Annotated in this window: 35 protein-coding genes (1 of these 35 running past the window's edge); 20 read left to right on the forward strand and 15 right to left on the reverse strand. The window is 36.9% G+C overall.

Going from position 1 to position 57,671, the window contains the following annotated elements:
* The first annotated feature begins 132 nt into the window (after positions 1–132).
* The 4 genes from LUA91_RS17905 (at position 133) to LUA91_RS17920 (ending at position 2,527) form a co-directional block, all read left to right on the forward strand.
* Entirely contained in the window at positions 133–405 is a 273-nt protein-coding gene (locus tag LUA91_RS17905; RefSeq protein ID WP_231427477.1) for a hypothetical protein, read from the forward strand.
* 3 nt (positions 406–408) lie between these two features.
* Complete coding sequence (locus LUA91_RS17910; protein WP_231427478.1) at positions 409–804, forward strand: DUF983 domain-containing protein; 396 nt, start codon at positions 409–411, stop codon at positions 802–804.
* An 85-nt stretch (positions 805–889) separates the two neighbouring features.
* On the forward strand, positions 890–1,552 hold the full coding sequence (locus LUA91_RS17915; protein WP_231427479.1) for a DUF2461 domain-containing protein: 663 nt from the start codon (positions 890–892) through the stop codon (positions 1,550–1,552).
* A gap of 135 nt (positions 1,553–1,687) precedes the next feature.
* Complete coding sequence (locus LUA91_RS17920; RefSeq protein WP_231427480.1) at positions 1,688–2,527, forward strand: OmpA family protein; 840 nt, start codon at positions 1,688–1,690, stop codon at positions 2,525–2,527.
* Between the two features lie 55 nt (positions 2,528–2,582).
* On the opposite strand, the gene LUA91_RS17925 is transcribed toward LUA91_RS17920, so the two are convergent.
* Positions 2,583–5,159 carry a hypothetical protein gene (locus LUA91_RS17925; RefSeq protein ID WP_231427481.1) on the reverse strand — a complete coding sequence of 859 codons (2,577 nt, stop codon included), beginning with the start codon at positions 5,157–5,159 and terminating at the stop codon, positions 2,583–2,585.
* A 222-nt stretch (positions 5,160–5,381) separates the two neighbouring features.
* Between LUA91_RS17925 and LUA91_RS17930 the strand changes: the two genes are divergently transcribed.
* From LUA91_RS17930 to LUA91_RS17945, 4 genes are all read left to right on the forward strand, one after another.
* Positions 5,382–18,875 carry a putative Ig domain-containing protein gene (locus tag LUA91_RS17930; protein ID WP_231427482.1) on the forward strand — a complete coding sequence of 4,498 codons (13,494 nt, stop codon included), beginning with the start codon at positions 5,382–5,384 and terminating at the stop codon, positions 18,873–18,875.
* A 41-nt stretch (positions 18,876–18,916) separates the two neighbouring features.
* A complete protein-coding gene (locus tag LUA91_RS17935) occupies positions 18,917–19,918 on the forward strand; it encodes a PorP/SprF family type IX secretion system membrane protein (protein WP_231427483.1) in 1,002 nt (333 codons plus the stop codon).
* A 9-nt stretch (positions 19,919–19,927) separates the two neighbouring features.
* Entirely contained in the window at positions 19,928–21,928 is a 2,001-nt protein-coding gene (locus LUA91_RS17940; RefSeq protein WP_231427484.1) for an OmpA family protein, read from the forward strand.
* Between the two features lie 113 nt (positions 21,929–22,041).
* Entirely contained in the window at positions 22,042–24,822 is a 2,781-nt protein-coding gene (locus tag LUA91_RS17945) for a lantibiotic dehydratase (RefSeq protein WP_231427485.1), read from the forward strand.
* Here the strand turns inward: LUA91_RS17945 and LUA91_RS17950 are convergent.
* Together LUA91_RS17950 and LUA91_RS17955 are read right to left on the reverse strand one after the other, a co-directional pair.
* Positions 24,812–25,834, reverse strand: coding sequence for a sensor histidine kinase (locus LUA91_RS17950; RefSeq protein WP_231427486.1), 1,023 nt, complete (start codon positions 25,832–25,834; stop codon positions 24,812–24,814). The genes LUA91_RS17945 and LUA91_RS17950 overlap by 11 nt on opposite strands.
* Before the next feature lie 377 nt (positions 25,835–26,211).
* Positions 26,212–26,955 (reverse strand): LytTR family DNA-binding domain-containing protein, encoded by a 744-nt coding sequence (locus tag LUA91_RS17955; RefSeq protein WP_231427487.1) that lies wholly within the window; start codon positions 26,953–26,955, stop codon positions 26,212–26,214.
* 395 nt (positions 26,956–27,350) lie between these two features.
* On the opposite strand from LUA91_RS17955, the gene LUA91_RS17960 reads away from it, so the two are divergent.
* A complete protein-coding gene (locus LUA91_RS17960; RefSeq protein WP_231427488.1) occupies positions 27,351–27,839 on the forward strand; it encodes a type I restriction enzyme HsdR N-terminal domain-containing protein in 489 nt (162 codons plus the stop codon).
* A gap of 135 nt (positions 27,840–27,974) precedes the next feature.
* Here the strand turns inward: LUA91_RS17960 and htpG are convergent, their stop codons facing one another.
* The 7 genes from htpG to LUA91_RS17995 all read right to left on the reverse strand — a co-directional run bounded on the left by htpG (position 27,975) and on the right by LUA91_RS17995 (position 37,873).
* On the reverse strand, positions 27,975–29,861 hold the full coding sequence (gene htpG, locus LUA91_RS17965) for a molecular chaperone HtpG (protein ID WP_231427489.1): 1,887 nt from the start codon (positions 29,859–29,861) through the stop codon (positions 27,975–27,977).
* Between the two features lie 265 nt (positions 29,862–30,126).
* A complete protein-coding gene (locus LUA91_RS17970) occupies positions 30,127–30,867 on the reverse strand; it encodes a DUF4241 domain-containing protein (RefSeq protein ID WP_231427490.1) in 741 nt (246 codons plus the stop codon).
* Between the two features lie 99 nt (positions 30,868–30,966).
* On the reverse strand, positions 30,967–31,359 hold the full coding sequence (locus LUA91_RS17975) for a PleD family two-component system response regulator (RefSeq protein WP_231427491.1): 393 nt from the start codon (positions 31,357–31,359) through the stop codon (positions 30,967–30,969).
* A 113-nt stretch (positions 31,360–31,472) separates the two neighbouring features.
* The gene (locus tag LUA91_RS17980) at positions 31,473–32,336 is read right to left on the reverse strand and encodes an N-acetylglucosamine kinase (protein WP_231427492.1); all 864 of its coding nucleotides are present in this window, start codon (positions 32,334–32,336) and stop codon (positions 31,473–31,475) included.
* A 17-nt stretch (positions 32,337–32,353) separates the two neighbouring features.
* On the reverse strand, positions 32,354–33,664 hold the full coding sequence (locus tag LUA91_RS17985) for a TolC family protein (protein ID WP_231427493.1): 1,311 nt from the start codon (positions 33,662–33,664) through the stop codon (positions 32,354–32,356).
* A 1-nt stretch (position 33,665) separates the two neighbouring features.
* Positions 33,666–36,776: an efflux RND transporter permease subunit gene (locus LUA91_RS17990; protein WP_231427494.1), complete on the reverse strand. Its 3,111-nt coding sequence runs from the start codon at positions 36,774–36,776 to the stop codon at positions 33,666–33,668.
* 2 nt (positions 36,777–36,778) lie between these two features.
* Positions 36,779–37,873: an efflux RND transporter periplasmic adaptor subunit gene (locus LUA91_RS17995; protein ID WP_231427495.1), complete on the reverse strand. Its 1,095-nt coding sequence runs from the start codon at positions 37,871–37,873 to the stop codon at positions 36,779–36,781.
* A gap of 359 nt (positions 37,874–38,232) precedes the next feature.
* On the opposite strand from LUA91_RS17995, the gene LUA91_RS18000 reads away from it, so the two are divergent.
* A complete protein-coding gene (locus LUA91_RS18000; RefSeq protein ID WP_231427496.1) occupies positions 38,233–40,065 on the forward strand; it encodes a M61 family metallopeptidase in 1,833 nt (610 codons plus the stop codon).
* 82 nt (positions 40,066–40,147) lie between these two features.
* Here the strand turns inward: LUA91_RS18000 and LUA91_RS18005 are convergent, their stop codons facing one another.
* Positions 40,148–40,612: a hypothetical protein gene (locus LUA91_RS18005; protein WP_231427497.1), complete on the reverse strand. Its 465-nt coding sequence runs from the start codon at positions 40,610–40,612 to the stop codon at positions 40,148–40,150.
* A 267-nt stretch (positions 40,613–40,879) separates the two neighbouring features.
* Between LUA91_RS18005 and LUA91_RS18010 the strand changes: the two genes are divergently transcribed.
* From LUA91_RS18010 to LUA91_RS18020, 3 genes are all read left to right on the forward strand, one after another.
* Positions 40,880–42,655, forward strand: coding sequence for a long-chain fatty acid--CoA ligase (locus LUA91_RS18010; protein WP_231427498.1), 1,776 nt, complete (start codon positions 40,880–40,882; stop codon positions 42,653–42,655).
* Positions 42,627–44,348, forward strand: coding sequence for a gamma-glutamyltransferase (gene ggt / locus LUA91_RS18015; protein ID WP_231427499.1), 1,722 nt, complete (start codon positions 42,627–42,629; stop codon positions 44,346–44,348). The genes LUA91_RS18010 and ggt overlap by 29 nt, the downstream gene beginning before the upstream one ends.
* A 93-nt stretch (positions 44,349–44,441) precedes the next feature.
* Entirely contained in the window at positions 44,442–45,758 is a 1,317-nt protein-coding gene (locus LUA91_RS18020; protein ID WP_231427500.1) for an OmpA family protein, read from the forward strand.
* Between the two features lie 48 nt (positions 45,759–45,806).
* Here LUA91_RS18020 and LUA91_RS18025 read toward each other — a convergent pair whose 3' ends face one another.
* Positions 45,807–46,769: a hypothetical protein gene (locus LUA91_RS18025; protein ID WP_231427501.1), complete on the reverse strand. Its 963-nt coding sequence runs from the start codon at positions 46,767–46,769 to the stop codon at positions 45,807–45,809.
* Between the two features lie 117 nt (positions 46,770–46,886).
* Between LUA91_RS18025 and LUA91_RS18030 the strand changes: the two genes are divergently transcribed.
* From LUA91_RS18030 to LUA91_RS18060, 7 genes are all read left to right on the forward strand, one after another.
* Positions 46,887–47,321: a MarR family winged helix-turn-helix transcriptional regulator gene (locus LUA91_RS18030; RefSeq protein WP_231427502.1), complete on the forward strand. Its 435-nt coding sequence runs from the start codon at positions 46,887–46,889 to the stop codon at positions 47,319–47,321.
* A gap of 12 nt (positions 47,322–47,333) precedes the next feature.
* Positions 47,334–49,739: a 3-hydroxyacyl-CoA dehydrogenase/enoyl-CoA hydratase family protein gene (locus LUA91_RS18035; RefSeq protein WP_231427503.1), complete on the forward strand. Its 2,406-nt coding sequence runs from the start codon at positions 47,334–47,336 to the stop codon at positions 49,737–49,739.
* 312 nt (positions 49,740–50,051) lie between these two features.
* A complete protein-coding gene (locus LUA91_RS18040) occupies positions 50,052–51,227 on the forward strand; it encodes an acetyl-CoA C-acyltransferase (protein WP_231427504.1) in 1,176 nt (391 codons plus the stop codon).
* Positions 51,228–51,274: 47 nt separating this feature from the next.
* Complete coding sequence (locus LUA91_RS18045) at positions 51,275–51,622, forward strand: four helix bundle protein (RefSeq protein WP_255717829.1); 348 nt, start codon at positions 51,275–51,277, stop codon at positions 51,620–51,622.
* Positions 51,623–51,688: 66 nt separating this feature from the next.
* Entirely contained in the window at positions 51,689–53,482 is a 1,794-nt protein-coding gene (locus tag LUA91_RS18050; RefSeq protein ID WP_231427505.1) for an acyl-CoA dehydrogenase family protein, read from the forward strand.
* A 195-nt stretch (positions 53,483–53,677) separates the two neighbouring features.
* Entirely contained in the window at positions 53,678–54,169 is a 492-nt protein-coding gene (locus tag LUA91_RS18055; protein ID WP_231427506.1) for an FKBP-type peptidyl-prolyl cis-trans isomerase, read from the forward strand.
* On the forward strand, positions 54,170–55,093 hold the full coding sequence (locus LUA91_RS18060; protein WP_231427507.1) for an FKBP-type peptidyl-prolyl cis-trans isomerase: 924 nt from the start codon (positions 54,170–54,172) through the stop codon (positions 55,091–55,093).
* On the opposite strand, the gene LUA91_RS18065 is transcribed toward LUA91_RS18060, so the two are convergent.
* The 3 genes from LUA91_RS18065 to LUA91_RS18075 all read right to left on the reverse strand — a co-directional run.
* Complete coding sequence (locus LUA91_RS18065; protein WP_231427508.1) at positions 55,090–56,388, reverse strand: deoxyribodipyrimidine photo-lyase; 1,299 nt, start codon at positions 56,386–56,388, stop codon at positions 55,090–55,092. The genes LUA91_RS18060 and LUA91_RS18065 overlap by 4 nt on opposite strands.
* Before the next feature lie 33 nt (positions 56,389–56,421).
* Positions 56,422–57,327 (reverse strand): TIGR01777 family oxidoreductase, encoded by a 906-nt coding sequence (locus tag LUA91_RS18070; protein WP_231427509.1) that lies wholly within the window; start codon positions 57,325–57,327, stop codon positions 56,422–56,424.
* 198 nt (positions 57,328–57,525) lie between these two features.
* Positions 57,526–57,671, reverse strand: the final stretch of a protein-coding gene (locus tag LUA91_RS18075; protein ID WP_231427510.1) for a DUF4139 domain-containing protein. 1,498 nt of this gene lie beyond the right edge of the window; the window shows 146 of its 1,644 coding nt (coding positions 1,499–1,644); the start codon falls outside the window, past its right edge; its stop codon occupies positions 57,526–57,528.

Here is a 57,671-nt window from a genome sequence, read left to right on the forward strand (position 1 = left end):
TCAAGACCACAACATCTTTCCATAACAACTTTGTTTTTTAGTTCATTATAAAGTTAATAAAGATCGATGAAGTGGTCTTAATTTTTATTGAACGCGATTATAATTCCTCACTTTTTATGTAAGTTTGCAATGATGAAAAAGACATTCACTTTTATCTTATTTTCAATTACTTGTATATTGCTATTTAGTGCAAATGTGCAAGCACAGTGTGCCATGTGTAGCATTAATGCCGAGCAAGGTGTTAAAAATGGAAATACAGTTTCAGCAGGGCTAAATACAGGCGTTTTGTATCTTCTGGCTATTCCATATATTATGGCTATTGTTGTTGGCGTGGTTTGGTATAAAAAATACCGCAAAAAAAATGTAGAGTTGAATATGAAAAGGGAACCTTTCCATTTAAACTAGCTAATGTCTGGTAAAACCTCAAAACTTTCTGCAATTGTTCATTGCAAATGCCCACACTGCCGTAGGGGAGATATATTTACGGGCAGCATGTATGGCTGGAACATTCAGCACACCAAAGAAATTTGCAGTTATTGCGCACAACGCATAGAAATTGAACCAGGTTATTTTTATGCGGCCATGTATGTAAGTTATGCCATGAACGTAATTGAAATGCTTATCGTTAGTTTTATCACTTACCTTATTTTCGGGCCATTAACTGATGCTACTTTTTGGCATTACCTCATTGCCATATTTGCAGGCTGCTTCATTTTGTATCCTTTCAATTACCGCTACTCACGGATTATATTGCTTCATGTATTATCGCCTAATATTAAATACAAGCCATATTACGATCAGTAAATTTAGGTTGGGTTTAGTTGTTGAAAATGTTTATGCAATAAAAGCAGTTAACCGATTCAATAATTAACCCGTTAATCTCAAAATTATGTTAAAGAAAGAAACTTTAAAATTCATAAAAGACGTAGCGGAGAACAATAAAAGAGAATGGTTTGCTGAACATAAACCCAAATATGAAGAAGCCAAAGCCGATGTTTTAAATTTAGTTGCTGCATTAATTCCAGAGCTTGCAAAAATAGACCCGATGATTTCGGCGGAAACAGACCCGAAAAAGAGTTTACTGCGTATTTATCGTGATGTGAGGTTCAGTAAGAACAAAGATCCCTACAAAAATAACTTTGGCATTTGGTTTTCATCAAAGAGCAAAGGTGCCGATGGACCAGGCTACTATTTACACATCCAGCCAGGCAAAAGTTTCATTGCGGGAGGTTATTGGATGCCTCAGGCAGAAGACTTGAAACTGATTCGTCAGGAAATAGATTATAATATAGATGAATTTAAAGAAATCATTTCCAATAAAGATTTCAAGAAGAACTTTACTTTGGGTACCAGTAACGCTTTGAAGAATGCACCAAAAGGCTATGATCCCACTGATCCAAATATTGAATACTTAAAATTAAAAAGTTTTGAAGCCACAACAACATTGGGCGATGAAGAATTTTTCAAACCAGCACTCGTTAATAAGTTGATAAGTTCTTTTGCTACAATTCAGCCATTAGTTGCATTTTTACGCAATGCAATTAATAGTTAATTGTGCTACATTTTTTACAATTAACCATTTCGAACGATTAACCATTTAAACAGTTAACCGATTAACCCAAACAAAATCATTATTATAGTCCTAAATGGTATTGATACATGATACTGAAATCTTGATACTTTAAATATGAAAAACACCTTCTTAGCTATTGCCGTCGCCCTATTTATTTCATCCTTAACTTCTTGTGTTGTTTTATCTCCAAAAAAATATAAAGCATTATTGGGAAGTAAAGATTCTTTATATACTGCATTCAATGAGGGATTGGTAAAAATAGAGAATTTAGAAAAAGAGGTTGCCAAGCTTAAGAAAGATACCACACTAATGGCCGAAGAGCTGAGAGACTTGCAGACCAGTTACAATGAGGTTGATGCCAATTATAAAAAATTAAAAAACAATTCTACCAGCGAAATCACAAAATTATCGGGCGATTTGGCTGCTCGAGAAAAACGTTTAAAAGAAGTAGAAGAAGTGTTGCGTAAACGTGATGAAGCTACCAATTCACTGAAAGAGAAATTACAACAAGCACTTCTTGGTTTCACTAAAAACGGGCTTACCGTTGAGATTAAAAATGGAAAGGTTTATGTATCCTTAACCGATAAATTACTCTTTCCATCTGGAAGTATTATTATTGATGATAAAGGAAAACAGGCTTTATCGCAGTTGGCAAATGTATTAAAACAACAACCAGAAATTAATATTGCTGTAGAAGGGCATACCGATAATCAAAAAATCAACAACCTTGGTCAAATTAAAGATAACTGGGATTTGAGCGTTTTAAGAGCAACTTCGGTGGTAAGGTACTTAACTGATAATGAAAAGGTAGAAAGTGTAAGGATGACGGCTACGGGAAAAGGAGAATTTCAACCGCTGGGTTCAAACGCAAACGCGGATGGAAGAAGCAAAAATAGAAGAATAGAAATTGTGCTTTCTCCAAAATTAGATGAACTTTACAATTTGATCAAATAATTTAATATTCTAAAAATAGATTTAATTGCCCTGCAGGACGTCCCTGGAGGGCAATTTATTTGTATGATTTTAAAACCTTGAATGATTGTTCAAACTCAAAATTATTTAGGTTTGCATATTCAGGTAGTGAAATTTTATTTGTTGATATGAATTTAAATAGTTCTTCAATTGCATTAGAAACCTCTTCAGGTCTGTCGCAATGTTTTAGGGAATCTATTTTTAACAAATGCAACGATATTTCATACACTTTGAAATCATTTTTAAACGACATTTTTAAGCCTTTGTTAATTTCTAACAGCGCCTGTTCATAATTATGGGTGCAATTATAAAAACTCGCTTTAAACAAACTAAAACCTACGCTTATAAAATTGGTGTAGTAAGTATAATCGCACTCTATTACTTTCTCTACAAAATCTAGAATCCTTTTAGCTTTTTTATAATTGTTAAGTTTAAGGCAGGTGTGTCCTAAATGTAATAACAAGAAAGGAGAGAAAACCGAATGGCGAACATTAAAAATATTAGGATATTTATTTAGAATTGCTGCAATAAAACGATCACATTCTTTGTAATTTTTTTTCGCAAATAAAGCGAGCAAAACCAATCGATACGACAAAATCTCTGGTGTAGTGATTTCCTTATTACTTAAAGGTCCGCTCTTATCAGTTTTTTGGCAAAGTTTAATAATTTTATCTTCAAGCGTTTTACTTTCATTTGGTTTACCTGTAAGGTTATTGTGAAAATATAAAATTAAATCATAAGGATTTATTGGAAATAACTCATTCAATCTTTTATAATGTCGCTTTAGCGAATGCATGGTATTGATCAAAAATGATTTATCGATATCAATTAAAGCAATATTGCATTCAATTACCAATAGCATAATTTGAATATCCTCATTAAGTACATTTTGCGAAATATCTTTAATGGTTTCCTTGTACAGTTTACTCATCGTTCGGCCAGTTGCCAAAATATCAATAAAATTCTGGTCGATACTTTGTTTATTGAAGTTGGAATTTGGCTTACTTAATTCATATTTGGAAACGTTGCAAATGAAATCGAACGACATGTTCTTTTCTTCATTTGTAAAGGGAAGTTTAAATATGTTTTTTAACTCTGAAATTTCATTTCTGTTGATGCTAAAACGAATTGCCCAATTCAAAATGTGATACATGAGTACTGTTTTAGGCTGAAAAGTAGCCAGAATGTATTCAAAAAATTCTTTATCAGGTTTATAATTATACCGATCGGTTATTTGTAAGAAGATAAAATAAGTATAAATATCATCATTTAAAAAACGAACAATTTCTGTGGGAATAGCTGTACTAAGCCTTTTCTCTTCAATTAAAATTCCATCATATAAAAGTTCCTGATAGGCATCAGCATATTGATTTATAATATCTAGAATATTTTCTTTGGCTACCCGAAGACCTTTATTTCCTTCGGATATATTTTGGCTAATTTTTTTTAACAGGAATATTTTTTCAGTACTTTTTTTAGCGAGAAAAATTTTCTTCTCCAGGAAATGGTTGATTATCTCATAGCACAATAATGCATTGTTCAGCTCAAGAACAAAATTTTCTTGCTTTAATTGATAATATACCTGAAGCCAGAATGGTGTTTTAAATTGCTTCAGTAAAGCCGGACTCACATCTTCCTGAATAACTGTTTTATTTTCGAGCTGGCTTAATATTCCTAAAATTTCTTCGGTATTTAATGGAGGAACGTTACTAAGCATATCAAGATCGTAGAACAAACCCCTGTACCATTTTTTATTTAAAAATGCCGAACCGATTATAATGGGTTGTAAATTAATCCAACTATTGGTCCGTAAGCCAAATACCATTTTAAAGAAAGTGTTTTCTTCTATGCTGTAAAGAAAATCTACAAACGTTTTAAAATATTCTGTTTTGGTAAGGATTTCATCAATACCATCAACAATTAATACGAATCTGCCTTCTTTCTGACTCGGATTTTTTTTAAAAAAACTGATTAAATCATTTATACTTTCAAATTTGAATTCCTTTGAAAACCATTGTTTTAAGGTTAATTTATTCTGGATAATGGTGTTGATGCTGTTCACGTTCATCAACAAAACAATATCATTTTTATATAGTGCATCATTTGCATAAAAGAAATGTTGAACCAAATGCGCCAATAAAATGGATTTGCCCTGCCCGGGCAAAGCACTTAATGTGGTAAATTGAAAATCGTTATTAAGAAAATAATCAAAGTCTGGATAATAGAAATTTCTATTAGCCGTATGAATAAACGGAATACCAGAATTGTTTTTTTTGGAAACTAGGGCAATATCACTAAAATATTTAGCCTTTATTTTAAGTGCTTGCCAAGTACTTTTTTCATCCTTAACAGGAATTTCTTTTTCCTTACAAAATGTATTCCAGTCCGAATAGCCAATATATTGAGATAAACTATTTAATGTAAATAATGAAAATTTATGCAATGTAGTTGCAAAGCCAAAAAACCTTTTGATAGTGGTTTCACTAACATAGTTTTTGGTTTCTTGGAATACATACTCAGAAATTAACTTACAGTGAGAGGGATCAATAATTTTTAATCCAGACTTTATAAGTACAAACTTCCTGAGATCGGAGAGGAGTTCATTAGCATTCATTAATTTATAGGGATGACGATACTAATGTCATCAAAATTTCACAGTGTAGGAAATTAAATGGCTGTTAAATGAACGGATGAATAAAATGAATGAAAAGTTTGGGTAAATAATGAACAGAAATGGATAGAAAGGGTGTTCATCCGGAATGTAGATTTGTCACTGAATTGTTTATGTAGTGTAATCTACTAGGCAACAATCCAATCATCCCAAATTACGCCTGACATGATGAAAACTTTTACCTCTCATTCCGATAAAGGAATAATTCGCTATGCGTTTGCATTCGCAATCATCACTTTATTAACGTTCTTCGGTTCGATATCGTATGCACAAACAAAAATTTTTGCTACTTCAGTTACCGAAATTAAACCTACTACTGGAAGCCCATCACGGGTCGACAATATAAATGATGCGATAAGTACCAGCGATGCGACTTTTGCAACCCTTAATTCTTATGGCGGTGTTGCGCTGGGTATCGGTTCTTATTATGGCGGAATCAATTTAAAGTTTCCAAATAGTATTCCTGCTAACAAAACTACTTATATCCGTATTGATTTCGATCAATCGGCATTGAACGGCTTATTGGGCGGAACTTTAGGCGGGCTTGTAGCAGATATTGTTGGGGGTTTGGTGATTGGAAACCATCAATTTGAGGTAGGCGCCCAAAGGCCTAACGGAACTACTATTCTAAGTAGATCGAGTGCTTTGGGTTTCAACAACAACTCTAACATTAAAATAGTTAAAGATAAAAATGGCCAAACCTTTATTGCCATTACCCCCAACGAAACTTACGATAAAGTTTATATCATTGACAGAACCACTGGTGTTTTACTTACTACTACAGGAAAAACAAATGTTTATTATGCTTATACTATCGATGGCAACGATAACTGTGATGTAAATACTTATGCAAACTACGATGAAGTAGGTATTTCTTTAGATGCATTAAATTTGGCAGGTGCCGAAAATTTTGAGTTTCAAAAAGCCATAGACAACGATAAAAATACTTTTTATAATTTAAGTACAGGTGTGGTGGGCGTTGCGGCATCTAAAAGTGTTAATGTTTATTTTCCCTCACTTTCCAACACCACAGATAATATAAATCTACGCTTCAGAACTTCACCTGCATTGGTAAATCTTAAATTATTTGATAATTTGAGAGTTACTGCATATAACGGAAGTGATGAAGTTTATAACGTTTCGGCATCGAGCTTATTGGATTTGGATTTGCTTGGATTACTAAACAATGGGCAAGCAGTAACTGTGCCTTTTGCTCCAGGTGTTGCATTCGATAGGGTTTCCTTGAGATTATCAACTTTAGTTAGTGCAAATGTTACGCAATATGTAGAGCTTTATGATATTAGTAGAAGCCCTGCATTTCCAACATTTGCTGCACCGGTTTCTAACACAATAAACGCTTGTTATAACGCAAGCGCCAATTTACAGGCTACAACTGCAGTTGGAAATCAGTTGGTATGGTATGATGTTGCCGATGGTGGCACAAGCTTGGCTACTGTTAATTACAATGGTACTTTTACCACTCCTGTTTTAACCTCAAATAAAACGTATTATGTCGCCTCAAAACGATCTGGATGTACAGCAGAATCTGTACGTGTACCAGTTAATATTACGGTTAATCCGATCATTAACTTTACAGGTGGCACGCTTACCAATGCTACAAGTGGTTCCAATTACAACAAACAACTTGTGCCTGCAACAGGCGGAACTCCAGGTTTTACCTACTCGATAGCATCGGGAAGTGTACTCCCTGCCGGATTAACGCTATCTTCAACTGGAGATATTGTTGGTAGACCAACAGTTCCAAACACCTATAATTTTTCTGTTGTGGCTACTGATACAAAAGGCTGTAGTGTAACAGCAGCTTATACCCTTATTGTTACTGGCCCATTAACATTATTGCCAGGCGCTCTGCCAGAAGGTATAACCAATATTTTGTATCCAACTCAAACCATACCGGCTGCAAATGGGGGCACTGGACCATATACTTACACGGCTACAGACGTTCCTGCAGGTTTGACATTTAACGAAGCAACAAGGGAAATTACGGGGACACCAACCGTTCCAGGTAATAACACTGTTCGGGTTACTGTTACCGATGCCAATGGAAACACGGTAACATCAAATTATACGCTTAAAATTACAGACCCATTCATTTTACCGCCTGCAACCTTAGCCAATGGAACAACTGGTATTAGCTATATCCCGCAAACAATTCCATCAGCAGTTGGTGGCACGGGTCCATATACGTATTCGGCAACTGGGTTACCACCAGGGTTAACGTTTACTCCGGGCACAAGAGTAATTGCAGGCACACCTTCTTTAGCAGGTAATTATCCTGTTTCTGTTACCGCAACAGATGCAGACGGAAAAACAGTAACCACCATTTATTCTATTACTGTGCTCGATCCATTGGCATTACCGCAAACTATACTTGCTGATGGAAATGAGAAGGTTAATTATCCACCTCAAACAATCTTACCTGCAACAGGAGGCTCTGGATCTTACACTTACGTCGCTTCGAATCTTCCGGCAGGAATTACTTTTGATGCGAGTACTCGAGTAATTTCAGGCACACCAGCTCAAGCAGGAAATTACTCAATTTTGGTTACAGTTACAGATGATGGTGGAAGAACAGCCAATCGTTCTTACTCATTAAAGGTAATTGGTGCTCTTAATTTACCTTCAGCAACTTTAGCTGATGGAACAGTTGGCACCACTTATCCAGCGATAACTTTGCCTGCAGTAAGTGGCGGAACACAACCTTATATCTATACCGCAACTGGTCTTCCGCAGGGAATTACTTTTAACCCGAACACTAGAGAAATTTCAGGAACACCTGAAGTAGGTGGAACATACGGAATATCGCTTACTGCAACTGATGCAGCTAATAATAGTGCTACAACAACTTACACATTAAACGTAAATATAAATGCTCCAATAGTTGCTTCTGTAACAGTTTGTTCAGGCACTGGTGCAACCTTAACAGTTAGCAATACTGTATTAGTTGGAACTATTACTTATAGATTGTATGGCCCAACAGGGAATACACCATTACAAACCAATACAACTGGCAGTTTTACAACACCAGCAGTTTCTACACAAACTACATTTTATGTTGATGCAGTTTCTGGCACTGCTGTAAGTACTAGAACCACAGCTATTGTTTCGATCAATCCGCCAGCAACCTTGCCTTCAGTTGCAAGTAGTAATATTGCCATAAATTCAGGGCAAACCGCTACACTGAATGCTACTTTTGATGCAGGAAACACCATTGCTTGGTATGAAGCAGCAACAGGTGGCAGCCCAGTGAGCACTAACGCAACTTTTACCACTCCACCATTAACTACAAACAAAACTTATTATGCTCAAACCACTAGTGCAGCTGGTTGTGCAAGTGCCTCTCGAGTGCCTGTTGTTATTACCGTTGTTCCAGTTTCTGGTACTACTGCTTGTAATACAGCAGGCAGTCAAAATACTGCGATTACAGGAATTTGTGTTCTGTGCGGCATAACTGGCGCAGGCAATTCTACAGATGCTGATCCAAACAACTTTACCCGGTTAACTTTAGGTGTAGGTGTTGGAGCAGTAGGATCTCAACAATTGATTTTCCAAAATCCTGGGGTTGCTACCGATAGTATTCGATTGAATTTAGGAATACCAGGAGGTTTGGCAGATGTTAACGTATTGAATAACATCACAGTTAAAATATTTAATGGAACAACAGAAGTAAAATCAGTTCAAATTAGTGGGGGATTATTATCCATTAATTTATTGGGCGGCGGCAGATTCAGCTACACATTAGCCGCAGGAGGTGCATATGATCGCGTTCAGGTCAGTTTTGGAGGTGTAGTTGCAGCACTAAGCAGTTTAGATATTTACGGAGCAACACAAATTTATCCAAACCCAACCATTATATCTGGTTCACAATCCATTTGTGCTGGCAGTACAGCTAAATTGTCTGTCACACCAGTAATCGGAACAACTGTGAGCTATTTTGATAGTTTAATAAGTGCAACTGTATTAAATCCTGATGGTGGAGATTTTACAACACCGGCGCTTTCATCAACCACAACATACTATCTTCAGGTAAATAAAGTAATCAATGGAAGCGTTTGTTCAAATCCTACCCGAACGCCAATAACGATAACGGTAAATCCTGCAATCTTATTCAATGGATTAACATTAAAGAATGCCAGTATTTCATTTCCGTATAATCAACAGTTGCCGTTAGCAACTGGCGGTACACCAGGTTTCGCTTATGCATTAGCAGCTGGAAGTACTTTGCCAGCAGGATTATCTCTATCCTCAACAGGCTTGATTTATGGTACACCAACCGCGGTAGGAAATCCAACCTTTTCAGTGGTGGCAACAGATACAAAAAACTGTTCAACAACTGCAGTATTTAATTTAACGGTAACGCCTGCCTTAGCATTGGCACCAGGTACATTGCCAGATGGCATAACCGGAACGCTCTATCCAAGTCAAACTATTCCAGCCGCAAGTGGTGGTACAGGTCCAATTACTTATTCTGCTGCGGATGTTCCTCCCGGATTAAGTTTCAATCCTGCAACGAGAGAAATTTCGGGTACTCCTACACAACCTGGAAATTATATTATCCCAATAACTGTTACTGATGCAAACGGATACTCCGTTACATCAAACTACACTTTAAAAGTTACCGATCCATTATTACTGCCTCCTGCAACATTAGCGAACGGAACAACGGGTTTGGTTTATCCAACACAAACCATTCCACTGGCAATTGGTGGAACGCAGCCATATACATACGCAGCAACAGGTGTTCCGGCAGGATTAACATTTAACCCTTCTACGAGAGAAATATCGGGGATACCAACACAATCTGGCACTTATCCAATTTCAGTTACAGTAACTGATTTTACAGGTAAAACGGCAACAACAACATACAATATAACCATTATTGATCCATTAACTTTACCGCCTGCAACATTAGCAGATGGAAATGAAAATGTAAACTACCCAACACAAACCATCCCATCGGCAATAGGTGGAGTTGGCCCATATACTTACACGGCTATCAATCTTCCGCCAGGATTAAACTTTAATACTAGCACTAGAGAAATTACAGGTTTACCAACACAGGCAGGAAATTATTTTGTTACTGTGAACGTAGCAGATAGTGAAGGTAGAACCGCGACAAATAATTACGCAATAAAGATTATTGGTGCTTTAAATCTTCCGTCGGCAACATTGCCAAATGGCGTAGTTGGAACAGCATATCCAACACAAACGCTGCCAGAAGTTACTGGCGGAACGGGTCCTTATACTTATATTGCAAACAATCTTCCTCCGGGATTAAATTTTAATACTATTACAAGGGAAATCACTGGAGAGCCTTCGCTTGGTGGCGATTATACAATATCATTAACAGCTAGGGATGAAAGTGGCAATGTTGCAACAACTGGTTATAGCATTAAGGTTACTGTAAATTCTCCTATTGTTGCAAATGCAGCCGTTTGTGCTGGTTCGGCTGCAACGCTAACCGTAAGTAACTTAGTTGCTGGTGTAACCTACAATTGGTATGCAGCTACAGGAACAACACCTTTAGCTACCAATAATACAGGAACATTTACAACACCTGCAGTTACAGCCCAAACCGTATTTTATGTAGAGGCAGTTTCTGGAACAGCTATAAGCTCAAGAACGGCAGTAACGGTTTCTATCAATCCGCCAGCAACATTGGCAACGGTTACCACAAATAATCAGGTGATCAATCCTAATCAATCGACTACTTTATTAGCAACAGCTGATGCGGGCAATACCATCACTTGGTTTGATGCGGCTACTGCTGGTACGCAAGTAGGATCTGGAGCATCATTTACAACTCCTTTATTAAGCGCAACCACTACCTATTATGTTGAAACCACAAATAGCAATGGTTGTGCAAGTGCGAGTCGTGTTCCGGTAACTGTAACCGTTATTCCTGTTGGAAGCGGAACGGCGTGTAATGCCGCAAATAGCCAAACCAGTGGTATAACCGGAGTTTGCTTATTGTGCGGAATTACTGGTGCTGGAAACTCTACAGACACCAATCCCGATAATTTTACTCGCATTACACTAGCAGTTGGTGTAGCTTCAACAGGATTTCAGCAATTGAGGTTTCCAATTTCGGGAACCGCCACCGATAGCGTTCGTTTAGACTTAGCGCTACCAGGCGGTTTGTTGGATTTACAAGTTTTAAACAACACAACTGTAACCATCTTAAACGGTACTACTGTGGTTAGAACAGTACAATTGGGATCATCATTGGTTAATCTTAGGCTTTTAAGTGGAACTCGTTTTGCTGCAAGTATTTTAGGAGGTGCGCCATTTGATCGGGTAGAGGTGCGTTTTGGTGGATTGGTTTCTGCTGTAACAAGTTTAGATATTTATGGCGCAACCATTACCTACCCAGCTCCAACCATTACGGCCGGTTCGCAAACCATCTGTTCGAGTGCTACAGCAACATTAACAGCAACAGCAAATGGAGGTACCGCTATAGCATGGTATGATGCAGCTGGAACGGAATTGGCCACTGGAGCATCTTATACAACTCCTGCTTTAACAGCCACGGCAACATATTACATTCAGGTATCTAGAGCTACTTGTGCAAACCCGGTAAGAATTCCGGTTACCGTAACCGTTACACCTGCACTGACCACCCCAGTTGTGGCAACAGTAACAGCTAGTTGCGCTGGAAGTCCGACTACATTATCTGTAACCAATCCAATTGCCGGAGTAACCTACAACTGGTTCAGTGTTCAAAATGGCGGAACTCCAGTTTTAACAGGTGCAACAGTTACTACGCCAGCACTTACAGCTAGCACCACCTATTATGTTGAGGCAGCTCAAGGCAATTGTGTAAGCACAGGTAGAACCACAGTCATTGTGCCGGTTAATCCTGCACCAGCTTTACCTACTTTAACAACAAGTTCATCTTCAGTAGCACCGGGGCAAACGGCAATTTTAACGGCTAGCTCATCGGAAACAAATGTAACTTTCAACTGGTACAATTCAGCAACATCTACCACGCCGGTTTATGTTGGCCCAACTTACGTTACACCATCATTAACAGCAACTACAACTTACTATGTTGAAGCTGTTTCTGCGAATGGATGTGCTTCATTGGGCAGGGCACAAATTACGGTAACTGTAAATACCGGTGGCTCGCCAAATCCTGTTCCTTGTGAATCGGCAACAGCACAAACTAACGGAGTTGTTGGCTTAGGATTACTGGCTGGTGTTTTTAATCCAGGTTTAGCAATCGATAACGATACCCAAACAGGATCATCATTAATTTTGCCTGTTGGTGCCTTAGGCGGATCAGTTTTCCAAAGAGCCAGTTTTGGTTCGGTATCTCGCTTAGGAGACACCGTTAGGGTTTTGGTATCAGCTCCAGGAAGACTGCTATCATTAGCCGTTTTAGGAAATACTCAAATTACAACATACCTTGGAACAACCAGCAATGGAGATTCGAGGACTTTAAATAGTGGATTATTAAACGTTCAATTGTTGAGCGGCGACACACAAGCTTTAATTACTTTCGTACCATCGGCTACATTCGATGGTGTTGAAATAAGATTAAATGGTGGCGTTGCAACTGCATTAAGTTCATTAAATTTCAACTATGCCCAACGCATTTTAGTTGCGCCAACAGTGGTTTCTGCTAATGTAACAGCTTGTGTTGGTCAAACTACTCAACTAACGGTAAGTAATCCATCATCAAACTTAACTTATAGATGGTATGATGCCGCTGGAACTTATCTTACTGGTAAAGATGGAATTATTTTTACTACACCAGTTTTAACAGGTGATACAAAATTCTTTGTAACAGCGGTTTCTGCGTCAGGGTGCGTGAGTTACAGAACGGTAGTAAATGTAACCACTAACCCTGCTCCGGTTCCTCCTGTATTGTTATCACCAACAGTAAATACTTGCTCGGGTGCATCAGTAGTATTGCAGGTTAGTAATCCCGTGGCCGGAACAACTTACAGATGGTATGATTCTGCTAACGTTTATCAGGCAGGTTTTGATGGTCCGACTTTCACTGTAAGCAATGTTACTGCAAATACAACTTTCAGTGTAGAAGCGGTAAATAATTGTGGTGTGGCATCTACAAAAGCTACGGCAACTATAAATATTGGAAATATTGATATTCCAATCATTACACCATCCGCTGTAACAATTTCTCAAAATTCAGTTGCCGTTTTAAAAGCAACTTCAAGCATAGCGAGTGCCATCATTACTTGGTACGATGCACCATCTGGAGGTATCTTATTATCAACAGGCGAAACTTTTGTTACGGCTCCATTAACTACTACTACTACTTTTTATGCAGAGGCAAATGCAGGTGCATGTTCTGCTACTGGTAGAGCAAGTGTTGTGGTTACCGTAGTTCCAAACGGAACGCCTGTACCTACACCTTGTGGCGCAGCGATATCACAAACTAATGGTGTAACTGGTGGAGTTTCGATTGGTGCGGGTGTTATCAATCCGAATAACGCAATTGATGGCGACATTAATACTGGTTCAAGCTTGGTAATCCCTGTTGGATTATTAGGTTCATCAGTCTATCAAAGATTAAAATTTGCTCAGGCATCTAATGTTGGAGATACCCTGAGACTGAAAATTACGACTCCTGGTCAGTTGCTATCATTAGCCTTATTGCCAAATGTTACCGTTACCACTTATTTAAATGGAAGCAGTACTGGTAATGTGACCACACTTTCCAATCCACTGATCAGTTTAAAATTGTTGGCTGGAAACAACTCGGGTATTTTAACCATTATTCCAACGAGTCAATTCGATGAAGTGGAGTTGCGATTAAATGCCGGTTTATTAGGTGCTTTAACATCTATCAATTTGGATTATGCGCAAAGAACAATTCTAGCCCCAACTTTATCCACAAATAATGTTAGTACATGTTTGGGTACTGCTGCTACTTTAAGTGTTCAAAATCCTCAACCGGGAGTTATCTATAAATGGTATCGTGGAACAGACTATCAAACAGGAAAAGATGGCATAACTTTTTTAACTGATCCAGCCTTACCTGCAGGAACATATGAATATTTTGTAACTGCTAACGCCAATGGCTGCGAAACAGTTAAAGTTGGGGCAACGGTGATTGTACTTTCTCCGCCTGCGCCACCAACAGCAACAGCAGATAATCCAGCAAGTACATGTTTAAACTCACCAGTAGAGCTTAGCGTAATAGCGGTAGCAGGAAATACCTACAACTGGTACGATCAGCCAACCGGTGGAAATATGCTTGTTACGAATAACAATAAATTTTTAACACCTGCAAACCTTCCTGTCGGAACTAAAAACTACTATGTTGAATTGGTAAATGCAAATGGATGTTCAAGCTCAACCAGAACAGTTGTTTCAATAACTGTTAACGACTCAGCTTTAGCAGGTGATATTACTGTAATTGGCAATACTTCTTTATGTGCCGCTGGAACAACAACATTAACAGCATCAAGTTCAATATCCATTGCAGTATTTAATTGGTACAGCGATGCTGCCTTAACACAACTGGTTGCCTCAAATACTTCAACATATACCACTCCAACCATTACTGCACCAACTAAATATTACGTAACAGTTAGCGGAACTGGAAAATGTGCAAATACAGCAGGGAATGCAAAAGAAGTTACTATTAATTTCAATCCTATTGCGGTAGCAACTGATATTACTTTAACGGGACCAACTTCAATATGTGCAGGGGCCACGGTTTCTTTGAGAGCTCAAGCTAACGTAGTAAATAATGCAATATTTACGTGGTATAGTGATGCCGCTTTAACCACCATCGTTAATACCACTGATACCTTTTCGCCTACAGTAACTGCTACTACAACTTATTATGTTACGGTTAAAGGAAGTAATAGATGTGAAAATACTGCTGCAACGGCCAAGTCGATAACCATTACGGTAAATCCTTATGCTACTGATGCTGATATTGTGTTAAGTGGAATCACTTCAATTTGCAAAGGTTCAAGCGCTACACTATCAGCATCATCAACTACAGTTATCAATCCAATATTTACTTGGTACACTGATGCATCATTATCGACACCGCCAATCTTTACGGGGGCTTCATTTAACACTGGTGCATTAAATGCAAGTGCAACTTATTATGTTACTGTAAAAGGAGATAATAAGTGTGAAAATCAAGCAAATACTGGCAAAGCCATTGCAGTTACAGTAAATGAATATGCTACGGCTGCAGATATTACTGTAGCGAATACGCAAATTTGCGCTGGTTCTACAGCTTTATTGGTGGCATCGAGCCTAACCATAACGCAACCTGTTTTTACCTGGTATAACGACCCATCATTAACAAGTATCGCGTTTGTTGGTCCAATATTTACGGTGAATAATTTAACGTCAACTACTACTTATTATATAACTGTTAAAGGAGCAAATAAGTGTGAAAATACAGCTGCAGATGCAAAAGTTGTTGTGGTTACGGTTAATCCGCTTGCTACGCCTACAGATATAATAGTCAACGGCGGAACAACTGCATGTGCGGGTGCTTCAGCCACATTAACAGCCGATTCACCAAATGTAACTAACTCTATATTTACTTGGTACAGTGATGCAGCATTAACAAATATTACTTTTGTTGGAAAGATATTTACAACACCTGCATTAAATACTACAACTACCTATTATGTAACTGTTAAAGGGGACAATAAGTGTGAAAACGCTGCTGGAAATGGCAAAGCAGTATTGATTACAATTACTCCAGTTGCAAATGCAACAGATGTAGTGGTAAGTGATGCTTCCATCTGTGCAGGATCTTCAGCAGCATTGGTGGCGAGTACAACAACAGTTAACGATCCAATTTTTACATGGTACAATGATGCCGCTTTAACATCGGTAGCTTTTGTTGGCGCAACATTCAATACGCCAACATTATCCGCCACAACCATATATTACCTAACCATTAAAGGCAGTAACAGGTGCGAAAGTTCAGCATCTACAGCTAAAGTGGTTACTGTAACGGTAAATGAGGTGGCAACAGCAGCCGACATTACCCTGTCTACTCCAGCAGTAGTTTGCGGTTCTGGTACGGCAACCATCAACGCCAGTTCGAGCACGGTTACCAGTCCGGTGTTTACATGGTACAATGATGCTTCATTAACCAGTGTGGCATTTGTTGGTCCGATATTTACTACGCCAAGTTTATCGGCTACCACTACTTATTACGTAACCGTAAAAGGCGCTAATAAATGTGAGAGCAGTGCTGCGAATGCTAAAGCTGTTACGGTTATTGTTAATCCTATAGCTTCGGCAAGTGATATCATTACAAATGGAACAACCGCAGTTTGTAATAATTCAACCACTACGCTAACTGCCACAACAACCACTGTGACCAATCCAATATTTACATGGTACAGTGACGCGGTGCTTAACAATGTGGTGTTTACGGGAGCTTCATTTACAACGCCTGTGTTAACAAGTAACACCACTTATTATGTGACTGTTAAAGGAGATAATAAATGTGAGAATACAACTGCTAGTGCAAAACCAGTTGCCATTGTGGTCACTCCAGTTGCAAATGCAACAGATGTTGTGGCAAGCGATGCTTCCATCTGTGCAGGATCTCCAGCAGCGTTGGTGGCGAGTACAACAACAGTTAACGATCCAATTTTTACATGGTACAATGATGCCGCTTTAACATCGGTAGCTTTTGTTGGCGCAACATTCAATACGCCAACACTATCTGCCACAACCAAATATTACCTGACCATTAAAGGCAGTAACAGGTGCGAAAGTTCAGCATCTACAGCTAAAGTGGTTGCTGTAACGGTAAATGAGGTGGCAACAGCAGCCGACATTACCCTGTCTACTCCAGCAGTAGTATGCGGTTCTGGTACGGCAACCATCAACGCCAGTTCGAGCACGGTTACCAGTCCGGTGTTTACCTGGTACAATGATGCTTCATTAACCAGTGTGGCATTTGTTGGTCCGATATTTACTACGCCAAGTTTATCGGCTACCACTACTTATTACGTAACCGTAAAAGGTGCTAATAAATGTGAGAGCAGCGCTGCGAATGCTAAAGCTGTTACGGTTATTGTTAATCCTATAGCGGTAACCACTGATATAGCTGTAAGCGGATCTAGAGCTATATGTACCAGTGGCACAACAACATTGACGGCAACTAGTAGTACAGTAATCAATCCAATTTTTACTTGGTACAGCAACGCAGGCTTAACAAATGTTGCTGCTGTAGGTTCAGTTTTCACAACACCCGTCTTGGCAACCAATACAACTTATTACGTTACTGTAAGAGGAGATAATAAATGTGAAAATGCACCTGCAAATGCAGTTGTAGTAGATATTATTGTTGCTGCGATTCCAAATAGCCCAATAATTGCAACCACTGGAACCAACATCTGTTCTGGTGAACCTACTACACTTAGCATCACCAATTCACAAAATGGGGTAACTTACGAATGGTATACTGCTGCAACGGGTGGTAGTTTATTATTTACAGGAACATCATATACAACTTCAGTAATTAATACTGCTACTGATTATTATGTGCAGGCCGTTGGCGCAGGTGGATGTACAAATAGCGGTGGAAGAGTTAAAGTAACTGTAACTGTAAACCAAAAACCTAATGTTCCAACGGTTACATCAAGCAACGTAAGTGTTTGTATCGGAAATTCAGCAGCACTAACGGTTTCCAATCCGCAAGCTAACATTGTTTACAATTGGTATACAACGCCAAATGGGGGTACAATAGCTGGAACAGGAAGTTCTTTCACAACTCCAGCATTAACGGCTAATGCTACATATTATGTAGAAGGTGCTAATGGATCTTGCTTATCATCATCAAGAACACCTGTAAATGTTATTGCCTTACCAGTACCTGTGGCGCCTACTTCGGTAACTGCTGCTAATGGAACCATTTGTGCAGGTAGCAATACCATATTAACCGTAAATAATCCTGTATCTGGATTAATCTACAGGTGGTACACCGTAAGTTCGAATGGAAATTCAATAGGTGAGGGCATTACGTTTACAACACCAAACATCACTACAACCACCATTTTCTATGTAGAAAGCATTGCTGTTGGCGGTTGTGCAAGTCCAACTAGAACACCGGTTACAGTAAATGTACTTCCTGTACTTAATGCTCCAGTTGTAGTAGTACAATCTACAACGCCAAATAGCGTAACATTTGCATGGGCGGCGGTTAATGGTGCATCAGGTTACGAAGTGTCAACTGATAATGGTTTAACCTGGCTAGCTGCTTCTGGTACCAGTTATTTGACCAGTGGTTTAAAACCAGATCAATCGGTCACCATTATCGTGAGAGCTAAAGGTCAGTTAGATTGCCAAACCAGTGCTAATTCAACTCCAATTACTGGTAAAGCGAGTAATCCACTTGGCAATCAGATTTACATACCAAATGCTTTTACTCCAAATAACGATGGTAAAAATGATGTGTTCCTGATTTATGGCAATACAATCGTGAGTGCTAAAATGTCTATTTACACTCAATGGGGGCAATTAATTTATCAATCTGATAATGTAGCGAATGGATGGGATGGAACTTTCAGAGGTGTTAATCAACCAATTGGTGTATACGTATACATGGTAGAAGTTCAGCTTACAGATGGAAGTACTGTAATCAAAAAAGGAACGGTTACATTATTAAGATAGATATGAGCAGGTTAATTTATAAACAGAAAAAATCAAATTCCATGAAAATATTATCGAATTTAAAAGTATATGTAGCTATTATGTGCATGGTTATTTGCGGTGCTAAATCACTTGCTCAAACAGATCCGCATTTTTCGCAATACTATGCTTATCCGCTTTGGCTTAATCCAGCTCTAACCGGAGTAGTAGATGGTGATTATCGTGCTTCATTAAATTTTAAACAACAATGGGGCGCTTTAAATAGTTCATTCTTAACAGGAGGTGCGTCGTTTGATATGGCTCCAGTTAAAAACTTTGCCTTCGGTGCCACCGTTCTAAATCAAAGAGCAGGTGAGTTGGATTTTAATTATTTAACAGCATTAGTATCTGGATCCTATCGTTTAAGATTTGGTTTTGAAGGTTTGCAAATGATCAGCTTTGGTTTACAAGCCGGAATTATTAATAGAAGTTTCGATTTTTCTCAAGGAAGATTTGGTAATCAGTTCAATCCAATATCTGGTTATGATGGAGGAATGATGAGCGGAGAAACGTTCCAGTCTCAATCATCATTGGTACCAGATGTTAATGCAGGTATCATGTACTTCGATGGCAATCCTAACAAAAGTGTAAATGTTTTTGTTGGCGCCAGTGCTGCCCACTTAACCATGCCAGTCGATCGTTTTTCTGGTTCAAATTCTCGTATCCCTGTTCGTTTTACAGGGCATGGTGGTGCAAGGATCCGTGCCTCGGAATTATTGGATATTGTTCCGAATGCATTGGTTATGTATCAGGGTAATACCAATGAGGTCTCTTTAGGTGCCTACGCTCAATTGAATGTAAATCCATCATCAAATATTTTATTTGGAGGAAACTATCGTGTAAAAGATGCAGCCATTGCATTTGTTGGTTTACAATTACGAAATATGGTTTTTGGTCTTAGTTACGATGTTAACACTTCAAATTTCAGCAGGGCATCCAATAGCAATGGTGGTTTTGAATTATCAATATCGCTAATTGGCCGAAATGGTATAATTGGTCCAAATTTCTTCTGTCCACGTTTATAATTATTCAAAATGAAAAAAATACTACTGTTTTTATTTTTTACATCTGTTGGTTATGCAAATGCACAATTTGTAGTCAACTATAAGCGGGTTGCTGATACTTACTTCGAAAACAAAGATTACTACGCGGCATCTACTTTTTACAAGAAGGCATTGAAAATTACTGGCGATAGTACCCAGGCTATCTTGCCTTATGGTGCGGAAAGAAAATCGGCGAAGGATGATAAGGTAATCGGAGATTATGAAGAATCCATTTACAATCTTGCTGAGTCGAGCCGTTTGTATAGGGAGTTTGCCGAGGCAGAAAAGTATTATGCGGTAGCGATAACCTTTACCAATACGCGTTACAGAAAGGCTCAATTTTATTATGCTGAGTGTTTAAGAGCCAATAAAAAATTTACACCCGCTATTCAAGCTTTTGAAACATTTATCAAAAAAAATCCAAATGATCCTTTGGTTAAAAATGCTCAAATGGAAATTGCTTCTTGCAGGTTTGCACTCGAAGAAATGCGGTTTCCAAGAATGGTTGATGTTAAGAAATTGGCTAGCAATGTTAACGGATTGGGTTCTAATTACGCTCCTGTTAAAGTTGGTAACGATTTTTATTTTACATCTTCCCGCCCGGTATCTACAACTGGTAAAAAAGACATTATGAAAACGGATGCTGGCGAAGTTCAGATTTCCACAAAGGCAAATCCATTCATCAATAATTTGTACACTACAAAAAGTGATTTAAAGGTAGCTGAAATTTCGGTGAGGATGATGGATATTAATTTACCTAAAAACATTGAAGTTGCTGCGGCAAGTTTTACGCCTGATGGTAACAGATTATATTTTACTTATTGGAGAGAGCGAGAAAAATATGCCATCTATACAGCAACAAAAGTGGATAATAAGTGGTCGGATCCGGTACCTGTTGGATTGGAAATAAATAGTAAAGATTTTAATTCAAGCCAACCTTTTGTAACAGCCGACGGGAAATTTCTTCTTTTTTCTTCGGATAGAAGTGGCGGTTATGGCAAATTTGATTTATGGTATTGTGCGCTTCGCGATGATGGATCATTAGGTCAGGCAGTTAATTTAGGCCCAACCATTAATACGGAAGATGACGAACGTGCCCCAAACTACAATACAATTACCAAAAAATTGTTGTTTAGTACCGATGGAAGAGTGGGTTTGGGTGGTTTAGATTTTTTTGAAGCCGAAGGTGACCTAATTACCTGGACAGCCCCTAAAAATTTGGGTTATCCATTTAATTCATCGAAAGATGATATCTATTTCACAGCCATTGATGATCAAGGAACGAGAGGATACATCAGCTCTGATAGAGAATCATCATGCTGTTTAGAAGTTTTTGAAGTGAAGAAGGAATTTTTTAACATCAGCGGAATTCTTACTGATTGCAAAACGAAATTGCCATTGGCAGGGGCTATTATCACCTTTTCTAATGGAGAAAACAATCTAAAACAAACAACAGGGGCCGATGGTAAATATATTTTTCGAACAGATTCGAAGAGACCTGTAAAATTGCTTTTCGCAAAAGACAATTATTTCTCTATTACAAAAAACTATGCCTATGAGGAGTTGGCAAAAGCCGATACACTAATCTACAAAGATTATTGCTTAAGCCCTTTTAAATTGGGGATTCCCATTGCTTTGGATAATATTTATTACGAATTTAATAGTGCAGAACTTACAGAGCCAAGCAAAAAAGTATTGGATTTCTTAATTCCTATAATGGAAGATAATGCAGAAATGGAAATTGAATTAGGTGCACATACCGATAACCTGGGTACTGATGAATACAATTTGAATTTATCAAATCAAAGAGCCAAATCTTGTGTCGATTACCTGGTTAGCAAAGGAATTTCCGAATCCCGATTAACTTCAAAAGGTTATGGTGAATCGATGCCAATTGCACCAAATGAAATTGGCAAAGGCAGGAAGAAAAAAGATAATCCAGAAGGACGAGCGAAAAACAGACGTACCGAATTCAAAGTAACAAAGAAATAAAATTAAAACGCCTCTTTAAAGCCGTCTTCATAATTGGAGATGGCTTTTTTTGTTTTCAAAGGAGTGTTGTTTTAAGATTAATCTTTGTAATTTTCACCCAATAAAACATTTCCATGAAACCTCATATTCATCCTTCAATTATTTTCAGAACGCCTAAATTTTCTTATCAAGCAGATCTGGAAGATAGTTGGGATGAACTTAAAAAAGCCATTTCTATTTCATCTACGGCCTTTTATGAAACAATAAAAGATGTGGAAGCCAAGGACCTTAAAAACCTCTCCCCAAAAATTTATTTTACGGTTTGGAAATATTTTAATCGGGCAAAATATCGCTCAACGCCTTATGGAACATTTGCCAGCTTCAGTTTTTTAGCTGATGCATTTCAGGAAACAAGTAAAAAAATTACCGTCAGAGAGGAACAAATTGTACATCAGTTTGTCGATTGGCCATATAGAAACAAGCTTAACTTTGATTTCGAAGAATGGATAGGCCGTAATGGTCAATTGTTTTGCAACAGCAGTTATTATTTAACACATAATAGTATTCGATACATTGCTTGCACAAATGCCGTTTTCGAACTTGCAGAAATCGATAGGAACGATTTTGTAATGGAAATTCTAAGTGCCTGTGCTAAACCAATTGCCATCAATAATCTAATTGATAAGCTTGAACTTAATGAAGCAGGAAAGGCAGAACTTTTAGAGCTACTTCAAGACATGCACTCCCTTCAGCTTATTTTTACTGATCGCGATCCAAACATTATTGGCGAGGATTACTTCGAAAGGATAGGCATTGAATCCAGCAATCTACCAAAATATTTAATTGCTGAAAGAAAAGTAATTGATGGAGGTTTGGATGAACACCTCTTGAAACCCATACCAGGACTCATTGATCTTTTAAGTAAAACCTTAAAATCGGATAATCGGAAAGCATTAAAGAGTTTTATTAGCAGGTTTAATAGCAAATTCGATCAGCAAGAGGTGCCACTTTCCATTGCACTCGATCCTGAAATGGGTGTGGGTTATGATGAACTTGAACAAGCTGGTGAAGATGACTTTGTAGCCCAGTTTAATGCAGGGAAAAAAAATGATGAAGAAAAGGAAAGCCTTAAATCAGTCTTGAAAAACCAGCTTTCTACATCCGCTTTTAAAAATATGGAACCCGTTTATCTGAATAAATTGGCATTTGAAACAAACGAAAAGGAAAGCACGTTGCCAAATACTTTTAGCCTTTTAATGTGGGTTGTGGATGATTTATTATGTGTTGACCAAATTGGCGGGGTAACCGCAAATGCATTAACGGGCCGTTTTTCCATCGCAGATAAGGCAGTAGAAGGTTATTGTAAGGAAATTTCTGCAATTGAGCAGAATGCAAACCCCGAAATGCTTTTCTTCGACGTTGCTTACATGGTGGAAACTGATGTAGATAATATCAATCGCAGAAAGCTGGTGTATGATCATCAGTTATCTATTTTAAATTTTGATACCTCTATAGCGCCTCTATTACTTAGCGATATTCAAATTTCCGTTCGAAATCATGAGGTGGTGCTGCGGTCGAAAAAGTTAAATAAAAGACTTATCCCACGCATGGCTTCGGCCTATAATTATACCCGGTCAGATCTTTCTGTATTTAGGTTATTGTGCGATTTACAGCACCAAGGTTTACAAACTTCGCTTTCATTAACATTGGATAGTATATTCCCTGATTTGGATTTTTATCCTCGTTTTCAATACCATCATGTAGTTTTAAGTGCTGCAAAATGGCGTGTAAAGAAAGCTCATTTTTTGTTAGATAAAGAAGTAATATCCATAGATGAATGTCGGTTATTCCTCAATAAGCTTGGAGTGAGTAAATATTTTAAAACCGGATTATCAGATCAAACGCTATGCTTTAATTTAGATCGTGATGAAGACTTAAATGCTTTTCTTCAATACATGCAAAAGCAATCTCAATTGTATTTAGAAGAAGTGATAATGCCTATAGATAGCGTTGTTGCGGATCAAAACCAAAAACCATATTTAACCCAATTTATTCTTAATCTTTACCATAACAATCCTATCTATACAAAATTTGAAAGCAGCAGCGAAAATTTGGATGCTGTTCAACAGCTTTTTCTACCGGGACAAGAATGGTTATATTTCGAAATTTATTGCCACCAACAACGTTCAGATGAATTATTAGTTGGTGTAATTCCAGCTTTTCTAAATCAGTTTGCATCAAAAATAAAATCTTGGTTCTTTATTAGGTACAATGAACATGGCAACCACCTGCGCTTTAGGGTGTTGCTACACGATAATAGTAATGGGCAGGAGTTGGTTTCAGTCTTTGGTAATTATCTGCAAGATTACATTTTTAGTGGTTTGATATCCGATCTTCAACTGAAATCTTACAAGAGAGAATTGGAAAGGTATGGAGCCGATATGATTGTGAATGTAGAAGATCATTTTTCTGCAGATAGTAACTTTGTGATATCGCTCTTGCAATACGGAACAGCTGCCTTTGCCAAATATAAATGGTGCTCAAAAATTGTAGATGAGTTATTAAAAGCTGGTGTTTTTGATTCGGAAGTAATGGTAAAAGTGATCAAAATGGTTTCTGATTCCTTTAATAAAGAACATCATTTGAATGCTACTGACTTCAAGAAACTTAACCAACAGTATCAACAATATAAAAATACACCTTTTGAAATTGAAGAAAACGAAAGTTTCAATATTTTTAAACAGTCTTTTATTCAGCTGCTTAATTTAACTGAGGGCAATAGAAAAGTTAAACTTTTTACTGATTTAATGCACATGCATGTTAATCGGTTATTTAGTAAAGATCAGCGAACAAATGAAATGGTAATGTATTATTTTTTGTTAAAAGATATTCAGCGTAAAAGAGCTATAGGTTAAGGTTTAATCTGGCCATTGGATTAACAACAGGCACATCTATTTCAGTTATGTACCTATTTAAAGGATCTTTATAATACCTGAAAATATATTCGTCCTTGTAAAAGTTTGCTAATCTTTTATTTATGTTATCTATACCAACATGATGGCTTTCATGTTCTTTTCCTTTCACATCATTTACCATATTAATGGTACTGATATTTAAATTGTCGTTTTCGTATTCAATTTTAATAATCGCTGGTTGAGTAGAGTGGGTTACATTACCATGTTTAAATATGTTTTCTACTAGCGTTAATAAAATTAACGGCGGAAATCTTAAACCAAACAAGTCCCCAGTAACCTCCAATTTTAAGTTAATAGTATTAGCAGTTCTTAACTGATGAAGATTAATTAAGTGCTCAATTTGTTCTACTTCCTCGCTCAAAGGAACCATTTCTGATGCTTCAGGTCTTTTCAATGCGTAACGCATCATTTCTGCTAAATTCATTATGGCATCAGCTGCCATAGGCGCTTTTTTACGGGCGTCGTTGTATATAAAATTTAGGGTATTAAATAAAAAATGCGGATTAATCTGGCTTCTTAAGAAGTTATTTTGCGATTGAACCAGATCATTTTCTAAAGCCTGTTTTTCAATTTGTGTAACCAAACTTTGACGCTCCAATGCCTCTACTTTTTTTCTATCTTCAAAAGATTTTAAGATATATACATAACCGGTAGAAAAGCCGATGAAATATAACGAACGCCAGATGTTGCTTACAATAAAATCCTCGTCGAATACAATTGGAGAATTTAATTTTATTATATGCAAATAGCTAAATAGATGTCTGATAAGAAATGCACAAATAGTGTAAGCAATAGTTTCTAATATTATTAATAATGGGATAGTAAATAATTTGGTTGATAATTTTTCTCTTTTTAGCTCTTTTTCGAAAAAATAGGAGTGCGTATAGAAGGTTAAAATAGCTAATGAATATACACTAATATAACTTCCTAATTGATTAAATCCTTTATTCATTATTCGGGTTATTGTAACCTCATAAAGAATGTAGAAACTCCATGATAGTAAGTGGATTTTGTTTTTATTATAGAAATTTTTGATAATGGAATTATTCATTATTTTGGCATCAAATCTATTAATCGTGGGCTTTTATCTCCTAAAATTGGTGTTTTGTGTAAAAAAATATAAGCAATTGATGAAGTGTTGCATCTTTACAGAAATTAATAACAACAACATTTAATATCAATATTATGAAAGCTCAATACACAAATAAACTAGCTAAAAAAACTGTTTTCGTTTACAAAAATGTTAAAGAAACAAATGGTTTCAATACTGATCCGTCTACAGTAACTATGAAAACAATTATGTCAACTCTTGATATCTTCAAAAAGTAATTATTGACTTCTATTAGATTTTAATAAGCTACTTTGTACATAGGTGAAGAAAGCTTCTTTATAGCCTTCACCAATTTGAATCATTTCATTATTTACAAGACGGATTATATTTCCATCTACCTTTTTGATTGCTGCTTTTGCAACTATATTCGATTTGTTTACTCGAATGAATGCATGGTTTTCTAAAGCTTTTTCAATCTCCTTTAATGTGAGGTAGGTGGTGTGCGTTTCACCTTTAGTAATGATCTGAATATAATTTTGAAGTGCTTTTATATAAAGTATTTCATCAATAGCAATGTTCGAGAAGGCATATTTATGGTCGCCTTTTATATAAAGTGCAGCCACTTGTTCTGCATCTTTTGAAGTATCCTTGGCATTATTTGCCTCTTTCTTCAAAATTCTATCAATACCTAATGCAAATTTCGCAAATGAAATTGGCTTTAATAAATATTGATCAGATTGAACATCAAAAGCTTGCAAAGCATAATCCGGATGTGCAGTGGTAAAAACTAAGTATTTAGCTTTTTCCCTAATGTTTTTTGCAAGCTCTAATCCATTAATTCCAGGCATATCAATGTCCATGAAGAGGAGATCTATCTCATCATCGATGCTAATTTCAGTTAAGGCTTGAACCGGACTTGTAAAAGTTTTAAAAACAGTTAAACCCGGCATTTCTGCTATATGGTCCGTAAGTACCTCAATCGCATGTTGTTCGTCATCAATAACAACGCATTTTAGATTCATGATATATATAAATATGATTTTGGAATGATTTTATTGCAAGTTAAAGAAAATTATAATTGAAATCGCTTCCTGCCTAAAAAAAAGCTGACACCCATTTTCTACTACAAAACAAAATACGGTTTCGTGTAATAATCCGCATGGTTCATGTAAAAAAATAACGTACTCATTTCTTTTTAATAATCTTTATAATGTTTGCCAAAAACAAATAATTAATTGTTTTGCTGTAAAACGCAAATCTATTAATTAACCATTTACATCTGCCTACCCATGCTTGTGTAGCCTGTGGATATGAAAATTAGAAACAGGCCATACAATACTGGGATCAATGATTATTGAATTTGTAAAAGGATTTTGAGCGGCACAAATGAAAAACATAAATAATTACAAATATTAACATGGAACTTAAAGACGAAATTGGTCAGTTTGCAGTGAGAATTAAGAAGATGCTTCCTCAAGTTCAAAATGAAGATTTGACTAGGAATGCATTGGTAATGCCATTTATTCAAATCTTAGGATTTGATCCTTCAGAAGTTCAATCTGAAGCTGTTTTGGATTTTGGTGTTAAAAAAAGTAAAAAAGTAGATTACACCATTATGAAAGATGGTGAGCCAACAATTTTGGTGGAGTGCAAACACCATGAAGATAGCTTGGATATTCACGATTCTCGTTTATCGAAATATTTTCGCAAAACCAAAGCTAAATATGGTTTATTAACCAACGGATTGGTTTACCGCTTCTACACTGAAAAAATGGTTAAATCGAAAAAAAATCAAGAGCCATTATTTGAATTTAAAATAACCGATACTAAAGCAGCAACAATTGCAAAAATGATTGAAGAGCATAAAGACTACTTCAACGTTGAGCAAAAATCTGTTGCCAGCTAAAGCAATATATTTTAATCTAAGAGTCCCGAAAATTCTATAGAAATTAAAGTCCTAATTAATAGGGCTTTTTTTTGTGCCCAATAAAAAAGGGAGAAATCGAAAGATTTCTCCCTTTTAATAAACTTATGATTAACCTTAAATCAACTCTACACTTCTGCTCACAAATGCGGTTAATTCTGAACCTGTTAACATACCTTGAGCCAACAAAGCTAAATCTACGGCTTGTTTAACTAAATTACTTTGCTCTTCGCCTTCAGCCTTTAAAATTTTACTCACTAATTTATGGTTTCCGTTAATGGCAACTTTATAGCTATCTGGCATTTGACCATAAAACCCCATTCCGCCACCCATTGCAGCCATGTCTTTCATGCGTCGCATAAATTCATCCATAGTGATGGTTACAGGCAATTCATCAGGATTTAAAGCCACAACTTCTACTTGCATGCCCGGTTTAGTAATGGCTTTTTCGAAAATCGTAGTTACTTCTTTAACCTGGTCTTCACTTAAAACGTGCTCATTAACTTCGTCTTTTTCAATCAGTTTATCAGCTACGCTCGAGTCAACACGTTTGATAGAAGTTTTCTCTAGCTTTTGCTCCAACTGCTGGATGAAATGGTTATCGATTGGAGAATCCAAAACCAAAACATCGTAATCTTTTTTATTGGCCGATTGGATAAAAGCATCTTGCTTCGAAGCATCGTTCGAATATAAATAAACTACTGTTCCGTTTTTATCAGTTTGTAATGGCGCAACTTTCTCTTTGTATTCGTTTAAAGTGAAAAGTTCGTTTTTAGTATTTCCAACTAAAGCGAAATCTTTTGCTTTATCGTAAAATTTTTCTTCGCTAATCATTCCGTATTTAACGAACAAGCCAATATCTTTCCATTTGTCTTCGAAAGATTTACGGTCTTTGTTAAACAGTTCCGATAATTTATCGGCAACTTTTTTGGTGATATAGTTGTTGATTTTTTTAACGTTGCTATCTGCCTGCAAGAAACTACGTGATACGTTTAATGGAATATCAGGAGAATCGATTACCCCATGTAACAACATCAAAAATTCAGGAACAATATCTTTTACTTCATCAGTAATAAATACCTGGCGAGAATACAACTTGATTTTGTTGCGTTGCATTTCGAAATCGTTTTTCAACTTAGGGAAATACAATACGCCGGTTAAATTAAATGGATAATCAACATTTAGGTGAATCCAAAACAATGGCTCTTCGCTAAATGGATATAATTCGCGGTAGAAGTTTAAATAAAACTCATCTGACAAATCTGCAGGTGCTTTTGTCCAGATTGGGTTTGTAGTATTGATGATGTTATCAACTACTACATCTTTATATTTTTTCTTTCCTTCCTCATCTTCGCCATCTTCTTCTGATTCTGTTTTCGTACCAAACTTAATTGGAACAGGTAAGAATTTAGCGTATTTATCAAGAATTTCCTGCAGCTTAGACTCCTCTAAAAACTCTTCAGAATCTTTGTTTACGTGAAGAATGATATCAGTACCACGAGTGGTTTTGGTACCTTCGGTAATTTCAAATTCTGTGCTGCCATCGCAAACCCAACGAGCAGGTTCTGCTCCATCCTGGTAAGATAAAGTTTGAATTTCAACCAAATCGGCAACCATAAAGGCCGAGTAAAAACCTAAACCGAATTTTCCGATGATTTCGTTGGCATCTTTAGCATCTTTAAATTTTTCTACAAACTCACTTGCGCCAGAAAATGCAACCTGATTGATGTATTTTTTAATCTCTTCGGCAGTCATACCCAATCCATTATCGCTAATGGTAATGGTTTTTGCATCTTTATCAACGGCAACTTGTACCAAAGGCTGGCCCACTTCGCCATTAAACTGACCTAATGAACCCAGTCTTTTAATTTTCTGAACCGCATCAACGGCGTTAGAAACCAACTCACGAAGAAAAATTTCGTTATCAGAATATAAAAACTTCTTAATTATCGGGAAAATGTTCTCTGTATGTATCGAGATGTTTCCTTTTTCTTGAATGCTCATATGTAAATAAATTGTTTAATCTACATCCTGCATAACAAGGGTTGTTCCAAAGCGGTTTCTTTGCCAAAATGACAGATTGAATTTTACTTAGTGCGAAACCAGTTTTCATTTAAACACCTAAACCTAATTTATTTTAGAAAAGCAAAACCTGTATTTCAATTAATGTTCGTCCTGCTTTCCCTTACAATCTTTTTGGCTTTCGCTGCGCTCCAGCTTCAAAAAGGATTTTCAGTCCAATCAGGTTTACTATTCAACTTACAAAATACTATTCAAACTCCTCACCATAGGCTAACTCAATATCAATAAACTGAATAATTAAAGAACAGATTTGATCTGCTGCATCAAAGCCAAAATAAACCGGATAGGTTCCATCGCCAAAACCACTTTGAAAAAATGGGATATTATAATTTGTTCCGGGGATTTGCCAGTTAATCCAATCGCCACCTTCTCGTTGATGGGTTGGGTTTGCATTATAGTTTGCCGCAAATAATGCGGCAAAATAATCATCGTATAAATTTTTGCCGGGATTTTCAGCAATAAATTTATCCTGAAAATCGCAGAAGAGAAGCAGTGTTTGTTTATCCAAAATGCAACCCAAACCTGCATCAACATTGAAACCGAAAAATTCTCCTTCTTCAAAACTTTCTAAATCTTCAATGCCAATTAATGCTTCTTCAAATCTTACAGCATCATGAGCGGTAAATTGAACTTTAACAGCAGCGTATCTTGCACCATCTTCATCATCTGGTACTACAACTGCTGCGGTTACTGGAAACTCTCCAACAGGAACTTTGTAGGTATAGGGTTCTGCATCTCTCTGAATAAAAACCAACGGATCGCGAACCAGTATTTCGCCGGTTGGGATGGAAACGCTTCCCAATTCCAGATGGTCGATGGATTTTCCTGCCACTTCACGCTCTTCAAAATAATCGTTAAGGTTGTTGGGGCAGGCCAATAGTGCTTTCTTTTCGTTAAATGTTTTAATCCATTCGGGAGTAGGAGCCATAATTAAATTGTTTCTGATTAAACGCTATTTTAATTAATTTAAACAAAAAAGCCAAGAAGATTTTGTTCTTCTTGGCTAAGTATTTTATCGAATTAATCTTTAATTCATTAAAAAAGTAGGTTCGCTTTCTTCTAAACTTAATATTTTGGTGATCTTTTTTAATAACACATCCATTTGGAAGGGCTTAGAAAGAAAATCATCCTGGCCATAATTCAAAGTTGTAAAATCCTTTGCTTCATATAATCCTGAGATTAAAAGAATAGGAATTTTTGATGTACTTTCTATAGATTTCAGTTGTTCACAAAGTATACGGCCATCGATATGACCTAATGAAATGTCAAGTAAAATTAAATCTGGATTAAAGCTTTCTATTCTATTAAAAACTTCTTCTCCATCATTTAGTGCCGAAACTTTAAAGCCACCAATTTCGAGTATTAATTGTATGGTCTCTAAAACCTCCATATCGTCGTCAACTACCAATATTCTCTTCATATATTTAAAGCGATTTATGTGCCTTTAAATTTATAACAAAATGTATGTTGTTATGTTTAAAAACTTCAAAAAAAATTAACATTCAGTTTATTTAGGATATCTTTGTCATCAAATTAACTTGCTTGCTGTATTATTCCTTCTTTCTGAAGAATAAAATTGAATAAATCTTCTATTGGTTTTTGTAAGATTTTACCAGGCTCAATGCCATTGGCTTGCAAAACCTGCACCAATTCTTCCTGATAATAAAAAGCTATAGAACCTACAAAATGACAGGGAACATTTTTATGCTTTGGGTAGTCTTTCACATTTGTATCAACAAATTCCTGAAAGCCTGTTTTTAAAATATCCTGAATAAATGGATAGTCTTTATGATTGGCCATAAAGCGGCTAAATCCCGCTAAATAAATATTTGGAAAAGGTTTTTGATATACATTCGTAATGATTTGTTCCTTTTCGGTAGGGAAAGCTTTTTTAAATTCTGCTGCCAAAGCAGCTGGCATTTTGTTATATAAATAGGCTAATAAAACTTTTTTCCCGAAAAACGTTCCAGAGCCTTCGTCTCCTAAAACATACCCTAAACCATGGTGGCCATCGTGGATTTTTTTTCCATCAAAATAGCAAATGTTAGAACCTGTACCTAAAATACAGTTTAAGCCTTCTGCGTTTCCGCAGGTTGCATACACAGAACCCAATAAATCGTGATCTACCGAGATAAAGGCTTTTGTAAATACCGCTGATAATCCGTTAGAAACAACTTCATGTTTATCAGGCGATGAGCAGCCGGCACCAAAAAAGTAAATTTCTTTTACTTGATCTGCGTATTGTAGCGCAATTTCATTATTCGAAATCAACTTGCCAATATCCTGTTCACTTAAAAAATAGGGGTTGATTCCTGGTGTATTGAATTTAATGGTTTCACCATTAATATAGCCCATCCAATCGGTTTTTGATGAGCCGCTATCTGCAACGAGTATCATATCAATAAATATAAAAATTAATTAGATAAATCTATATTTCCACTAATTTCTTTCAATGTGGTTTCAGCAATTTTGGCCTGAAACTGCATTTCGATGAACCGGTTCTGCGCATCGATGGCATTGCGTTGAGCTTCTCTAAGCTCCAATGGAGCAATACTTCCCAGGCGATACTTGGCCATTGTTATATCGAGATTTTCTTTTGCAATATCTACGTTACGTTGTTCGAGCTTGATCAAATCGAGATAGGTTGCATAATTTTGATAAGCAGTTAGTAATTGTGAATTAACATCAAGCTTGGTTTTATTAAGATTTAATGTAGAATTCTCTATATCGATTTTTGCATTGCGTTCCTGTTGCCTTTGTAAAAAACCATTAAATAAATTCATACTCGCTGTTACACCATAGGTAAATCCGTTGGCAGCAAAACGCTGGTTAAATCCTGTAGGGCTTGTGCTTTTTGCCCTGCTGTAGCCCGAGTTTAAAATAATTGCCGGATATCTGGCACCCTTAATCGATTTTAAATTCAGGGATGCTATTTTTTGATTGATAAAAGCATTTAGAACATTTGGGTTTTGTAGCTCGGCAATTTCAGCCTGCTTGCTGAATAATATTCCCCTGTCTACATCAATGCTATCGGCAACCGAAAAGCCTGTGCCAATGTCTCTAACCATTAGTTGGTTTAATCGAACCTTTGCAATTTGTAGAAAATTTTTAACCTGAATATAATTGGAGGTATCAGTATTATAATCTACTTGGGCAGTTAAAACATCTAATTTAGAACCACGGCCCAGTTGTAATTTCGTTTTGGCAATATTGGTACGCCATACCGAAACATCAATGGCACTGTCTGCAGCAACCAACAGTTGTTGCTGTCTTACAATATCGTAATAGGCCGCAATCACGTCAGAAACTGTAGTTAATATGGTTAATCTGGCATTTATTTCACCTTGTTTTTGCAGTTCCTTTAATCGGTCATAATTTGCAAACATGGTAAAACCATCAAAAATAGTCCAGTTTAAATCGGCTCCATAACTGTTGTTGGTACTTCTTGCCCCGCGAATAACACGGTCTTCGCCAGTTACTGGTGTTTGCCTTGTGTTTTGAATACTTCCACCATTGGTATAGGTTCCATCAACTGATGGCAACATGCCAGCGTTACCAATGTTAGCATTGTTTTTGGCTATGGCAATTTCGTTTTTGCTTATTTTAATGTCGTAATTATTCTGTAAGGCAATGGTAACGGCTTCTCGCAAACTAAGCTTTTCTTGCGCAAACCCAGTAATCGAAAAGCTCAATAGGAATATGAATATGTTTAATTTCTTGTTCATCTTATTCTGCTATATGTGTTGCTTCATGTTCGAAACGATCGGCGTTTTTCAATTCTTTGTTCGGTTTGTATGGTTTTGCCCAATAAGAGTAAATTGCTGGAATTACAAAAAGTGTTAAAACCAGTGAAAATAAGGTTCCGCCTACGATTACTGTTCCCATACTCATTCTGCTTTTTGCAGCCGCACCTAATGCCATGGCTATGGGTAAAGCACCAATTGCAATTGCTAAACTTGTCATTAAAATTGGGCGTAAACGCGATACTGAAGCTTCACGGATAGCTTCTGGAATGGCAACTCCTTTTTCCTTTAACTGATTGGCAAACTCTACAATCAAAATTCCGTTCTTGGTTACCAAACCGATTAACATGATGGTACCGATCTGGCTAAAAATATTCCAGCTTTGTCCGCAGAGCCATAAAGATAAGAATGCACCTGCAACAGCCATTGGTACTGTTAAAATAATAATAATCGGATCTTTAAAACTTTCGAATTGAGCAGATAAAATGAGATAAACCAATAGTAAAGCTAATCCAAATGCAAAAAAGGTGTTGGATGAACTTTCTTTGAAATCCCTTGATTCTCCACTTAAGTCGGTAGAAAACGTTTCATCCAAAACCTTATCAGCAATTTTATCCATGGCATCAATTCCTTCGCCAATGCTTTTTCCGGGAGCCAAACCAGCTGAAACGGTTGCCGAAATAAAGCGGTTGTTGCGGTATAATTGTGGCGGACTGCTTTCTTCTTTTGCCGTAACCAAGTTATCAAGCTGAATTAATTCGCCCTTATCACTGCGAACATATACCGAACTTAAATCCAATGGATCTTTTCTGTCACCACGATCAAACTGACCGATTACCTGGTATTGTTTTCCATTCATAAAGAAGTAAGAGAAACGTTGCCCGCTTAAGCCCAAATTTAAGGTTTGCGCTATCGCTGATATAGAAACACCAAGATTCTTTGCTTTATCACGATCGATAGTGAGGTTGATTTCTGGTTTGTTAAATTTCAAATTAACATCAGAAACCGTAAAAGTTGGATCTTTCGAAACTGCATCCATAAACAAGGGCACTTTTTCTCTTAGTTTTTCGAAATTTTGAGCCTGAATAATATAACTAATTGGCAAACCACCTCTTCTTCCAACGGAGATGGTTGGTTGTTGATTAACAATTACTTTTCCCTCAGTATATTTTTTGGTTATTTTGGTTAGCATATCCGCAATTTCCTTTTGCGAACGCTCACGGTCTCCTGCGTCTACTAAACCCATACGTACAAAACCAGAGTTGGTAGAACCGGCACCCCCAAAACCAGGGGAAGTAATGGTAATGTTTACATTTTTTTCCGGAACAGAATCGATCACCATTTGGTTCAACTTCATGATAAATTTATCAGTTGAAGTAAATGATGCACCTTCGGGCAATGTCGCGGTCATATTAATCGCACTCCTATCATCATACGGAGCAGTTTCTTTTGGTAGAAGTTTCCAAAAAAGAAAAATCAAACCCATACAAACCACAATAATTGGTATAGAAAGCCACCTTTTATCTAAAAATTTATTCAGGTTTGAAGCATAAGCATCATTTAATTTAACAAAGTACGGTTCTGTCCAATTGTAAAAACGCGAAGGCTTGTGGCCACCTTTTTTCATTAGATACGCGTTTAACATTGGTGTCAGCGTTAAGGAAACAAAGGCAGAAATTAATACCGCAGCGCCGATTACGACACCAAACTCCCTAAACAACCGCCCAACGAAACCCTGCAGAAATATCACTGGTAAAAAAACCGCAGCCAATGTAATCGAAATGGAAATTACCGCGAAAAAGATTTCGTTTGAGCCTTTTATAGCCGCCTCAAAAGGCGACATGCCTTCTTCTACTTTCTTAAAAATATTTTCTGTAACAACGATACCATCATCAACCACCAAACCTGTAGCCAAAACAATAGCCAGTAAGCTCAATACATTGATCGAAAAACCAAAAGCATACATCACAAAGAAAGTAAAAACCAATGATACCGGAATATCGATCAGCGGCCTGAATGCAATTGCCCAATCTCTAAAAAAGAGGTAAATGATCAATATTACCAAAACCAATGATAAACCGATAGTTTCGGCAACTTCCGTAACCGATCTTTTGATGAATAAAGTATTATCAAGCGCTACTTTAAGTTTTATATCATTCGGCATATCTGCCTTAAGTTTATCAAAACGGTTATAAAATTCTTTGCTGATATCCAAATAATTTGCGCCTGGTTGCGGGATAATCGCTACTGCAACCATTGGCTTGCCCGATTCTCTCAGAACAGTTTCTTCATTTTCAGAACCAAGTGTTGCATAGCCTACATCCTTCAGTTTTACTACCTGATTGCTGTCTGATTTTAAGATCAGATTATTAAACTGCTCCTCATTAACTAATTTTCCTAAAGTTTTTACGGTAAGTTCTGTAGTTTCTCCAGTAATTTTTCCTGAAGGCAATTCTACATTTTCATTATCAAGGGCGGTTACAATATCCTGGGAGGTTAAACCATAAGCACTTAATTTATTTGGATCCATCCAAATGCGCATGGAATATTTCCGTTGGCCTTGAATTTGAACGCTACTTACACCTGGAATGGTTTGAATGCGATCGGCAATTACATTCTCGGCAAAATCGCTCAATTGCAAGGTATTTCGCTTATCACTTTGTATGGTTAGCGATAGAATAGGATCGGAGTTTGCATCAGCCTTACTTACGATTGGTAATCCATCAATATCTCTTGGTAGATTTCTGGCAGCTTGCGAAACCTTATCACGAACATCATTTGTAGCTTCCTCAATATTTTTATCGAGATTAAATTCTACTGTGATATTACTTGTTCCTTGATTACTGGATGATGAAATATTTCGAATGCCATCGATGGAATTAATCGACTTTTCCAGCGGCTCGGTAATTTGCGATTCAATAATGTCAGAATTTGCTCCGGGATAAGAGGTTCTAACCGAAACCACCGTAGGATCAATTGATGGGTACTCGCGGATGCCGAGAAATGTATAACCAATTATTCCAAAAAGAACAATAAGCAAGTTCATTACAATGGCAAGAACGGGTCGTTTTATACTCGTGGTAGAGATGCTCATAATTATTCTTTAACCAGGTTAACTTTTACAGGTGCATCTTTTTTCAAAGCCATTGAACCGGTGGTCAAAACCGTGTCGCCTGCTTTTAATCCTGAAGTAATTACAATGTTTTCATCTGTCCTTGTGCCGGCTTCAACCTTAACCTCTTGCGCTTTTCCATCTTTCTGAACATAAACAATTTTCCCTTTTAATACGGGGATAATTGCCTGATTGGGAATCAAAATAGCGTTTTGCAGTGTAGTTAATGCTAATTTTATCTTAGCAAATGATCCTGGTAACAAAGCATTATCTGCATTTGGAGCCAATGCCCTAATTTGCAATGTTCTAGTTGCAGCATTTATTCCAGGTTCAATAGCATAAACTTTTCCGGTGTTCTGTTTTGAAGAACCATCGGTTGTAAAAGTAATTGAAGAACCCATTTTAATTTGTCCGGCATATTTTTCAGGTACAGAAAAAGTAACTTTTATTGGATTAGTGCTTACCAGATTAGCAATTACGGTTGCTGGTGTTAAATAAGTTCCTGCTGAAATGCTGCGTAAACCAATACGTCCGCTAAATGGCGCACGGATAGTCGTTTTGGCAAGTTGTGCTCTGATTAATTGCGATTGCGCTTGCAGGGATTTTAAATCTGCTAATGAAATATCATATTCTTCCTGACTGATTGCCCCTTTTTCCAACAATTGTTTTGATCTGTTTTCTGTTGTGCCAGATAGTTTTTGTTTGGTTAAAGCTTCCTGCAATTGTGCCTGAATATCTCTATCGTTTACTTTTACCAAAACAGCGCCCTTGCTTACATTTGTTCCTTCAGTAAAATATATCCCAGTAACCAAACCCGAAACTTCGCTTTTTAGTACAACCGATTCATTTGCATCAATAGCTCCAGTTACTTCCAGGTCATTATCAAAAGATGTAAGTTTCACTACAATTCCTTCTACAACCATTGGTGCACCAGCACCACCTTTAGCACCTCCTCCTTTTGTTTGAGCGCCACCAGCTCCACCTTTTCCTTCTAATTTGTTGTTCGCGTTAATTCTGTAATATACTAAGTAGGCCAAGCCAATAGCCAAAACAGCATAAATGATATACCTTTTCTTCATGTTTATATTTGTGTCGTGCTTATCTGAACGTTAAAATTAAATTAACGCTTGATGATAGAGTGTAAAAATATTCAAATAGTTTAGTCTTAATTTTGTTGTATTAAGGATGTTACTTTGTAAGTTTGAAGTCATCGATCCAGTGTTAAAAATAAAGGCAGGGATTAACAAAACGCTTTTTTGAATAAGTTAACCTACTTTTCAGATAAAAGCTTGCCGACAAAATTTAGGTTATCGAACTATATCTTCCGACTTTGGGCATTCGACTTCGAACTTTTGTTCTTCTAAATCCCTACTAATTTTTTCCAATTAATTCAAAAACACCGTCAATAAATATATTTTTGTGGCAAAACACATTCAATATGTTTATTAAAAAATCAATTTTAAGTTTAGTTTTATTACTAACGAGTATTATGGCAGCAAAGGCGCAGGTGAAAATTGCTTTTGAGGTTTCTTTTAAAGAACCGCAAGCACATTATGCCGAAGTGCAGATGAATATTTCTGGCTTGGCAAAAGATTATGTTGACGTTAAAATGCCTGTCTGGACTCCTGGTTCTTACTTAGTCCGCGAATTTGAAAAAAGCGTAGAAGAATTTAAGGCAACAGCTGGTGGAAAAACCGCCAGAGTGGAAAAGGTAAGAAAAAATACCTGGAGAATATTTTCGGCAAAAGCAGCCAATATTAAAATCAACTATCGTGTTTATGCATTTGAAATTTCGGTACGTACACCTTTTATTGATGAATCTCATGCATTTTTATCTTCAACAGGGATTTTTATGCATCCAGATGGAATGATAAAATTTCCAAGCACTGTGAAAATTATTCCATTTAATACCTGGAGTAAGGTTTCAACTGGTTTAGAGCCTGTTGCTGGAGAAAAATTCACCTACAAAGCTGCTGATTTTGATATCCTATATGATAGTCCGATTGAGGTTGGAAATCAGGATGTGTTCGAGTTTAATGCAGCTGGTGTTCGCCATGAGGTTGCAATGTACGGCGGTGGTAATTACGATAAAGAGAAATTGAAAGTAGATATGGCCAAAATTGTTGAAGAAATTACAGCAGTTTATGGCGAAAACCCTAACAAACACTATACTTTCATTGTACATAATTTTTTACGTGGAGGCGGTGGTTTAGAGCACTTAAACTCTACTACGCTGGGTGCAAGTAGAAATGCCTACAATACCGAAGCGGGTTATAAAGGATTTTTAGCTTTGGTTGCTCACGAATATCATCACTTGTGGAATGTAAAACGTTTACGTCCGGTAGCTTTAGGCCCATTCGATTACGATAATGAAAACTATACCACCAACCTTTGGGTTGCTGAAGGTTTTACCTCGTATTACGAAAATAAATATATGCACAGGGCTGGTTTTAATGATGATGAAACATTCGTAAAGGATATTGCCTCAGCAATAGGAACAGTAACAAACACGCCAGGAGCGAAGTATCAATCGGCAGCTTCTTCAAGTTACGATGCTTGGGTAATCCAATATCGCCCAAATGAAAATTCTAAAAATAACTCTATTTCATATTACAGTAAAGGTGAGGTAATTGGGATTTTGATGGATTTGGAAATTATCAACGCTACAAAAGGGGCTAAAAGTTTAGATGATGTAATGAAAGCGATGTATTTACAATGCAAAACTTTAAAACGCGGTTATACTGACGCAGAGTTTAAAGCAATGGTTGAAAAAATTTCGGGCATTAGTTTTACAAATTTCTGGGCTAAATATGTTAATGGAGTTGATGATGCCGAATATGTAAGATATTTAGGCTATGCTGGTGTGGATGTAGCGACAGAAAATGCAACACCTAATAAACCTGTTAGTGGTGCAAGCGGACAGCTAACCAATAATGGTACAATTGCTGTTTCTTCAATTACAAGAAATTCTGCAGCATGGATTGCTGGATTGAACGTTAATGATGAAATTATATCTTTAGATGATGTAACCGTAAGTGAAGCTTTGGCTACTGTGAAATTAAGAAGCCCGATGTTATCGTTAGAAACTTTGCCTTTGGTTGCTAAGAAGAATATTGGTGATGTTTTAAAGCTTAAAATAAAACGTGATGGATTAGAGAAAGAAATTTCTTTAACACTTAAAGAAAACCCAAGTGTGCGTTTGAAAGCTACTATCAATGAAAATGCAACGCCAGCTCAAAAAGTGGTGTTCAAAAAATGGACAGGAAAATAATTTCCAATTCCTAAATCAATAAAAAATCCCGCTGGAAATCTTTCCAGCGGGATTTTTTTGCATTAAGCTTTTACTTTGAAGCTTAAAAAGTATATCTAAAGCCTAAGCCGAATCTTCCTGCGTTAAAATCGCTATTTCCATCTCCAAGGTAAAGTCTTGGTCTCCAGTCTAAAGCAATTGCTAAAGGTGCGCCAGCAATTTTATAATCTAAACCAACCATTGGTACTAAATAAAAATTAGAACCCCCATCATAAAGTTGTACTGATGGACCACCACCTAAATACCAATCTAAACCTTTAGCACCAGGAATTGAAGCATTATATTGCAAAAAAGCTTGTAAAGTAGTAGAATTTCCACCAAACAAAACTTCACCTTGTAACGCTGCACTTCTGCTAAAATGATGTCTTACTGAAGGCCCAACAAGAGTAGCACCATCGCCGAAGTCAATACCTAAACCTAAGCCTGTTTTGTAGTTTTGCGCTTTAACACTCGTTGTTGTTAGTGCAAATAAGGCAATGCATCCTAAAATTGTAAATAGCTTTTTCATAATAGATTTTTAAAGTGAATAATGTTTTTCAAATAATTAATCAGCTTAACAACTTTAATGCCGTTTATGTTTTTATGGTAAAAATTTTATTGCTATAAAAAACAATGCTTGCATAGTAATTTTTGATTTCTTAAGTTTATTCCAATATTTTGTGCTTAATAAATTTTCGGCATCATTTACACGGGCAGAATTTTTTCGATTAAAAAACATAAGACTCATGCATCTTTATGTTTGATTTTTTAACTTAACCAAATAATATAAAAAGATATGGCTGCAGAAATTACGAGGGTATTTGATCTATTAAGATATAGCCTAGAAAATCCTAAGCAAGAGTTTATCAACGGAAAAATTAATGGTAAATGGGTTAACTACAGCACTTCAGAATTTTCTGAAACTGTAGACAATTTAAGTCGTGGGTTAATTAAACAAGGAATTACAAAGGGTGGGCGTGTGGCCGTAATGTCGCACAATAGACCAGAATGGAACATTGCCGATTTTGCTGCAAATCAAATCGGTGCATATCAAATCCCGCTTTACCCAACTCTGGCAGAGCATGATATTCAGTTTATTTTAAAAGATGCTGAAATTTCGATTGTGTTTGTATCCGATAAAGATTTATATCAAAAAATTAAACCTTGTGCAGATGCAATTAATCCAGGTATCAAAATATTTAGTTTTAGTGATATTGAAGGAGTTACTTGCTGGAAAACCCTGATCGATGATGGCAAAAATAATCAGGATCTTAATCTAGATGATTATCGGTCGAAAGTTGAGCCTGAAGATATTTTAACACTTATTTACACATCTGGAACAACAGGCACGCCTAAAGGTGTAATGTTAACGCATCATAATTTGGTGGCTAACTTTGTAAATTCATCAGTAGTTATGCCAGAAGGTGTGAATAAGAGCTTAAGCTTTTTGCCGCTTTCGCACATATTTGAGCGCATGATTATTTACTTGTACTTATATAATAGAACAAGTATTTATTATGCCGAAAGCATGGAAACCATTGTTGCGGATATCCAACATGTAAAACCAAATGCATTCTCTACTGTGCCTCGTCTCCTTGAAAAAGTATACGATAAAATCATGGAGAAGGGAAAATCGCTTACTGGAATAAAAAAGGGTATTTTCTTCTGGTCGGTGGCTTTAGCTGAAAAATATACAACGGATGCAAGCGCTTGGTACAATTTCAAGTTAGGGATTGCAAGGAAGTTGGTTTTTAAGAAATGGCAGGAAGCACTTGGCGGAGAAATTGTGGTCATTGTATCGGGTGGCGCCGCATTAAATCCACGATTGGCTCGTATATTCTGGGCTGCCGGAATGCCTGTTTTCGAAGGATATGGATTGACAGAAACTTCTCCGGTGATAACGGTAAACCATTTTGATGGTACCATGTTCGGAACAGTAGGCGAGGTTATTAAAGGTGTTGAAGTTAAAATTGCCCAGGATGGTGAAGTTTTAACCCGAGGACATCAGGTAATGAAAGGTTATTACAATCGACCTGATTTAACAGCGGAAGCCGTGGATAATGATGGCTGGTTTCATACCGGAGATATTGGTGAGCTGGTAAATGGACGGTTTTTAAAAATTACCGATCGTAAAAAGGAAATGTTTAAAACAGCTGGTGGTAAATATATTGCCCCGCAAATGTTGGAAAACAAATATAAAGAATCGATTTTTATTGAACAGATTATGGTTTTAGGGGAAAATAAAAAATTTCCTTCTGCTTTGATTGTTCCCAATTTCGAAACTTTAAAAACCTGGGCAGGCAAAAAAGGGATTACTTTTACCACCAATGAAGAGATTATTAAAAATGATCAGGTTTTAGCCAAATACAACGAAGTTATTGAGGCTGCCAGTGTCGATTTTGGAAAATGGGAACAAGTAAAAAGATTTGCTTTATTGCCAAAAGAATGGAGTATTGATGGAGGTGAATTAACACCCAAATTAAGCTTAAAAAGAAAAGTAATCACCGAGAAAAATACTGTCATTATTGAAAAAATATATAAGGATGCAGAAAACTATAAAGCCCCTAACTAAACTCAAAATAACCTCAACCTTAATTATTTCTGTAATCATATTTGCCAGTTGCGTAAGTAGTCAGCTCGGTAAAAATGATAGTGGAGAATTTAAAAATGGCATGGTTGTAACTGCGCATCCAGAGGCATCAAAAGTTGGAATTGAGATTTTGAAAAAAGGGGGCAATGCTGTTGATGCAGCAGTTGCAGTTCAATTTGCGCTTGCGGTGGTTTATCCAAATGCAGGAAACATTGGCGGCGGAGGTTTTATGGTTTATCGCTCTGCAAAAGGAGAGGTAAATGCATTGGATTTTCGCGAAAAAGCATCTGCGGCAGCAAGTAGAGATATGTATTTAGATGCTGCGGGAAATCCAATTGTAGATAAAAGTTTATATGGACATCTAGCGGCGGGTGTACCGGGATCGGTTGCTGGCATGGTTGAAGCTCATCAGAAATATGGTAAACTTTCGTGGAAACAGGTATTGCAGCCCGCTATAGATTTAGCTGAAAAGGGATTCGAAATTACTAAACGTCAGGCCAGTGAATTAAATGGTTTGCACCGGAGATTGATGGATGTCAACATAAATGGGACCGCTTTAGTTAATTTGGAAAGTACCTGGCAAGAGAAAAGCTTGTTGGTACAAACGGAATTGGCGAATACGTTAAAACTTATTCAACAAAAAGGTAAGGCTGGATTTTATGAAGGCGCTGTTGCCGATTCTATTGTAGCCGAAATGCAACGTGGAAATGGATTAATTACTAAACAAGACTTAAAAAACTATCGTGCAGTATGGCGTAAGCCTATAGTCGGTAATTATCGCGACTATAAAATTATTACGATGCCGCCAACTTCTAGTGGTGGTATAGCGCTTATTCAATTGTTGCAATCAGTGGAGCCTTATCCTTTGAAAAGATGGGGGCATAATGCAGATTCTACTGTACAGGTTGTTGTGGAAGCAGAGAGGAGGGTTTACGCCGATCGTGCTACGCATTTAGGTGATCCGGATTTTTATAAAGTGCCACAGAACACACTGCTGAATATCAATTATAATAAAAAACGAATGACCGATTTTAATTGGGCATCAGCTACTCCAAGTAATCAAATTTTGGCTGGTGTAACCAAAGGAAAGGAAAGCGAAGAAACTACACACTTTTCTATCGTGGATCATGATGGGAATGCAGTTTCGATTACTACAACACTTAACGGATCTTATGGATCTTTGGTTGTAGTGAAAGGTGGTGGCTTTTTGTTAAATAATGAAATGGATGATTTTTCGGTAAAACCAGGCGCACCTAATATGTATGGTTTAGTTGGTGGCGAGGCAAATGCCATTGCACCAAATAAACGAATGTTAAGTTCCATGACTCCAACTATAGTAGAAAAGGATGGGAAACTTTTCATGGTTGTAGGCACACCTGGAGGATCAACCATCATCACGTCTGTTTTTCAAACCATTATTAATGTGATTGATTTTGATATGAACATGCAATCGGCTGTAGCAGCGAAAAAATTTCACCATCAATGGTTGCCTGACGAGGTATATATAGAAAAGGATGCAATAGATAGTTTATCAACAGAAAAACTGAAGGCTAAAGGTTATAAATTGGTATATCGCGGTCCAATTGGTAGGGTAGATGCGATACTGAAAACCAAATTGGGTACACTTCAGGCAGGTGCCGATCCTCGTGGCGATGATACAGCCATTGGATACTAAAAGTTAAAGTGGATAAGTTTTTTGTTTTTACAATATTTTTGGTATAGCAATTGCATAGTGTGAGCAACGCATATCAACGTTATATTTAAAAATATGAAATCACATCTAATCAAATCCCTACCGGTTGTACTAGCCGGGTTATTTGCAGGTACCGTAGCAATGGCACAGGAACCAGCAACATCCACAACACAGTTCAGAACTTGGTCGATTGGCGTAAATGCTGGTGCATTAACTCCGTTATCGCCATTAGGTGGAAAAAATGATTTTAGTAATAACAGAACAAACTTTGGTTATGGTTTGTACATTAAAAAGCAATTTACACCTTACTTTTCTTTGCGTTTAGATGGAGTTAGAGGTAAATTAAAAGGTGATAATACAGAAGCTTTTAAAAGTGGAGTAGTAAATAATTCACCGGTTAGCGCTTTTGAAACTCAACTGGAATATTCTGGAAGTTTAAATGCCGTTGTTAATATGTTTAACATCGATATGTTCCAAAAAGAAAACGCTTTACAATTATATACTTCAGTTGGTGCTGGTTTAGCTGGTTATAAACCAACCATTACAACAGCAGCAGGAACTACTGCATTTGCTGGTGGAAAAACCATTAGAGAATTAATTATTCCGGTTGGTGTTGGTGCTAAATTCAAAGTTTCTGATGGTATTAATATCGATTTAGGTTGGACAATAAACTATGTTGATGCTGATAATTTAGATGGTTTGCATAGAGGTCCATCAAACGATAAATATAACTATGGTTACGCTGGTTTAGAATTTGCTTTAGGAACAGGAAAACAATTGGCCTTCCACAATCCGGTTGCATTAACTTATGATGAAGCTTTGGCCGCAAAAAATGCTGCTAATGCATTAAAATCTGATTTAGATGCTCAAAAAGCTGAAAATGCAAAACTACGTTCAGAAATGAATGACTTGTTAAAAGATACAGATGGCGATGGTGTTGCTGATAAATTGGATAAATGTCCAGGTACTCCAGCAGGAACAGTTGTTGATGGTTCAGGTTGTCCTTTGGTAGCTCCAAAACCTCAGGTAACTGTTATCACTGAAGAAGATCGTAAGGTGGTTAACGAAGCCATCAAAAATTTAGAATTCGATTTAGGAAAAGCTACAATCCGTTCTAAATCTTATGCATCATTAAATAGAGTTGCTGGTTTATTGGTAGAGAAAAACTTCAGCTTAAAATTAGCTGGCCATACAGATAATACAGGTTCTAAAGAATTAAACTTACGTTTATCTAAAGAAAGAGCAGAATCAGTAAAAGCTTATTTAGTTTCTCAAGGTGCAAATGCATCTCGAATTGAAGCTACTGGTTACGGAATGGGTCAACCAATTGCAACAAACAAAACTGCAGCTGGTCGTCAACAAAACCGCCGTGTAGAATTTACTTTATACTAGTAGATTATTAAATATTGTGAAAGCCTCCGATGAAAATCGGAGGCTTTTTTAGTTTACGTTTTTCTGTATACTACTTAAATCGCTATTTCTGAAACCGTAGGATTTTGGAGTATACTTTTGATAGATAATCTTATTGTTCTTGCTATTGTAAATAGTAATCACTTTATCAAATGAATTTTGCGTATAGACAAGATATTTTATATCTGAATCTTTACTTAATATCAACTCATCAAGTTCTTTGGTAGAAACAAATTTAATTTGATATAGGTACTTCTCGTTATTTCCCTCATTTACTTCATTTAAGATGGAATATTGATTGAATTCTTGGTTGAAACTATCTTTGACATATTCAGGAATATATAGCGGCTCATTTTTTAGTTTACTGAGGTTAGATTTATCTGCGGTTTCAAACTCTATGTCAAACTCATTCCTAGAGCGCAATGCTTTATCTAACAAAGTTAGATATGTTGTTAAAAAACCAGGAGACCAATTGTAGAACGTAGAATGCTTATATAGATTGTTAGCAAAAAGCTTGCGTTTGTCAAGTGCCGAAACATAACTATATCCGATATCTTGCATGTATTTCAAGCTATATAGATCAGGATAAAGATTTATAGTCGCTACAATTGGCATGTTTCTTCTAGTAGTTTTTTCTGCACCTAATTTAAGTGCATAGATTATATTTAAAGAATATAATGAATCTGGTTGCTCAACATAGCTGTCAAAATAAAAAAAAGAGTAAGTAGAGTTGTTTTGGTATTTTATTAATTCGTTTGGCTTTACGATTAAGAAAGGTGTGATGGTCCAAGCTTTTTGAATAGCCACGCGATATTGATCGATATTTTCATAGTCACCATATCTCAAAGTGAATATGGTAGTGGTGCTTTTAAACCTAAGAAAATTCTCATCTTTTAAATATGATTTTGCAAAACAAGATACCTGTGCTTTTGTGATGTTTCCAGCAAATGCTATGGCTGAAATGATCAATGCAATTTTTATTCTAGTCATCATTTTATATGCATTAGTATTATCTAATATACAAGTAAAAGCTCAAAAAAATCAAAATCTCTATTGCAATAACAAAATACATTTATTAGCTTTGTTATGCAAGCATAATAAATTAATAAAATGAAACAACAGCAAACAATAGATTATCACGTGAAGTTTGCATGGCAAAACATGTTCAACAAGTATAACCAGATGGCATCCAGCTTTGGTATTACGCAGGCTATTGGATATATGCTGATAAATATTAATGACGAAGAAGGTACCGCCGTTTCAAATCTTGCAGCTTTGCTTGGCGTAAAGGCCACTAGTTTATCTCGCATGTTGAATAATATGGAAGAAGCTAAACTTATTTATCGTGAAGCGTCTGTTGGCGATAAACGTTCGGTGAAGGTTTTTCTAACTGATTTTGGGAAAGAAAAAAAACAGCTTGCCAAAGGTGTTGTTCGAAAATTTAACGAATATCTCGATGAACATTTTTCTAAAAAAGAAAAAGAAGCATTCATTAATCTATTGATAAAACTAAATGATATTACAGTAGCATATACTGTAGATTAAACATTACTTATAATGAAACGAAGCATTAATAAAGTTGCTGTTTTAGGGTCAGGTATTATGGGTTCGCGTATTGCATGCCACTTCGCTAATATTGGTGTAGAGGTTTTGCTTTTAGATATCGCCCCAAAAGAACTGACGCCAGAGGAACAGGCAAAGGGATTAACCTTAGATAAGCCAGCGGTTAAAAACCGAATTGTTGATACCGCACTGCAAACTGCTGTAAAAACAAACCCATCGCCGGTATATTCCAAAAAAGTATTGAATAAAATAAAAACCGGAAACTTCGACGATGATATGTCGAAAATTGCAGGTTTTGATTGGGTGATTGAAGTAGTTGTAGAAAATCTTGACATCAAGAAAAAGGTTTTCGAACAGGTAGAGCAATACCGCAAACCTGGAACTTTAATTACCTCAAATACATCTGGTATTCCGATTCATTTAATGGCTGAAGGTAGGAGTGAAGATTTTAAAGCGCATTTCTGTGGAACGCACTTTTTTAATCCGCCCCGTTATTTGAAATTATTGGAGATAATTCCAACTCCGCACACCCATCCCGAAATCGTTGATTTCTTAATGCATTATGGTGATAAATTTTTAGGTAAAACCACAGTTTTATGTAAGGATACACCTGCGTTTATCGCTAACCGCGTTGGAGTTTATTCTATTATGGCTTTGCTTCATCTGGTTGAAAAATTGGATTTGACAGTTGAAGAAGTTGATAAGTTTACTGGCCCAGCTTTGGGCAGACCAAAATCTGCTACTTTCCGTACTTCGGATGTGGTGGGTTTAGATACCATGATTAAAGTTGCCAAAGGACTTTGCGATAATTGTCCTGAGGATAAAGCACATGATTTATTTAAACTTCCTGAGTATGTTAAAAAAATGGAAGAGAATAAATGGCTGGGCGATAAAACCAAACAGGGTTTCTATAAAAAGACTAAAACAGCCGATGGAAAAACTGAAATTCTAGCGCTTGATTTAAAAACGCTTGAATACAAACCTCAGCAAAAAGTAAAATCGGCTACTTTAGAAATGACCAAGCCTGTTGAAAATCTTCGCGAACGCATGAAGATTTTTGCTAAAGGAAAAGATAAGGCAGGCGAATTATTCCGCCATTCTTCTTTTGGTTTATTTGAATATGTTTCAGATCGGATTCCTGAAATTTCTGATGAATTGTACCGCATTGATGATGCGATGCGAGCAGGCTTCGGTTGGGAATTAGGCCCATTTGAGCTTTGGGATGCTGTTGGTGTTAAAGAAGCCATTGAAGGAATGGAACAATATGGAAATAAAGCTGCGGCTTGGGTTCATGAAATGCTTGATGCCGGACACACTTCATTCTACAAAGTTGAAGGTGGTATTAAGAAGTATTATGATATTCCTTCAAAATCTTACAAAGCTTTACCAGGAACCGATGAGTTTATAATTTTAGATAACATTCGTGAAAATAAAACCCTTTGGAAAAATTCTGGTGTTTCGATTATTGATTTAGGCGATGGCATTCTGAATGTAGAATTCCATACGAAAATGAATACCATTGGCGGTGATGTAATCTCCGGAATTAATAAAGCCATTGATATGGCGGAGAAAGATTATCGTGGTTTGGTTATCGGTAACGATGGTGCAAACTTCTCTGCCGGCGCAAATGTTGGGATGATTTTTATGATGGCGGTAGAGCAGGAGTGGGATGAATTGAACATGGCGATTCGTATGTTCCAGAATACTTCGATGCGCATTCGTTATTCTTCGATTCCAGTTGTTGTTGCGCCGCACAATTTAACTTTAGGTGGTGGCTGCGAATTTAGCTTACACGCCGACCATGTTCAGTTATCAGCAGAAACTTATATGGGTTTAGTTGAGTTTGGTGTTGGTGTTATTCCAGGTGGCGGCGGAACTAAGGAATTTGCTTTGCGTGCTTCTGATGAGTATAAAGACGACCAGATTGTTCAGAATGCTCTGAAAGATCGTTTCTTAACTATCGGAATGGCAAAAGTTTCCACTTCAGGTTATGAAGCTTACGAATTGGGTTATTTGCAAAAAGATAAATTCTCAATTTCGATGAACCGCAACCGTTTATTGGCCGATGCAAAAGCTAAAGCGATAGAATTGGCTGATGCCGGTTATACAAAACCCGTGCAACGTACAGATATTAAAGTATTGGGTAAACAAGGTTTAGGAATTGTTTACGCAGGTGCTAATAGCATGTATGCGGGTCATTTCATTTCTGAGCATGATAAAAAAATCTCTGAAAAATTAGGTTACGTGATGTGTGGCGGCGATTTATCCTCTCCTACAGAAGTAAGTGAACAATATCTATTGGATTTAGAAAGAGAAGCGTTTTTATCGCTTGCTGGAGAGAGAAAATCATTGGAAAGAATTCAATCGATTATTACAAAAGGGAAACCGTTAAGGAATTAATCCGAGTATAGAGATATAAGTATCAAGATATGAGTATCAAATATCAAGATTGGAGCTTGTCTAGCCGTCTAGTAATTGTGAGGCACGAAGCAATCTTAATGTGGTGGATTTTGTAGGAAACAAGCTTAAGTTTTCTAAACCCGATAGAAGTGAATCCCGATTTTTCATCGGGAGAAACGAATAGCGGGACTACCCGAACTGATGAAATGCAGGTTTTGCTTTTCTAAATATTATAAATAAAAATAAAATATTAGCGAATTCAAATTTGAGCCCTGTCTTGATACTTGATACTCGCTACTAAATACTAAAACAATGGAAGCATACATTATAGCCGGATATCGTACAGCAGTGGGCAAGGCGCCCCGTGGCGTATTCCGTTTTACGAGAGCTGATGATTTGGCTGCGGAAGTGATTAGGGCTTTGGTGGCCTCGGTTCCGAATTTAGATAAAGAACAAATTGACGATGTAATTGTGGGTAATGCTACGCCAGAAGCTGAACAAGGCTTAAATATTGCTCGTATGATTTCGCTGATGGGCCTGGATACGGATAAAGTTCCAGGGGTTACGGTGAACCGTTATTGCGCATCGGGTTTGGATACAATTGCGACTGCCGTTGCGAAAATTAAGGCTGGAATGGCCGATTGTATCATCGCAGGTGGTGTAGAAGTAATGAGCGGAATGCCTTTCGGAGGTTGGAAATTGGTGCCGAATGCTGAGGTTGCCAAAAACAATCCGGATTGGTATTGGGGAATGGGTTTAACCGCTGAAGCTGTTGCCAAAGAATACAACGTAAGCCGTGAAGACCAGGATGCATTTTCTTTGAAATCTCACGAAAAAGCAATTCATGCGATTAAAAACGGTCATTTAAAAGATGGTGTTCTGCCAATTACTGTAAACGAAAATTACCTTGATGAGAACCTGAAAAAGAAAACGCGTTCTTATCTGGTGGATACAGATGAAGGTCCGCGAGCGGATACAACTTTAGAAAAACTGGCAAAACTGAAACCTGTTTTCGATGCGGTTGGAAGTGTTACAGCTGGTAATTCATCGCAAACATCTGATGGTGCGGCATTCGTTTTGGTGGTTTCTGAAAAGAAAATGAAAGAACTGAATGCAGAGCCTATTGCAAGATTGGTGAGTTATGGTGTGGCTGGTGTTCCGCCAAGAATTATGGGAATAGGTCCGATTGAAGCCATTCCGAAAGCGTTAAAACAAGCGGGTTTAAGGCAAGATGATATTGATCTAATTGAGTTGAATGAAGCTTTTGCATCGCAATCGTTAGCGATTATCAGAACGTTGGATTTGAATCCTGATATTATTAATGTGAATGGTGGAGCAATTGCACTGGGTCATCCGCTGGGTTGTACAGGTGCAAAACTTTCGGTGCAAATGCTAAACGAATTGAAAAGACAGAATAAAAAATACGGAATGGTTACGATGTGCGTAGGTACTGGACAAGGTGCTGCAGGGATTTTTGAGATGTTTTAAGAGTAAGGACTAAGGAGCAAAGAACAAAGATAATTAGCATAACCTAGATGCATAATTTTAGACAGTTGCAGATTTGGAATGAAGCGATGCAGATAGCTAAAAACAGCTATTTGATATTGAGTAATTTGCCTCCATCTGAAAAATTCGGCTTGATGTCTCAGATTTCAAGATGCGCCGTTTCTGTTTCTTCCAATATTGCGGAAGGCTCGTCAAGGTCCTCAAATAAAGAATTTGCACATTTTTTATCTATTTCCTTAGGTTCTTTGTTTGAGTTGGAAACCCAACTGTTACTATCTAAAGAACTCGGTTTCATAAAAGATGATTTAGGAAATCTTTTCAATTCCATTATCCATTTACAAAAAAAGATATCAACCTTTAAAAAGACACTTCTATAAAATAAAATATTTGATTGAGGCACATCGTCATTATTCTTTGTTCCTTAATCCTTAATCATTACAGCAATGGAAACAACTGAAAAAAAAACAATTAAAGGCGGCGAATTCTTAATTAAAGAAACTGCTTACCAGGATGTATTTATTCCTGAAGAATTTGATGAAGAGCAACAAATGATTGCGCAAACTTGTCGTGATTTTTTGGAAGCAGAGGTTTATCCAAACTTAGATAAAATTGATAAACAGGAAGACCCTGAGTTAATGCCAATGCTTTTAACCAAAGCTGGTGAATTAGGAATTCTTGGGGTTTCTGTGCCAGAAGAGTACGGAGGTTTTGGTAAAAACTTCAACACGTCGATGTTGGTTGCTGATGTGGTTGGTGCTGGTCACTCTTTTGCAGTGGCACTATCTGCACATACAGGAATTGGAACCTTGCCAATTCTGTACTACGGTAACGAAGATCAAAAAGCAAAATACATCCCAAAATTAGGTTCTGGTGAATGGAAAGCTGCTTATTGCTTAACAGAACCAAATTCAGGTTCGGATGCAAATTCAGGAAAAACCAAAGCAGTCTTAAGCGCTGATGGAAAACATTACATCATCAACGGTCAAAAAATGTGGATTACCAACGGTGGTTTCGCAGATATTTTTATCGTTTTTGCAAAAATTGATGATGATAAAAACCTAACTGCCTTTATTGTAGAGAAAGATTTTGGTGGCATTACCATGAATCCTGAAGAGCACAAAATGGGTATTAAAGGTTCATCAACCCGTCAGGTTTTCTTTAACGATTGCGAAGTTCCGGTTGAAAATATGTTAAGTGATAGAGAAAATGGTTTCAAAATCGCCGTTAACATTTTAAATATCGGTCGTATAAAATTATCGGCAGCGGCAATTGGTGCATCAAAAGCAACCTTAAGTACAGCGATTAATTATTCAAATGAGCGTAGCCAGTTCGGTCGCCCGATTTCAAAATATGGTGCCATTCGCTTCAAAATTGCTGAAATTGCCTCTAAGCTTTATGCAGTTGATGCAGCGAATTATCGTGCCGGGCAAAATATAGATGATACTTATGACCAGTTGGTTGCAGGTGGAATGGAATCTGGCAAAGCGAGATTAAAATCTGTAGAACAATTTGCTGTTGAATGTGCGATTTTGAAAGTTTGGGGTTCTGAAGCATTAGATTATACAGTTGATGAAGGTGTTCAAATTTATGGTGGGATGGGTTTTAGTGCCGATGCACCAATGGATAGAGCTTATCGTGATGCCCGTATCAACAGAATTTTCGAGGGAACGAATGAAATTAACCGTTTGTTAACCGTTGATATGATGCTGAAACGTGCCATGAAAGGCGAACTGGATTTAATGGGGCCTGCAACTGCTGTTGCTGCTGAATTAATGAGCATTCCTGATTTTGGCGAAGAAGACACTACATTATTTGCTGCGGAGAAAAAAGTTTTAGCGAATCTTAAAAAAGCAACATTAATGGTTGCTGGTGCGGCAGTTCAAAAGTTAATGATGACTTTGAGCAAAGAGCAAGAGATTTTAATGAACATCGCCGATATGGCCAGTTATGTTTATGTGTTTGAATCGGCCTTATTGAGAACAGAAAAATTAGCTGCTACAAAAGGTGAAACTGCTATTGCTGGTCAGCTGGATCTATTAAGAATTTACATGGTTGAAGCGGTTGATGGTGTAGCTAAAGCAGGTAAAGAAGCACTTTGGGCTTTTGCCGAAGGCGATGAGCAACGCATGATGTTGGTGGGTTTACGTAGATTTACTAAAGTAGAGCCATTTAATGTGAAAGACGCTCGTCAAAGAGTTGCACAGCAATTGATTGAGGCGAATAAATATATTTTTTAAGGTAGAAGGTTGAGGGTTTAAAGGTTGAGGGTTTGGGTTTGTAGCTCAAACTCTCAACCTTTTTTTGTTAGTAACGATATAATTTTCTTCAAACAATTCAAGCCTTGTACCTTTAACCTTACTACCTTTAACGTTTCTTGAATGTTAAATTTGGTTAAAAATTGTAGCATCCGTATTAAAAGCTTATTTTTGCGGATGATGCTAAAATTCAAGTATATATTATTATTGCTCTGTGTTATAGGTTTATTTGCGGCCTGTAAAAAAACTGATGAAGGTGAGGCTTACGATCCAACTCCTCAATTTAAAGCAGATACTGCCGCCATTGGCGCTTTTGTTAAAGCAAATAATATCCAAGGAGTAAAAGATCCTTCAGGAATATTTTACCAAATTATCGAACCTGGAGCAGGTACTATTACTTATACCACTGCTACGCAAATTACTTCAAATTATGAAGGTAAGTTGCTAAATGGAACTGTTTTCGACAGTACAAAAGGAACTCCTATAAAATTTTCGTTAGGTGGCGTTATTTCAGGATGGCAATTCGGCATTCCTAAAATACAAAAGGGAGGAAGAATCAGATTAATTATTCCATCCTATTATGCTTACGGAACAAGGTCTCCATCATCATTAGTTCCAGCAAATTCTATCCTCGATTTCAACATAACACTTACAGACGTTACAAACTAAATGAATAAATTTACCAAACTTAGCCTGTTCACTTTATTAGTAGTCACCGTTCTCTTTTCTGCTTGTAAAAAAGAGTATGAAACTATACAGACTACAGATAATGCAATAATAGCTTCATATATCTCTAAAAATAATTTAACATCATCTATGATTCCTGATCCAGATAAATCAGGTTTTTATTATCAGGTAACTTCACCAGGAACTGGTAACAATTTTAAAAATCCAGATTCTGTTTTGTACAATTTAACAGTAAAGTCTTTATCTAGCGGAGCTACTTATTTACAATCGCCTTTATTAGGAAACTTAGCTACTTTCGTTGGATATACAAATCAATTTTATAATTCTTCATTAGCTACCTCAACTAATTCTGGAGCTTACGATTTTCCTGCCATTCGTGCTGCAATACTTTCGCTTAAACCAGGTGGTGTAGCAAGAATATTAATGCCATCATATTTAGCCTTCGGTAGAAATGGCGCAGGAAATATCCCATCAAATGAAGTGATCGACTTGATAGTTACAACTTATCCGTACCAAAAGCAAGCTTTGCTTGATGATAATAGAATCACCACATTTTTAACATCTAAAGGACTTACTGCAACCAAAGATCCTAGTGGTATTTATTATATCGTAAATACTTTAGGTACTGGAGAAGTAGTAAATGGTGTCGAAAGTACAGTGAATATCAAATACACAGGTCGTACATTAGATGGTGCAGTTTTTGATTCCAATGCTGATGGTTACTCTGCAGTTTTATCTCAACTTATTCTTGGATGGCGAGTTATGGTTCCAAAATTTAAGGTAGGAACTAAATTTAGGATGTTTATTCCTTCGGCTTATGCTTATGGAAGCGGAGGAAATGGTGGAAGTATTCCACAAAATACACCTATAGAGTTTGATTTAGAAATTGTTAGCGTTACCAATTAAGATAACGCTTCTTTAAAAACTTTAAGCACTCTGTCACGTGCGAATGTATGCTCAACTATTGGTTGGGCATATTTTTTTGTCCCATATTCTGGTATCCATTTCTTAATATATTCCATTTTTGAATCGAATCTTTTCATCTGAAGTTCGGGATTAAATACCCTGAAATATGGTGCCGCATCATTTCCTGACCCCGCAGCCCATTGCCATCCACCAACATTGCTGGCCATTTCATAATCCAATAACTTTTCAGCAAAATATGTTTCGCCCCAGCGCCAATCAATCAGCAAGTGTTTTGATAAAAAACTGGCTACAACCATTCTCACCCGGTTATGCATCCAACCTATTTCATTCAGTTGTCTCATTCCTGCATCAACAAGAGGATAACCCGTATTTCCTTCACACCAGGCTTTAAATTCCTGCTCATTGTTGCGCCATTTAATTTTATCGTACTGTTTTTTAAATGAATCAAAAGCAGCATAAGGAAAATGCCAAAGTATCATCATGTAAAATTCCCTCCATGCCAATTCCGAAAGCCACACGCTAGATTTTGCGTCAATAGCATCTTTTGCTGCCTGGCGAATGCTTAAAGTGCCGAATCTTAAATGCAATCCAATTCTGGTGGTGCTATTTAATGCTGGAAAATCTCGCTCTTTAGCATAATCGTCCAATTTATTTTTATAGCTAATTTTGGGGAAATCAAGTTTGCTTTTTTCGAAACCCATATCCTTTAACGCGGGTAGCGACAAAGATTTGGTTTGATACAAATTTTTAAAATACTTTTTCGTGGGGTAAGCTTTTATGTAAAAATCATTAAGCTTAGCATGCCACTGTTTAAAAAAAGGCGTAAATACGGTATAGGGTGTTTTATCTGCTTTTAAAATTTCATCCTTTTCAAAAATCACTTGATCCTTAAAAGTTTTGAAAGCAATTTTTTCACTGTTTAAAAATTCGACCATGCTATCATCGCGTTCACGGGCGTAAGGCTCATAATCATGGTTGGTGTAAACCTGCTCAACTGAATACTCTTTTAAAATCTCTGGCCAAACTTTTTCAGGTTTACCATATTTTACCAATAAATCTGATCCGTGTTTTTGAAGTTCCTTTTTTAAATCCTGAATGGTTTCGTAAATAAAAGTTACGCGGGCATCATCCTTAGGAAGTTTATCTAAAATATTCTGATCAAAAATAAATAATGGAAGTACAGATTCGCCATTGTTTAAGGCATGATAAAGGCCTGCATTATCTTCCAACCGCAAATCGCGTCGGAACCAAAAAATGTTCAAAGGTTTATTCATATAAAAGAATATCGGTTTGACTTTAAAATTAGATTATTTTTTGTAGAGATTGGTGAGTGCTTCGTCTATATCCGTAAACTTAAACTTAAATCCAGCATCCAATATTTTTTGTGCTGATGTATTACTGCTCATCAATACAGCTTCAGCACGTTCTCCAATAAGCAATTCGATAGCTTTTCTTGGGACTTTAATTGGCCAGAATGGTCGGTTAAGATGTTTGGCAACTGCTTTTGTCAAACCTGTATTGGTTACAGGGAAGGGTGCGCAGGCATTATAGGCGCTTTCCATTTCAATGTTTTCCATCGCATAAATGTACATGCTAACCATATCATCAACGTGTAACCAGGGTGTCCATTGTTTGCCAGTTCCTAAAGCAGATCCAACAAATAATTTAACAGATTTATCTAACTGTGGCAATGCTCCGCCATCGTTACTTAATACAATTCCGGTACGAAGCTTCACTATCCTTAAACTTAATTTATGACCTTGATCAACAGCATTTTCCCATAGTTTACAACATTCGGCTAAAAACCCAAAGCCATTTGAGCTGTCTTCAGTTAAAATTTCATCACCACAATCTCCATAATAACCCACTGCTGAGGCTGAAATAAAAGATTTAATTTGGTGACCGGGATTTGATTTAATTGTTTGGTAAAGAAGTTCTGTTGATTTTACACGACTATCAATGATCTGTTTTTTACGTTCGTCAGTCCAATTTTTATCTGCAACAGGTTCTCCAGCCAAATGAATAATCGAATCAATACCTTCAATACATTTGGCATCAATTGTTCCTTTGTATACATCCCAAACAAAGTTATTTGGATCACTAGTCCTTTTTCTGGAAAGTGTATTAACATCATAGCCCTTGTTTAGCAACTGCTTTTTTAGTTCTTTACCAACTAATCCGGTAGCACCTGTAATCAGAATCTTTTTTACCATGTTTTTAAAACACGAAAGATACAAAAGGGTTTGACTTTAGTAGGAAGTAGATCGATCAGCCTTTGTCATCGCGTATGTGGGGGATCATAATTTGTTGTTAACTATTCCAGGCATTAAGATTCCCAATTGGAAATGACGGATTAGGTTAATTTTTCAGGTCCGTCATCCTCACGTATGTGGGTATCTTAATGCTGAAAATTACAACCCCGCAATAATTCTGCTTTTTGGCGCTTTAACAGTGTAACTTAATTTAATTGTCTTGGTTTCATTTGGTGCAATTTTCAATTGCCAAGCAAGCATCCCTGTTTCTTTGTTTACTTCGGCGCCACTACTTTCCATCAATT

This window comes from Pedobacter sp. Leaf250, assembly GCF_920984735.1.
Lineage (GTDB): Bacteria > Bacteroidota > Bacteroidia > Sphingobacteriales > Sphingobacteriaceae > Pedobacter.

Bases quoted from the DNA above. Each gene is read 5' to 3' on its own strand.
- LUA91_RS17905 (WP_231427477.1), top strand. From the start codon at position 133: ATGAAAAAGACATTCACTTTTATCTTATTTTCAATTACTTGTATATTG.
- LUA91_RS17910 (WP_231427478.1), top strand. From the start codon at position 409: ATGTCTGGTAAAACCTCAAAACTTTCTGCAATTGTTCATTGCAAATGC.
- LUA91_RS17915 (WP_231427479.1), top strand. From the start codon at position 890: ATGTTAAAGAAAGAAACTTTAAAATTCATAAAAGACGTAGCGGAGAAC.
- LUA91_RS17920 (WP_231427480.1), top strand. From the start codon at position 1,688: ATGAAAAACACCTTCTTAGCTATTGCCGTCGCCCTATTTATTTCATCC.
- LUA91_RS17925 (WP_231427481.1), bottom strand. From the start codon at position 5,159: ATGAATGCTAATGAACTCCTCTCCGATCTCAGGAAGTTTGTACTTATA.
- LUA91_RS17930 (WP_231427482.1), top strand. From the start codon at position 5,382: ATGATGAAAACTTTTACCTCTCATTCCGATAAAGGAATAATTCGCTAT.
- LUA91_RS17935 (WP_231427483.1), top strand. From the start codon at position 18,917: ATGAAAATATTATCGAATTTAAAAGTATATGTAGCTATTATGTGCATG.
- LUA91_RS17940 (WP_231427484.1), top strand. From the start codon at position 19,928: ATGAAAAAAATACTACTGTTTTTATTTTTTACATCTGTTGGTTATGCA.
- LUA91_RS17945 (WP_231427485.1), top strand. From the start codon at position 22,042: ATGAAACCTCATATTCATCCTTCAATTATTTTCAGAACGCCTAAATTT.
- LUA91_RS17950 (WP_231427486.1), bottom strand. From the start codon at position 25,834: ATGAATAAAGGATTTAATCAATTAGGAAGTTATATTAGTGTATATTCA.
- LUA91_RS17955 (WP_231427487.1), bottom strand. From the start codon at position 26,955: ATGAATCTAAAATGCGTTGTTATTGATGACGAACAACATGCGATTGAG.
- LUA91_RS17960 (WP_231427488.1), top strand. From the start codon at position 27,351: ATGGAACTTAAAGACGAAATTGGTCAGTTTGCAGTGAGAATTAAGAAG.
- htpG (WP_231427489.1), bottom strand. From the start codon at position 29,861: ATGAGCATTCAAGAAAAAGGAAACATCTCGATACATACAGAGAACATT.
- LUA91_RS17970 (WP_231427490.1), bottom strand. From the start codon at position 30,867: ATGGCTCCTACTCCCGAATGGATTAAAACATTTAACGAAAAGAAAGCA.
- LUA91_RS17975 (WP_231427491.1), bottom strand. From the start codon at position 31,359: ATGAAGAGAATATTGGTAGTTGACGACGATATGGAGGTTTTAGAGACC.
- LUA91_RS17980 (WP_231427492.1), bottom strand. From the start codon at position 32,336: ATGATACTCGTTGCAGATAGCGGCTCATCAAAAACCGATTGGATGGGC.
- LUA91_RS17985 (WP_231427493.1), bottom strand. From the start codon at position 33,664: ATGAACAAGAAATTAAACATATTCATATTCCTATTGAGCTTTTCGATT.
- LUA91_RS17990 (WP_231427494.1), bottom strand. From the start codon at position 36,776: ATGAGCATCTCTACCACGAGTATAAAACGACCCGTTCTTGCCATTGTA.
- LUA91_RS17995 (WP_231427495.1), bottom strand. From the start codon at position 37,873: ATGAAGAAAAGGTATATCATTTATGCTGTTTTGGCTATTGGCTTGGCC.
- LUA91_RS18000 (WP_231427496.1), top strand. From the start codon at position 38,233: ATGTTTATTAAAAAATCAATTTTAAGTTTAGTTTTATTACTAACGAGT.
- LUA91_RS18005 (WP_231427497.1), bottom strand. From the start codon at position 40,612: ATGAAAAAGCTATTTACAATTTTAGGATGCATTGCCTTATTTGCACTA.
- LUA91_RS18010 (WP_231427498.1), top strand. From the start codon at position 40,880: ATGGCTGCAGAAATTACGAGGGTATTTGATCTATTAAGATATAGCCTA.
- ggt (WP_231427499.1), top strand. From the start codon at position 42,627: ATGCAGAAAACTATAAAGCCCCTAACTAAACTCAAAATAACCTCAACC.
- LUA91_RS18020 (WP_231427500.1), top strand. From the start codon at position 44,442: ATGAAATCACATCTAATCAAATCCCTACCGGTTGTACTAGCCGGGTTA.
- LUA91_RS18025 (WP_231427501.1), bottom strand. From the start codon at position 46,769: ATGATGACTAGAATAAAAATTGCATTGATCATTTCAGCCATAGCATTT.
- LUA91_RS18030 (WP_231427502.1), top strand. From the start codon at position 46,887: ATGAAACAACAGCAAACAATAGATTATCACGTGAAGTTTGCATGGCAA.
- LUA91_RS18035 (WP_231427503.1), top strand. From the start codon at position 47,334: ATGAAACGAAGCATTAATAAAGTTGCTGTTTTAGGGTCAGGTATTATG.
- LUA91_RS18040 (WP_231427504.1), top strand. From the start codon at position 50,052: ATGGAAGCATACATTATAGCCGGATATCGTACAGCAGTGGGCAAGGCG.
- LUA91_RS18045 (WP_255717829.1), top strand. From the start codon at position 51,275: ATGCATAATTTTAGACAGTTGCAGATTTGGAATGAAGCGATGCAGATA.
- LUA91_RS18050 (WP_231427505.1), top strand. From the start codon at position 51,689: ATGGAAACAACTGAAAAAAAAACAATTAAAGGCGGCGAATTCTTAATT.
- LUA91_RS18055 (WP_231427506.1), top strand. From the start codon at position 53,678: ATGATGCTAAAATTCAAGTATATATTATTATTGCTCTGTGTTATAGGT.
- LUA91_RS18060 (WP_231427507.1), top strand. From the start codon at position 54,170: ATGAATAAATTTACCAAACTTAGCCTGTTCACTTTATTAGTAGTCACC.
- LUA91_RS18065 (WP_231427508.1), bottom strand. From the start codon at position 56,388: ATGAATAAACCTTTGAACATTTTTTGGTTCCGACGCGATTTGCGGTTG.
- LUA91_RS18070 (WP_231427509.1), bottom strand. From the start codon at position 57,327: ATGGTAAAAAAGATTCTGATTACAGGTGCTACCGGATTAGTTGGTAAA.